Annotated in this window: 54 protein-coding genes and 1 pseudogene (2 of these 55 only partly in view); 37 read left to right on the top strand and 18 right to left on the bottom strand. The window is 41.7% G+C overall.

Annotated elements, in window-relative coordinates; all coding sequences use genetic code 11:
• The 15 genes and pseudogenes from GY23_RS03555 to paaX form a co-directional block, all read left to right on the top strand.
• On the top strand, positions 1-2,344 hold the 3' portion of the coding sequence (locus GY23_RS03555) for a DEAD/DEAH box helicase (RefSeq protein ID WP_075617819.1). It extends 875 nt beyond the left edge of the window; 2,344 of the gene's 3,219 nt are visible here — the last part of the coding sequence; its start codon lies off the left edge, out of view; its stop codon occupies positions 2,342-2,344.
• Positions 2,345-2,510: 166 nt separating this feature from the next.
• Positions 2,511-3,074: a hypothetical protein gene (locus GY23_RS03560; protein WP_075617820.1), complete on the top strand. Its 564-nt coding sequence runs from the start codon at positions 2,511-2,513 to the stop codon at positions 3,072-3,074.
• Positions 3,075-3,523: 449 nt separating this feature from the next.
• Complete coding sequence (locus tag GY23_RS03565; protein ID WP_075617821.1) at positions 3,524-5,461, top strand: endonuclease MutS2; 1,938 nt, start codon at positions 3,524-3,526, stop codon at positions 5,459-5,461.
• A 675-nt stretch (positions 5,462-6,136) separates the two neighbouring features.
• Positions 6,137-6,366: pseudogene (locus GY23_RS17925) on the top strand (ferredoxin--NADP(+) reductase); the annotation flags it as partial.
• A gap of 153 nt (positions 6,367-6,519) precedes the next feature.
• On the top strand, positions 6,520-7,473 hold the full coding sequence (gene paaA / locus GY23_RS03575) for a 1,2-phenylacetyl-CoA epoxidase subunit PaaA (protein WP_075618223.1): 954 nt from the start codon (positions 6,520-6,522) through the stop codon (positions 7,471-7,473).
• 18 nt (positions 7,474-7,491) lie between these two features.
• Positions 7,492-7,839, top strand: coding sequence for a 1,2-phenylacetyl-CoA epoxidase subunit PaaB (gene paaB / locus GY23_RS03580; RefSeq protein ID WP_075617823.1), 348 nt, complete (start codon positions 7,492-7,494; stop codon positions 7,837-7,839).
• Positions 7,836-8,648, top strand: a complete 813-nt coding sequence (gene paaC / locus GY23_RS03585) for a 1,2-phenylacetyl-CoA epoxidase subunit PaaC (protein ID WP_075617824.1) — start codon at positions 7,836-7,838, stop codon at positions 8,646-8,648. Before paaB ends, paaC begins: the two co-directional genes overlap by 4 nt.
• 27 nt (positions 8,649-8,675) lie before the next feature.
• Positions 8,676-9,176 (top strand): 1,2-phenylacetyl-CoA epoxidase subunit PaaD, encoded by a 501-nt coding sequence (gene paaD, locus GY23_RS03590; protein ID WP_075617825.1) that lies wholly within the window; start codon positions 8,676-8,678, stop codon positions 9,174-9,176.
• 14 nt (positions 9,177-9,190) lie between these two features.
• A complete protein-coding gene (locus tag GY23_RS03595; protein WP_075617826.1) occupies positions 9,191-9,496 on the top strand; it encodes an EthD family reductase in 306 nt (101 codons plus the stop codon).
• A complete protein-coding gene (locus GY23_RS03600; protein ID WP_075617827.1) occupies positions 9,493-10,269 on the top strand; it encodes an enoyl-CoA hydratase/isomerase family protein in 777 nt (258 codons plus the stop codon). Before GY23_RS03595 ends, GY23_RS03600 begins: the two co-directional genes overlap by 4 nt.
• 12 nt (positions 10,270-10,281) lie before the next feature.
• Entirely contained in the window at positions 10,282-11,055 is a 774-nt protein-coding gene (locus GY23_RS03605) for an enoyl-CoA hydratase-related protein (RefSeq protein ID WP_075617828.1), read from the top strand.
• A 13-nt stretch (positions 11,056-11,068) separates the two neighbouring features.
• The gene (locus GY23_RS03610; protein WP_075617829.1) at positions 11,069-12,586 is read left to right on the top strand and encodes an aldehyde dehydrogenase family protein; all 1,518 of its coding nucleotides are present in this window, start codon (positions 11,069-11,071) and stop codon (positions 12,584-12,586) included.
• 74 nt (positions 12,587-12,660) lie between these two features.
• A complete protein-coding gene (locus GY23_RS03615; RefSeq protein WP_075617830.1) occupies positions 12,661-13,533 on the top strand; it encodes a 3-hydroxyacyl-CoA dehydrogenase in 873 nt (290 codons plus the stop codon).
• Complete coding sequence (locus GY23_RS03620) at positions 13,533-14,738, top strand: acetyl-CoA C-acyltransferase (RefSeq protein ID WP_075618224.1); 1,206 nt, start codon at positions 13,533-13,535, stop codon at positions 14,736-14,738. The genes GY23_RS03615 and GY23_RS03620 overlap by 1 nt, the downstream gene beginning before the upstream one ends.
• 338 nt (positions 14,739-15,076) lie before the next feature.
• Entirely contained in the window at positions 15,077-15,937 is an 861-nt protein-coding gene (gene paaX, locus GY23_RS03625; protein WP_075618225.1) for a phenylacetic acid degradation operon negative regulatory protein PaaX, read from the top strand.
• 63 nt (positions 15,938-16,000) lie between these two features.
• On the opposite strand, the gene GY23_RS03630 is transcribed toward paaX, so the two are convergent.
• On the bottom strand, positions 16,001-16,528 hold the full coding sequence (locus GY23_RS03630) for a gamma carbonic anhydrase family protein (protein ID WP_075617831.1): 528 nt from the start codon (positions 16,526-16,528) through the stop codon (positions 16,001-16,003).
• 83 nt (positions 16,529-16,611) lie between these two features.
• Here GY23_RS03630 and GY23_RS03635 point away from each other — a divergent pair, with 83 nt between their 5' ends.
• The 20 genes from GY23_RS03635 (at position 16,612) to GY23_RS03730 (ending at position 37,380) form a co-directional block, all read left to right on the top strand.
• Positions 16,612-17,586: an NAD(P)H-dependent flavin oxidoreductase gene (locus GY23_RS03635; RefSeq protein WP_075617832.1), complete on the top strand. Its 975-nt coding sequence runs from the start codon at positions 16,612-16,614 to the stop codon at positions 17,584-17,586.
• A 520-nt stretch (positions 17,587-18,106) separates the two neighbouring features.
• Positions 18,107-18,502, top strand: a complete 396-nt coding sequence (locus GY23_RS03640; RefSeq protein WP_075617833.1) for a thioesterase family protein — start codon at positions 18,107-18,109, stop codon at positions 18,500-18,502.
• A 61-nt stretch (positions 18,503-18,563) separates the two neighbouring features.
• Entirely contained in the window at positions 18,564-19,688 is a 1,125-nt protein-coding gene (locus tag GY23_RS03645) for a Leu/Phe/Val dehydrogenase (RefSeq protein WP_075618226.1), read from the top strand.
• Between the two features lie 14 nt (positions 19,689-19,702).
• Complete coding sequence (gene pdhA / locus GY23_RS03650; RefSeq protein WP_075617834.1) at positions 19,703-20,758, top strand: pyruvate dehydrogenase (acetyl-transferring) E1 component subunit alpha; 1,056 nt, start codon at positions 19,703-19,705, stop codon at positions 20,756-20,758.
• A 4-nt stretch (positions 20,759-20,762) separates the two neighbouring features.
• Positions 20,763-21,779 carry an alpha-ketoacid dehydrogenase subunit beta gene (locus GY23_RS03655; protein WP_211270642.1) on the top strand — a complete coding sequence of 339 codons (1,017 nt, stop codon included), beginning with the start codon at positions 20,763-20,765 and terminating at the stop codon, positions 21,777-21,779.
• 12 nt (positions 21,780-21,791) lie between these two features.
• The gene (locus tag GY23_RS03660) at positions 21,792-23,009 is read left to right on the top strand and encodes a dihydrolipoamide acetyltransferase family protein (RefSeq protein WP_075617835.1); all 1,218 of its coding nucleotides are present in this window, start codon (positions 21,792-21,794) and stop codon (positions 23,007-23,009) included.
• A 1-nt stretch (position 23,010) separates the two neighbouring features.
• On the top strand, positions 23,011-24,450 hold the full coding sequence (locus GY23_RS03665) for a dihydrolipoyl dehydrogenase family protein (RefSeq protein ID WP_075617836.1): 1,440 nt from the start codon (positions 23,011-23,013) through the stop codon (positions 24,448-24,450).
• A gap of 80 nt (positions 24,451-24,530) precedes the next feature.
• Positions 24,531-25,511 carry an ABC transporter substrate-binding protein gene (locus GY23_RS03670; protein WP_075617837.1) on the top strand — a complete coding sequence of 327 codons (981 nt, stop codon included), beginning with the start codon at positions 24,531-24,533 and terminating at the stop codon, positions 25,509-25,511.
• Positions 25,512-25,529: 18 nt separating this feature from the next.
• The gene (locus tag GY23_RS03675) at positions 25,530-26,582 is read left to right on the top strand and encodes an ABC transporter permease (RefSeq protein ID WP_075617838.1); all 1,053 of its coding nucleotides are present in this window, start codon (positions 25,530-25,532) and stop codon (positions 26,580-26,582) included.
• Positions 26,557-27,354 carry an ABC transporter ATP-binding protein gene (locus GY23_RS03680; RefSeq protein WP_075617839.1) on the top strand — a complete coding sequence of 266 codons (798 nt, stop codon included), beginning with the start codon at positions 26,557-26,559 and terminating at the stop codon, positions 27,352-27,354. Before GY23_RS03675 ends, GY23_RS03680 begins: the two co-directional genes overlap by 26 nt.
• Positions 27,355-27,411: 57 nt before the next feature.
• Positions 27,412-28,203: a fumarylacetoacetate hydrolase family protein gene (locus GY23_RS03685; RefSeq protein WP_075617840.1), complete on the top strand. Its 792-nt coding sequence runs from the start codon at positions 27,412-27,414 to the stop codon at positions 28,201-28,203.
• Entirely contained in the window at positions 28,200-28,958 is a 759-nt protein-coding gene (locus tag GY23_RS03690) for a fumarylacetoacetate hydrolase family protein (RefSeq protein WP_075617841.1), read from the top strand. Before GY23_RS03685 ends, GY23_RS03690 begins: the two co-directional genes overlap by 4 nt.
• Positions 28,959-28,979: 21 nt before the next feature.
• Positions 28,980-29,369, top strand: a complete 390-nt coding sequence (locus GY23_RS03695; RefSeq protein ID WP_075617842.1) for a 5-carboxymethyl-2-hydroxymuconate Delta-isomerase — start codon at positions 28,980-28,982, stop codon at positions 29,367-29,369.
• A 110-nt stretch (positions 29,370-29,479) separates the two neighbouring features.
• Positions 29,480-30,964 carry a 4-hydroxyphenylacetate 3-monooxygenase, oxygenase component gene (gene hpaB, locus GY23_RS03700; RefSeq protein ID WP_075617843.1) on the top strand — a complete coding sequence of 495 codons (1,485 nt, stop codon included), beginning with the start codon at positions 29,480-29,482 and terminating at the stop codon, positions 30,962-30,964.
• A gap of 68 nt (positions 30,965-31,032) precedes the next feature.
• Positions 31,033-31,503, top strand: coding sequence for a flavin reductase family protein (locus tag GY23_RS03705; protein ID WP_075618228.1), 471 nt, complete (start codon positions 31,033-31,035; stop codon positions 31,501-31,503).
• A gap of 37 nt (positions 31,504-31,540) precedes the next feature.
• Positions 31,541-32,464: a 2,4-dihydroxyhept-2-ene-1,7-dioic acid aldolase gene (hpaI, locus tag GY23_RS03710; RefSeq protein WP_075617844.1), complete on the top strand. Its 924-nt coding sequence runs from the start codon at positions 31,541-31,543 to the stop codon at positions 32,462-32,464.
• A gap of 59 nt (positions 32,465-32,523) precedes the next feature.
• Positions 32,524-34,032 carry a 5-carboxymethyl-2-hydroxymuconate semialdehyde dehydrogenase gene (gene hpaE, locus GY23_RS03715; protein ID WP_075617845.1) on the top strand — a complete coding sequence of 503 codons (1,509 nt, stop codon included), beginning with the start codon at positions 32,524-32,526 and terminating at the stop codon, positions 34,030-34,032.
• A 21-nt stretch (positions 34,033-34,053) separates the two neighbouring features.
• Complete coding sequence (gene hpaD / locus GY23_RS03720) at positions 34,054-35,037, top strand: 3,4-dihydroxyphenylacetate 2,3-dioxygenase (protein ID WP_075617846.1); 984 nt, start codon at positions 34,054-34,056, stop codon at positions 35,035-35,037.
• 1,228 nt (positions 35,038-36,265) lie between these two features.
• On the top strand, positions 36,266-36,451 hold the full coding sequence (locus GY23_RS18175) for a hypothetical protein (protein ID WP_161487560.1): 186 nt from the start codon (positions 36,266-36,268) through the stop codon (positions 36,449-36,451).
• Between the two features lie 542 nt (positions 36,452-36,993).
• The gene (locus GY23_RS03730) at positions 36,994-37,380 is read left to right on the top strand and encodes a ribosomal maturation YjgA family protein (RefSeq protein ID WP_245827561.1); all 387 of its coding nucleotides are present in this window, start codon (positions 36,994-36,996) and stop codon (positions 37,378-37,380) included.
• A gap of 23 nt (positions 37,381-37,403) precedes the next feature.
• On the opposite strand, the gene GY23_RS03735 is transcribed toward GY23_RS03730, so the two are convergent.
• The 5 genes from GY23_RS03735 to parE form a co-directional block, all read right to left on the bottom strand.
• Positions 37,404-37,973 carry an NUDIX hydrolase gene (locus GY23_RS03735; RefSeq protein WP_075617849.1) on the bottom strand — a complete coding sequence of 190 codons (570 nt, stop codon included), beginning with the start codon at positions 37,971-37,973 and terminating at the stop codon, positions 37,404-37,406.
• Positions 37,974-38,068: 95 nt separating this feature from the next.
• Positions 38,069-38,713, bottom strand: a complete 645-nt coding sequence (locus tag GY23_RS03740) for an HAD hydrolase-like protein (protein WP_075617850.1) — start codon at positions 38,711-38,713, stop codon at positions 38,069-38,071.
• Between the two features lie 133 nt (positions 38,714-38,846).
• Entirely contained in the window at positions 38,847-40,067 is a 1,221-nt protein-coding gene (locus GY23_RS03745) for an MFS transporter (protein WP_075617851.1), read from the bottom strand.
• A 69-nt stretch (positions 40,068-40,136) separates the two neighbouring features.
• Complete coding sequence (parC, locus tag GY23_RS03750; RefSeq protein WP_075617852.1) at positions 40,137-42,572, bottom strand: DNA topoisomerase IV subunit A; 2,436 nt, start codon at positions 42,570-42,572, stop codon at positions 40,137-40,139.
• Positions 42,569-44,542: a DNA topoisomerase IV subunit B gene (parE, locus tag GY23_RS03755; RefSeq protein ID WP_075617853.1), complete on the bottom strand. Its 1,974-nt coding sequence runs from the start codon at positions 44,540-44,542 to the stop codon at positions 42,569-42,571. The genes parC and parE overlap by 4 nt, the downstream gene beginning before the upstream one ends.
• 192 nt (positions 44,543-44,734) lie before the next feature.
• On the opposite strand from parE, the gene plsY reads away from it, so the two are divergent.
• Positions 44,735-45,340 carry a glycerol-3-phosphate 1-O-acyltransferase PlsY gene (gene plsY, locus GY23_RS03760; RefSeq protein ID WP_075617854.1) on the top strand — a complete coding sequence of 202 codons (606 nt, stop codon included), beginning with the start codon at positions 44,735-44,737 and terminating at the stop codon, positions 45,338-45,340.
• 29 nt (positions 45,341-45,369) lie between these two features.
• Positions 45,370-45,660 carry a HesB/YadR/YfhF family protein gene (locus GY23_RS03765; protein ID WP_075617855.1) on the top strand — a complete coding sequence of 97 codons (291 nt, stop codon included), beginning with the start codon at positions 45,370-45,372 and terminating at the stop codon, positions 45,658-45,660.
• Positions 45,661-45,703: 43 nt separating this feature from the next.
• On the opposite strand, the gene GY23_RS03770 is transcribed toward GY23_RS03765, so the two are convergent.
• From GY23_RS03770 to GY23_RS03825, 12 genes are all read right to left on the bottom strand, one after another.
• Positions 45,704-46,000 (bottom strand): hypothetical protein, encoded by a 297-nt coding sequence (locus GY23_RS03770; protein ID WP_075617856.1) that lies wholly within the window; start codon positions 45,998-46,000, stop codon positions 45,704-45,706.
• The gene (locus tag GY23_RS03775; protein WP_075617857.1) at positions 46,000-46,425 is read right to left on the bottom strand and encodes an acyl-CoA thioesterase; all 426 of its coding nucleotides are present in this window, start codon (positions 46,423-46,425) and stop codon (positions 46,000-46,002) included. Before GY23_RS03775 ends, GY23_RS03770 begins: the two co-directional genes overlap by 1 nt.
• A 49-nt stretch (positions 46,426-46,474) precedes the next feature.
• Positions 46,475-47,959, bottom strand: a complete 1,485-nt coding sequence (locus GY23_RS03780; RefSeq protein WP_075617858.1) for a class I adenylate-forming enzyme family protein — start codon at positions 47,957-47,959, stop codon at positions 46,475-46,477.
• 16 nt (positions 47,960-47,975) lie between these two features.
• Positions 47,976-48,716, bottom strand: coding sequence for a 3-oxoacyl-ACP reductase FabG (fabG, locus tag GY23_RS03785; RefSeq protein WP_075617859.1), 741 nt, complete (start codon positions 48,714-48,716; stop codon positions 47,976-47,978).
• A 12-nt stretch (positions 48,717-48,728) separates the two neighbouring features.
• Positions 48,729-49,613 carry an intracellular short-chain-length polyhydroxyalkanoate depolymerase gene (gene phaZ, locus GY23_RS03790; RefSeq protein WP_075617860.1) on the bottom strand — a complete coding sequence of 295 codons (885 nt, stop codon included), beginning with the start codon at positions 49,611-49,613 and terminating at the stop codon, positions 48,729-48,731.
• Positions 49,585-50,631, bottom strand: coding sequence for a 3-oxoacyl-ACP synthase (locus tag GY23_RS03795; protein WP_075617861.1), 1,047 nt, complete (start codon positions 50,629-50,631; stop codon positions 49,585-49,587). The genes phaZ and GY23_RS03795 overlap by 29 nt, the downstream gene beginning before the upstream one ends.
• Positions 50,631-51,632 carry a branched-chain amino acid ABC transporter permease gene (locus GY23_RS03800; protein WP_075617862.1) on the bottom strand — a complete coding sequence of 334 codons (1,002 nt, stop codon included), beginning with the start codon at positions 51,630-51,632 and terminating at the stop codon, positions 50,631-50,633. Before GY23_RS03800 ends, GY23_RS03795 begins: the two co-directional genes overlap by 1 nt.
• A gap of 4 nt (positions 51,633-51,636) precedes the next feature.
• Complete coding sequence (locus GY23_RS03805; RefSeq protein ID WP_075617863.1) at positions 51,637-52,497, bottom strand: branched-chain amino acid ABC transporter permease; 861 nt, start codon at positions 52,495-52,497, stop codon at positions 51,637-51,639.
• 11 nt (positions 52,498-52,508) lie between these two features.
• Positions 52,509-53,216 carry an ABC transporter ATP-binding protein gene (locus GY23_RS03810; protein WP_075617864.1) on the bottom strand — a complete coding sequence of 236 codons (708 nt, stop codon included), beginning with the start codon at positions 53,214-53,216 and terminating at the stop codon, positions 52,509-52,511.
• Positions 53,194-53,967 (bottom strand): ABC transporter ATP-binding protein, encoded by a 774-nt coding sequence (locus GY23_RS03815; protein ID WP_075617865.1) that lies wholly within the window; start codon positions 53,965-53,967, stop codon positions 53,194-53,196. Before GY23_RS03815 ends, GY23_RS03810 begins: the two co-directional genes overlap by 23 nt.
• 94 nt (positions 53,968-54,061) lie before the next feature.
• Entirely contained in the window at positions 54,062-55,285 is a 1,224-nt protein-coding gene (locus GY23_RS03820) for a substrate-binding domain-containing protein (RefSeq protein WP_075617866.1), read from the bottom strand.
• Positions 55,286-55,449: 164 nt separating this feature from the next.
• Positions 55,450-57,671, bottom strand: partial view of an AfsR/SARP family transcriptional regulator gene (locus GY23_RS03825; RefSeq protein WP_075617867.1) — the 3' portion only. The gene runs 988 nt beyond the window's last position; the window shows 2,222 of its 3,210 coding nt (coding positions 989-3,210); the start codon falls outside the window, past its right edge; it ends in the stop codon at positions 55,450-55,452.

Raw genomic sequence — 57,671 nt, forward strand, 5'->3', positions numbered from 1 at the left:
AGACTTTCAGCTTACAATCCACGAATTGAATCGAATGGCTGTTTTGCATTCATATCAGTGTGTCCTATATGAAGGTACACTTTTTCGAATGGACAGTGATGATTGCAATCGTCTCTATGAACTGAAACAGATGCTGAATTCGTCAGGAACGAACCTTATTCTCATTCCAAACGATCAGATTGAGTCATTCCTCGAAAAAGTGGTTCCAGGTTTGAGAAAATTAGGTGAGGTCCAGATCTCTGAAGGAATTACCAGTCAGTTCTTGAAAACTCCATTAATAGCGAAGTTATATTTGGATCGCGTCAAAAACCGTTTGCTTGCTGGACTTGAGTTTCACTATGAAAATTTCGTACTCAATCCACTGGAAAGTCGGGAACTGAAAGCAGGCTCCATGCTCGTCAGGGATATCGAGAAAGAAGAAGCTATCCTTCGGCTGATGGACGATAGCATGGCTGTCAAAACGGACGGTGGGTATTTTTTGCATAACGAAGAGTTGGAATATGAGTTTTTGTACTATATCGTCCCGAAAATTCAGAAACTTGCACAAATATATGTAACTACAGCCGTCAGAAATCGCATTTTCAGGGAGAATCCCCGTCCGAGGATCAGGGTGAAAGTCATGAAGGAAAGGACCAATTGGTTGGAATTCAAATTTGAAATGGATGGCATTCCTGAAAAACATATTCGTGAGATTCTATTGGCCCTCGAGGAGAAACGAAAGTATTTCCGTTTGCGAAACGGATCATTGCTGTCATTGGAAACAAAGGAGTTTGAAGAAATCAATCGTTTCCTGAATGCAGGACCGGTTCAGGAAGATGATTTGGAAAAGGGATTGAACTTACCATTAGCGAGTGGGCTTCAACTGTTGAATTCAGCCGATGCCAAAGCCTTTTCATTGGAAGAATCTTTGCTCGAGTTTCTTGAAAGTATCCGCAATCCTGAAAGCATGGACTGTGAGATACCGAAAAGCTTAGAATTCATACTGAGGGATTATCAAAAAGTGGGCTATAAATGGATGAAAGCCCTTGCCAGTTATGGATTGGGAGGGATTCTTGCTGATGACATGGGTCTGGGTAAAACGCTGCAAAGCATTACTTACATACTTTCGGAGTTACAAGATATGCGAACACGGAAGCTTCCGGCTCTAATTGTTTGCCCATCCTCATTGACCTATAACTGGTTAAGTGAACTGAACAAATTTGCTCCAGATGTCCAGGCCTTGATCATTGATGGAACTCAAAAGGAAAGAGTCCTGCTTCAAAAGGATGTATCGGATATGAATGTCTTGATCGTTTCCTATCCGTTGCTCCGTCGAGACATAACTTGGTATGAGAAACAGGCATTTCACACCGTATTTTTTGATGAGGCACAGGCGTTCAAGAATCCTTTTACACAAACTGCTCGAGCCGTGAAGAAAATAAAGGCAAATCATCGTTTCGCACTTACCGGTACACCTGTGGAAAATGCGCTGGAAGAACTTTGGTCAATTTTCCACGTGGTCTTTCCCGAATTGTTCCTTGGCTTAAAGGAATTCAGCAACCTTTCAAGAGATACAATCGCCCGTCGTACTCGACCATTTTTGCTTCGTAGAATGAAAGAGGATGTTCTTGCAGAACTCCCCGAAAAAATTGAGACGAGCGAATCCATGGAGTTGCTTCCTGACCAAAAGAAACTTTATGCAGCGTATTTATCCAAACTTCGTCATGACACGTTGAAGCATCTGGACAAAGAGGGTATCCGTAAAAATCGCATTAAAATCTTGGCAGGTCTGACACGGCTACGGCAGATATGTTGTCACCCAGCACTGTTTGTTGACGGCTATAATGGGAGTTCAGCGAAATTTGAACAGCTCATGGATATCATTGAAGAATCCAGGCTTTCCGGAAGGAGGGTGCTGATTTTCTCCCAGTTCACGAAAATGCTTGAACTTATCGGAAGAGAATTAGCGAGTCAAGGACTTCCATTCTTCTACCTGGATGGTAAAACGCCATCAAATGAACGTGTGGAAACCTGTAATCGATTCAATCTCGGGGAACGTGATTTATTCCTGATTTCCTTGAAGGCAGGAGGGACAGGTCTTAACTTGACAGGTGCCGATACCGTCATACTGTATGACAATTGGTGGAACCCGGCTGTCGAACAGCAAGCCGCAGACCGTGCACACCGAATGGGACAGAAAAATATAGTACAGGTCATCAAGCTTGTAGCCCGAGGAACGATCGAGGAAAAAATGAATGAACTACAGGAGAAAAAAAGACTTCTGATTGAAGAAATTATCGATTCGGATAAACATTTTTCTTCCGCTCTGACGGAAGAGGACATTAGGGAAATCTTGATGATTTAATATATTTTAGGTAGTACAAAAAGACATTCATCGATCTTATGATGAGTGTCTTTTTACTATTTAAATACAATTATCTCGACTTAGTTAAACTATTAGGTCATATAAAGTCAAAACGAATAATAGAATAACACTATAAAACATCTTCTAAAATCAATGGGGGACTATAATGAAGAATTATGAAGCACGCCATGTTTTCATGTTATTCGGCATTTGTATTTTATTAGTGTCACCGGTCTTTATTTTATTAGTGCCATTAACCGTTGTAGCAACTAAATATGATAAGTTGGGGGCATGGATTACCTATACACCAGGAGCGAACTATCTTTTGTTTGGCTTAGGGGTGATATTAATCTCATTTGCTAGCCTAATCGTATTTTTTCTAAATCTAAAAAAAGGTGCAATTGTTGGGGGATTGATTTGTACGATTCTTTCCGGAATTGCTTTTTATAGTTCGTCATTACCTTATGTGACGTTAACCAATGATGAAATATCTTTTCGAAAGGTTTTTTCTTTAGAAAGACAAACCTATTCATGGGATGACCTCGATCGTTTTGTCTATTATGAAACTCCGCAACAAAAAGAAGAGACACCATATTATGAATTTTATTTTACAGATGGAAACATGCTCTCCATGTATCAAAACGGTCATTTCACTGAAGTGGTTCAAAAAAATGTGCATAGTAAAGTCATGCTGTTGGGTATACCAGTTGAACACATTCACGATTATTAAAAGAAGAATAGAATAAATCCCAATTGAGCGATTTTCAAAACTGTCAACTACGTATGGAAAGACCGTTGACAAAATTTTAACTTTAACATATTGTATAAATATTACGAATATTGTGCCCTATAGAGGAGATTGTTTTATGAGTGTGACTATTCTTAACTAACCCGTTAATTTCATACGGTCTTGAAATAAGTGAAAAACCGAGAATCTCTTGGTTTATTCAGCATGCACTTTTTCAAGTATTGTTAAGAACAAGCATCATAGCAAAGAACAATGGATAACTCCAGCTATGACATGTATTTGTCATAGTCTTTTTTGTGTCTAGAGTTGATTTTGAGGTACTAACTCGAATAATAACTAGTTTACACAAAAAAGGGGTCCCGAAATTTCTAAGCCGTCATGAGTGTTTTCATGACGGCTTTTTTCTGTAAACAAAAAGGAGGAAACAAAAAATGAACCAACAGGCCATTTATGTATTGGGTTATCAAGAAATAATACAAGAAGTTGGCAGTTATGCCATTACCGAACGTGCTAAGAAAACAATTGAAGAATTGCGCCCATCAACTAACAAGAAGAAGATTGAACATGGTTTAAGTGAAGTACACGAAGCCCTTCAAATAATGAAAATAAGTTCAAGTGTGCCATTGCATACTTTGAATGATATAGAGCAATACATTGAACTGGCAAAGAAGGGCTTATACATTCGAGCCGATCAATTTTCCAAGATTCTTTCATTTTTGGATCACTGCAGTAAATTGAAGCGTTTTATGAAGGATAAGAATTATGTAGCGCCAACCATCAGTCTGTATGCCGAGTCAATTGAGGATTTGAACGAACTAGAGAGTGAAATTAGCCGCTGTTTGAGGCATGGGCAGATTGACGATTACGCTTCAAAAGAACTGTTGTCTATTCGAAAACAGTTATCCATACACCTGACAAAGGTGAAAGAGAAAGCTCAATCCATGGTAAAGTCGAAATCGATTACGCCCTATTTACAGGAGGGAATCATTTCGGAAAGAAATGGACGTTTTGTATTCCCGGTAAAAAGAGAATATCGGAACAAGGTTAAAGGTACAGTCATTGATACTTCAGCTTCGGGAGCCACTTTATTCATGGAACCCAAAGAACTTGAAGAAATGCAGGAATCAATCGACTTACTGAAAATTTCAGAAGAGCATGAAGTCGAGAAAATCCTGTACGAACTTACCGAGAAATTCCTTGATCATGAAAATATCCTTAAAATAGCGATGGATACCATGCATCACTATGATGTTATTTTTGCCAAAGCCAAGCACAGCCAAAGCATTGCCGGGGAGCGTCCTTTGTTGAATGAGGATTATTGTATTCACTTAATAGGTGCACGACATCCCATGTTGAAGGAACATGCAGTACCACTATCTCTGCAATTTGGAGAAAATGATCAGGCACTCGTCATCACGGGACCGAATACTGGAGGGAAGACAGTAACATTGAAAACAATCGGCCTATTAACCATGATGGCTCAAAGTGGATTGTATATACCGGCTAAAAGAGGCAGTTCATTGCACATATTCAATCGAATCTTCGTCGATATTGGAGACGGGCAAAGCATCGAACAGAATTTGAGCACTTTTAGTTCACGCCTTTTGAATATAATCGAGATTTTGAAACAGACGGATAATCAGTCCCTTGTTTTGCTAGATGAGCTAGGTTCCGGAACGGACCCAAGTGAAGGGATGGCATTGGCGATAGTCATTCTCGAACAGCTTTTTGACAAGGGAGCAACCCTATTTGCAACGACTCATTATAGTGAGCTGAAGGATTTTGCTGACAAGAAGGATGGATTCGTCAATGGATCGATGGAATTTGATATCGAAACGCTTAGGCCCACGTATCGACTGTTATTGGGGGAAGGTGGTAAAAGTCAGGCATTCGATATTGCATTGAAGCTTGGCTTACATCCAAAATTGATTGAAAAGGCATCACTGATTACTTATAAAAATGAGAAGCAGCTTCCAGCTAATCCTAGTGAAGTTGACTTAAAAGATCATCATTATTTACAACAACTATCCACAAATAAATATGCCAGAAAAGCGAATGCGAACAAAGTTTCAATAGGTGATGAAAAGATTATAATGTTCAATCAAGGAGATAATGTTACGATAACTGCTACAGAAGAGACTGGAATCGTCTATAAAGGACCGGATAGTACAGGGAATTATATCGTTCAAGTGAAAGATGTAAAGAAAACATTCAATCACAAGAGATTGAAGTTGCATATTAAAGGCAGTGAATTGTATCCGGATAATTATGATTTTGATATTATTTTCAAATCCAAAGACTACCGTAAACTGAAGAAACAGTTCGATAAGAAGCATGTCGATGGTTTGAATTTGGTTGATGAGGAATAATACTAATCTTTATAAATATGTTGGTAATGCAAGAAATAAAAGACAACTTTTAACTGAACTAGCGATATGAAACACACAGAACATCTATTTTAGGCTGCCGAAACCCGAATTCTTGAGGTTTTGACAGCCTAATTTTTCATTTATTTATTCATTTTGGAACTATTATCTTGTACTTTGATCCGTGATAAAGTAGCCAATCATACAAAAAAACATTTCGTTCGGAATTTTCAGAAATTATCATTGACATCTTCTCCCACCACTATTAATCTAATATTAATATTACAGTTTTACCATAAAACGCATTTTAAGTGTTATATATTATACTGATCGCTGTTCAAATCCTATGGGTTTGCCGATAGTACAAATGCTTGTCAACTTGGAGATTATGTGGTCAGGATGGCTACAAGATAAGGGATGGATTATTTTACGCATGGCTCCGAAACATATCTTGCAAGTTCATTGAAAGCCTTCCTCAACTTGGTGGGCAATCGGAGGCTTAATATCGCGAAAAGTATATATACGATATTGCAGATTTGAACAGTTGATTTGTTTGAACCAAGAGAAAATAAGAATTGGAAAGACAACTCGATGGGACGTTTAAGTTTATTACAAACAAAGGGACATATTATTCAAAAACAATCTTCATCACCACTGGAAATGACGCAATCCATCCGAAAAAACTGGAGTTTGATTTTGGAGAAAAACAACATCGTCGTACATTCCAATAAGGAAACCAGCATACACGGCATTTATGCTGAAGGTGATATTTATACGTATGAAGGAAAAGTTAAGCTGATTGCTTCAGGATTTCGGGAAGCAACAACAGCCATCAGTAATACAAAACAAAAGTCCATATTGATCCAACATCAAAAGTCCAACCGCTCCACAGTACTTCAGTTATGGATAAAGCAGGAAAACAAGTCGAAGTAGCAATGAAATGGGAATTAATCAAAACATACACAGTAACGCGCTTCATTGTAACAGAGTATTTGGATGGCGTGTACGTAACGTTATGGAAAGCGTCTACTATGCATATGTTAGACAAAGGAGGGACACGGATGACGAATTTCAACAGCACGAATGACGAAAAACAGCTCGAGCAATTTATGCAGCGTATAGAAGCAAATGACAAGATTGAAGCGAGCGATTGGATGCCTGATGAGTACCGGATGACTTTGATCAAATTGATTTCAATGCATGGAATGAGCGAAATCATGGGAGCCCTTCCTGAAAAGGAATGGGTACCAAAAGCTCCCACACTACAACGGAAACTTGGAATTATGGCAAAGGTTCAAGATGAAATGGGTCATGGTCAACTGCTGCTGCGGGTAACGGAAGACTTGCTGGTGCCATATGGGAAAAACCGTGCAGACTTGATGCAAGATTTATTCAATGGAGATTTGAAGTTTCATAATGTCTTCCACATGGAAACGAAAACCTGGGCAGATGCCGGAATTATCGGATGGCTTGTGGATGGAGCCGCAATCATCACACAAACAGACATGCTCAAGGCTTCATACGGTCCATATGCGAGAGCGCTGCAACGGATTTGCGCAGAAGAAGTTTTCCATGCACAACACGGCGAATCCATCATCTTGGCTTTAGTGGAGGGTACTGATCTGCAAAAGGCCATTGTCCAGGAAGCACTTGATAGATGGTGGGAGCCGCTCCTCATGTTCTTTGGGCCGGCAAGTAAAGAAACGACGGGTTCTTCCAAACAAGACCTGACAATTAAATATAAAATTCGTACCAAAACAAATGAAGAATTCAGGCAAATCTTTTTTGATAAATACATTCCCCGCATCATTTCATTAGGCTTGAAGATTCCAGATCCAACCTTGCGATACGATCAAGACAGCAAATTGTGGTTTTACGAGCAGCCGGATTGGAATGCATTCAAGAAAATCATTAAAAACCAAGGGCCTCGCTCGGAAGCTAGATTGAATTTACGCCGGCATTCTTATGAATATAATTCCTGGGTTCGAGATGCACTCAGCACAAGCAGCAGTTGAAGAAAGGGGCTGTAACAAATGGGTGAAGAAAAAACATTCTATCAAGAATATGAAATTTTCAGCAAGCGCACACCGAGCTCTGCATTCCAGCATCAATACAGCTTACTGGCACCAAACGAAGAAATGGCGCTGATTATGGCACAAGAAAATTTCATGCGCCGAGAGCCTGTTGCTGACATTTGGATCGTCAACAGGAAAAACATCAAACGGATGAATGCAGATGAGAAATTGACGCTTGGCCGTCTTGAAAACAAGGATTACCGAACGACAAAAGGCTACGGCTACCTTAAAAAGAAATGGCGCAAATATGAACAAGAAATTCTGGATGAAAAAGAAATCCTGTCCTGGGGAGGAGAACGAAAATGAGCAGCGATGAAACCGTGATGGACACTGGATACACGGAAGCAGTAACAAGCTTGTTATACCAGTTGGCGGATGATGACTTCATGTATTCATTCCGTGGATCTGAATGGCTGGGACTAGCTCCCCACATCGAGGCTGACATCGCATTTTCTTCAATTAGTCAGGATAGCATGGGGCATGCAGCGATGTTCTACAAGTTGCTAGAAGATTTAGGTGCAGGAAATGCAGATAAACTTGCCCATTTTCGGCCAGCTATCGAAAGAAGGAACTCCATCTTGACGGAGCGCGTGAACGGTCAAGGGTACTACATGGAAACGCCACATTATGATTGGGCATATGCGGTTGCAAGAAGTTATTTCTATACTCAAGCAAAAAAAGTGAGAATCGACTCCTTGTGCGAAAGCTCATTCAAGCCCCTAGCCGATGTCGCAGTAAAAGTAAGAATGGAACTTTATTATCACAAAATGCACTGGGATACTTGGTTCAAACAGTTAATGAGTTCGACGGAAGTAGCTAAAAAGAAAATGGCAGACGCCATCAAGCTCGTCATGAATGATTTTGGCGACGTATTTTCCTACGGAGATCAGAAACAGCAAATCGAATCCCATGGCCTGATTGGCAGTGAAGAAGATTTGAAGGGAAGATGGAGAATGAATATCGAGCCCTTCTTTGTATCGCTGCACTTGCAAGTGCCTGAAATTCCCGAAGGTCCTGTGAAAAATGGGCGCAATGGAGAACATAGCGGCGATTTGGATGAAGGATTAGCCACACTTTCCGAAGTGTGTTCAGCCGATACTGCCGCAGTCTGGTAATTCATTTCTCGGAAAGGAGAATACAAAATGGCTGCATCTGTGCAAGTTTCAGCTGCTCGCGTTTATGATGTGCTTTATAAAGTAAAAGATCCTGAAATTGACTCTGTCAGCATCGTTGATCTTGGTATGGTGGGTGAAGTCATAACGGATGGAAACCATGTGAAAATTGTACTGTTGCCGACCTTTCTTGGATGCCCGGCACTTGAAATTATCAAAAAAAACACGTTGAATGCCGTAAAGGAACTTCCCGAAGCAGGTGAGGTTGAGGTTGAATTCGCATATAATCCACCATGGACGTCAGATCGAATAACTGAAGAAGGGCATAAGGGTCTTAGGGCATTCGGCATTGCCCCGCCTCCACTCTATTTCAAGGAAGACGGCTCATGGCATGTGGATTGCGCCTATTGCGGCTCTACCTATGTGACAATGGAAAATATATTTGGGCCGACAGCATGCCGAAGCATTTTATACTGCAAAAGCTGCAAGAACGTTTTTGAAGCAATGAAACCGGTCTCGACACTAATGTGAAAAGAGGAGAAAATATGGCTAAATTAATCGCTTTATACAAACACCCGGAAAATAAAGAGGTTTTCGATGATCACTACTTCAACGTGCATGGACCTCTTACGTCGAAGATTCCCGGACTGCGTGAAATGAAGGTGACAAAAATGACAGGTTCACCAATGGGTGGAGAAGGCAAGTACTACATCATGTGCGAGATGATTTACGATAACATGGAATCCTTGCAGCAAGGCATGCGTTCTGCTGAAGGAAAAGCATCAGGCAAGGATCTGATGGGATTTGCGGGTGACCTTGTCACATTGATGATCGGCGAAGAGGCAAAATGAAATCCTTCGACTTCATCGAGACATCCATTGAGGGAAGTGTTGCGGTAATCGAGCTGAATCGTCCCCGCCAGCTAAATTCCTTGAATCGGAAACTGGTAAGCGAACTCGTCGAAGCGATGGAACATTTCGACCGGAACGACCAAGTGCGCATCATTGTTTTGACCGGCAAAGGGCGGGCGTTTTCTGCAGGAGCAGACATCGATGAAATGACGGACGATGATCCAATCAGCTTGGAACTCCTGAATCAATTTGCAGATTGGGACCGTTTCGCGCTTATTAAGAAGCCGTTAATCGGCGCAGTTAAAGGATTCGTTTTCGGTGGCGGATTTGAGCTTGCCCTATGCTGCGACATTTTGATCGCAGCAAGTGGGACTGAGTTTTCATTCCCGGAAGTCGGCCTTGGTGTCATGCCGGGTGCAGGGGGGACACAGCGATTGACGAAACTTGCCGGCCGCACGAAAGCATTGGAATGGCTTTGGACTGGTGAAAGGGTCAGTGCCGAAGATGCGCTCAGATATGGCGTGATCAATAAAATCGTTGCCTCCGAACTCTTAATGGAAGAAGCCTTGAAGTTTGCGAATCGGCTTGCCAAACAGCCGCCGCTCTCGCTACGCCTTATCAAGGACTCGGTAAACAAGGCTGTTGATTCCAGCTTATCTGAAGGAATGCAGTATGAACGGAAAAATTTCTATCTGCTGTTTGCCACTCAGGATCAAAAAGAGGGCATGAATGCTTTTATTGAAAAAAGAAAACCGGACTATCGAGGCAAGTGAGGAATGTGGAAGATGTTTGAAACAATTCGCTATGAGGTCAAAGACGCCGTTGCATGGCTCTATCTAAACAGGCCCGACAGTTTGAATGCATTTGTAGCCAAGATGAACCGTGAAGTGAAAGTAGCCGTAAAAACAGCATCTAATGATGAACAAGTCCGCTGCATTGTCATCACTGGCGAAGGTCGGGCATTTTGTTCCGGACAGGATTTATCGGAAGTTGACGAACAGATGGATCACGGCCAAGTTTTGCGCGACCATTATGGTCCCATGATAAAGCAAATCAGGCTTTGCGATAAACCGATTGTCGCAGCTGTAAATGGCGTCGCAGCCGGGGCAGGCTTCAGCCTTGCACTTGCCTGTGACTTCAGAGTCGTATCAGAGCGTGCAAGTTTTTTGAATGCTTTCATACATGTCGGCCTCATTCCCGATTCAGGCAATCTTTATTATTTATCTCAGCTCGTTGGTCAAACAAAAGCGGTCGAACTCTCGATACTGGGAGAAAAGGTCAGTGCGACTGATGCGCTGCATATGGGCCTTGCAAGCAAAGTGTACCCTTTTGAAAGCTGGGAAGAAGACGTAGCTGCTTTTGCCGGGCGTCTAGCCACTTTGCCGACAAAAGCAATCGGGTTGATCAAACGCTCCTTGATGGCCATTCCACAACTGTCTTTTGAAGATTACCTGGAGCATGAAGCACAAGGGCAGCGAATCGCAGGTCTTACAAATGATCACCGTGAAGGTGTCACAGCGTTTATGGAAAAAAGAAAGCCTGTTTTTTCAGGACAATAGGAGGAATAATCACATGACGACCATTCGAGAAAATGCAACGGAGCAAGAATCGATGAAACGGGATTTCTATCATTTAATCATCAATGGTGAGAAAGTTAAAAGCAGTACAGGAGAAACCATTAAAACTTTCAATCCGGCAACGGGCGAACTGATTGCTGAAGTGGCGAAAGCTTCAAAAGAGGATGCTGAAAAAGCAGTGGAAGCAGCCCGTAATTCCTTTGACCATGGCAAATGGAAGTTGTATCCGATTGGGCGCCGTTCACAGACACTGAATAAAATTGCCGCTATCATGCGCGCTAGATTCAATGAACTTGTGGAACTGGAGATCCTTGATACAGGAAAGTCCCTTCACGCAGCTCAAGGGCAGGTGTCGCAGGCAATTGAGGATTTCGAGTTTTATGCAGGCGCAATTGTCGGGCACCGCGGTAGCGTCAACAATGTGCCTGGACAGTTCCACAACTACACGGAGATAGAGCCAGTAGGGGTTTGCGCGCAAATCATCCCATGGAATTATCCATTGATGATGGCTGCATGGAAAATCGCGCCAGCCATCGCTGTAGGATGTTCCGTCATTGTCAAACCGGCATCTCTCACACCTTTAACTGCCATTATTCTTGGAGAAATCTGTCTTGAAGCAGGAGTTCCTGCGGGAGTGGTAAATGTTATCCCGGGGAATGGGGCGGACGTGGGGAACTTTTTGGTCGAGCACCCGCGAGTAAATAAAGTCGCGTTTACAGGATCAACGCCAATCGGCAAAGATATCATGGCCAAAGCATCACAAACATTAAAACGCGTAACACTGGAGCTTGGAGGGAAATCTCCAAGTCTTGTATTTGAAGATGCAGATATTGACGCTGCGGTAGATGGTTCCTTGTTCGGAATTTTCTACAATTCGGGCCAATCATGTGAAGCACGTTCCCGTTTATATGTCCATGAAGACATTTACGATGAATTTATGAACAAGTTTATTGAAAAGACGAAAAAATTACAGCTGGGAAATCCATTCAATAAAGGCACTCATGTAGGCGCAATCATCGATCAAGGTCAGCTTGACACCATCGATAGTTATGTTCAATCAGCAAAAAATGAAGGAGCGGACATACTTGTCGGTGGGAAAATTGCGAAACTGGAGGGCTATGAAAATGGCTTCTGGTATGAGCCAACAATTATTGCCAATGTCACTCACTCGATGAAAGCCGTAACGGATGAAATCTTCGGACCTGTAGTCGTTGTGATGAAGTTCAAAGATGAAAAAGAAGCGATCCGATTGGCAAACGATTCAGAGTTCGGATTAGGTTCGGCTGTTTGGTCAAAAGATGGTGCCCGTGCGACACGCGTAGCAAATCAGATCCAGGCGGGAATCGTAATGGTAAACTGCCCGTTTTCTGCATTTCCTGGAACACCGTTCGGAGGTTATAAGCAATCCGGTTTCGGACGAGAATTATGCATCGAGACACTGGATCTATATACAGAAACGAAAAGTATCTTATCTTACTACGGCAGTCGTCCATTGAATCCGTTCGGCTTATAAAAATTATGTAAATGACGGACAGGAGGTTTCAGACCCCCTGTCCGTATTCTTTCACCGAAATGGAGGGGTAGAAAGTGATCAATCGAATAGTAGTTGTCGGTTCCGGCTTGATGGGCAGAGGAATCGCGTATATTGGCATAGTGGGGGGCTTTTCAGTCACCGTTGTCGACATTCAAGAATTTGCTTTGCAGAATGCGAAAAAAGAAATTGAACGCACGATTGAAAAAGGCCTGTCTCTAGGGAAAATTTCGTCCGATCAGGCTGCTCAAGCGCTTCGCAATATTAGCTATGAAAGTGACTTGGCCTTAGCTGCGGGTGTTGCTGATTTGATTATTGAAGCAGTCCCCGAAGTAACGTCCATCAAAAAACAAGTATTCGAAGCCATGGAACAATCAGCTCCTGCTCATTGCTATTTTGCTTCGAATACGTCGACAATGAGTCCGACAGAAATAGCATCATTCGCCAATCGTCCGGGTAAAACAATTGCCATGCACTTTTTTAACCCTGTACATAAAATGCCGCTTGTAGAAATTGTCCGGGGCTTGGAAACAAGCGACGAGACAGTCCAGACCATTCAGGAAGTAGCAGTGAAAATGGGCAAAGAAACCGTGGTCATCAATGAATTTCCAGGGTTTGTTACGAGCCGGATCAGTGCACTTGTCGGCAATGAAGCCTTCTACATGCTTCAGGAAGGACTTGGTACGCCTGAAGCAATCGATAAAGCGATCAAGCTTGGTTTGAATTATCCTATGGGGCCATTTGAACTCGTGGATCTTGTTGGACTTGATACACGTCTGAATAACTTGAACTATCTGCATGCCAAGCTTGGGGAAAAGTACCGTCCGGCACCACTTCTGGAGCAATATGTAAAAGCTGGTCGTCTCGGACGTAAAAGCGGCAAAGGCGTATACGACTATACAATAGAAGAAGAGTGGGCCAAGAAATGATGCGAGAAGTTGTCATAGTGGATGCGGTAAGGACGCCTATCGGTAGATACAACGGTGCATTAAAAGATGTACGGCCGGATGATTTGGGTGCAGTCGTGATCAAGGCACTTATGGAACGGAATCCCTTCTTGGAAGTCCGTGAAATTGAAGAAGTGGTATTGGGAAATGCAAATCAATCTGGCGAAGACAACCGCAACGTGGCACGGATGGCCGCTTTACTGGCAGGTTTGCCTGTTGAAGTTGCAGGCACCACGATCAACCGACTTTGTGGTTCTGGTCTTGATGCCGTTATGTATGCGGCAAGAGCTATAGCAGTGGGTGAAGGAGACATTTTCATTGCGGGCGGAACCGAAAGCATGACTCGTGCACCACTCGTAATGGCCAAACCGGAACAATCTTTTCCAAGAGGCAATATGGAACTGCAGGATACGACAATCGGCTGGCGCTTTACCAATAACAAGCTGCAGGCAATGTATGGGACGGATTCAATGCCCCAAACAGCTGAAAACGTGGCACGCGAATACAAAATCACTCGTGAAGCCCAGGACATGTTTGCCTATCAAAGCCAGCAGAGGGCGAAAAAAGCATTGAAAGAAAACCGATTCGCGGAAGAAATCGTACCAGTTGTATATGTGGACCGTAAAGGTAACACGGTAACAGTGGATCAAGACGAACATCCCCGTCCTGATACGACACTTGAGAAGCTTGGGCAACTGAAACCAATTTTCAAGGATGGCACCGTTACAGCCGGAAACGCTTCAGGCGTCAATGACGGAGCGTCCGCATTGCTCCTCATGAGTGCGGATAAAGCGAGAGAGTTGAACCTTACCCCTCTAGCCAAATACAAGGCAGCTGCAACAGCCGGACTCAAACCCAATGTGATGGGACTTGGTCCGATTTATGCCTCCAGGAAAGTGCTCGAACGGTCAGGCTTGAGTATAAGCGATATTGGGCTGGTTGAACTGAATGAAGCCTTTGCTTCGCAATCAATTGCATGCATGGACCAATTGGGTTTGGAAGACACAAAAGTAAATGTCAATGGTGGGGCCATCGCTTTTGGACATCCACTTGGTGCCAGTGGAGCACGTATTTTAACGACACTATTATATGAAATGAAAAAACAGAAAGTTCAATACGGCCTAGCTACGATGTGTATCGGTGTCGGACAGGGGATTGCGGCAATCTTTGAAAACATTTCGGAATGAACTACTCACCACTTAGCTATCTATTGGATTATTTTAAGTGGCGGATTCCTACGAACTCCGTTCAAGCGAACAGATATGGAGTAATACCATTACAAACGGCTTGAGCACGGAAATTCAGACAAGTCTCCAATCAAATCAAAAGCCGATGAATTGATGTTTCCAACAACCAAATGAACGGAAACTCTGAACGCATTATTTGAAAAAAGGCTACCATCTTTACCGGTAAATAAATTTTCATTTTTTCAATATAACGATATAATGTAAGAAGGGATGAAACGTGAAATATGCTTGTCAGCGAAAATAAGAAAGAGTGAACCGATTTGGCCAATACACAATCCATGATATTTACAATTTACGGCGATTATATCCGGCATTACGGAAACAAAATCTGGATTGGGAGTTTAATCAGACTGTTAAAGGAATTTGGGCACAATGAACAATCCGTGCGAGTGTCCGTTTCCAGAATGATGAAGCAAGGATGGATCGAGTCAGAGAAAAAGGGCAATAAAAGTTATTATTTCCTGACACAGCGCGGGAAAGCACGTATGGAAGAGGCGGCCATCCGGATTTTTAAATTTGCGCCTGATGACTGGGATGGAAAATGGCGTATGCTCATGTATACAATTCCTGAAGACAAAAGGCAGATTCGCGACGAACTTCGTAAGGAATTATTGTGGAGTGGATTTGGCAGCTTTTCAAATGGTTGTTGGATTTCACCCAATAATCTTGAAAAAGAAGTGAAGTTGCTTATAGAGAAATATGAAATTCAGACTTATACTGATTTCTTTGTATCTTCATATAAAGGACCGCAAGAAGACAGAACCCTTGTTGAAAAAAGTTGGCCACTGCAGGAAATTGAAGGGAAATACCAGGAGTTCATCTCGACCTACAGCAGAAATTTCATTGTCCACCAAAGCATGATGAGTAAAGGTCAAATGACCGATGCTGAATGTTTTGTAGAACGGACGAAGCTTGTTCATGAATACCGTAAATTCCTATTTGCAGATCCAGGTCTTCCAAAGGAATTGCTACCGGAGATTTGGACTGGACATCATGCGGCTCTTTTATTCGAACAATACTATAAATTGCTCGCGCAATCGGCCAGTCAGTTTTTTGAGGAAATATTCCAAGAAGACAACGATATGCAATGGAAAAACAAATCCTATGACGCTGATGATCATCCATTGATCAATGATTAGGAATTTACTATCCATCCACATGAAAAAAACTGGGTGCCAATTCCTTGGCAACCCAGTTATTTTTTATTCATTTCCTGTATTCTGGAAAATTCCACGGTAATCATATCCTTTTTGAACGTACGTATCAATAGATAGTTGGATAATTTCAAAGTCTTTGTCGCTCAATTCCCTCACCACTTTTCCAGGTGAACCCACAACCAGGGAACGGGGAGGAATTTTCTTTCCGGGCGGAATCAATGTATTGGCGCCGATGATGCATTCTTCCCCGATTTCCGCATGATCCAGTATCGTGGAACCCATGCCAATAATTGAACGACTGCCCACCCTGCATCCATGTAAAATTACGTTATGTCCGACGGTTACTTCATCCTCTACAATGACAGGAGCACCTTCGTATAAATGTATGGTGGAATTGTCCTGTATGCTACACCTTTTTCCAATTGATATGAGGCCTTCATCTCCACGCAATACGGCATTGAACCATATGGTTGATTCTTCTCCCACAACAACTTCCCCGATGATTTTGGATCCAGGTGCAACGAAAACCGACGAATCTAGTATAGGCGTTTTTCCTTTAAAGGAAATAATCACTGTTCCATCCCCCTATTTCAAATTATCGCAATTGTCTTTCAACTATATTTACTATAACATATTCTAGTAGAGGTGAATGAAAAATGAAACATTTATGTGACTTACTTCAAATTGACCTACCGATTATTCAAGGGGGAATGGGCAATATCAGCAACGCCGAGTTAGCTACGGCTGTATCTGAAGCTGGTGGTTTAGGCACAATCGGTTGTGGCACCATGACACCAAATGAAGTGGAACAAATGATCCTCCAGATGAAGAAGCTGACAAAAAAGAATTTTGCGGTTAACATCGCGATCAATGTCTCGCCTTATACCCAAGAGTTGATTGATTTGATTATCAAACATGACGTACCGGTGGTTTCTTTATCAGCTGGTAACCCCTTCCCTTACATCTCTGTCTTGCAGGATCATGGCATAAAAGTCCTTGTATTGGTGGCTTCCGTTAAACATGCCGAAAAAGCGGAATCCGCTGGGGCAGATATTTTGGTTGCGGAAGGATTTGAAGCCGCCGGAATCAATTCCAGTCTTGAATTGACGACATTCACCCTTATTCCACAAATTGTGAAATGTGTTGAGATTCCCGTAGTGGCAGCAGGAGGGATTGGAGACGGCAAGGGGCTGGCTGCTGCACTCATGCTTGGTGCAAGTGGGGTCCAGATTGGAACGCGCTTGATTGCGACCCAGGAAGCCCCATTTCACGAAAAGTACAAACAAAGCTTGGTGAATGCCAGTGATACGGAAACAATCATTGTCGGCCGGAGTGTAGGTAAGCTAAGGCGACTGCTGAAGACCCCGTTTTCAAGGGAACTTGACGAACGTGAAAAAGAAGGACTGACACCCGATCAATACGGTGAAATGACTTCAGAAATGCATCACGTCAAAGGCGCAATTGAAGGAGATTTGGAAAACGGATTTATAAACAGTGGTCAAATAGCCGGTTTGATCGACCACATCCCAAGTGTCAAGGATTTACTCGAGAGCATGATGCAAGACGCAAAACTGCAGATCGACCACACAGTCAGGGCATTCGAATCGATGATTAAAAAAGAAAATAAGTGAAATCTTTTAAAAAAAAGGGCATTCAAGCATTTGAAAAAAAGAAGTTTCCACAGTCAAAAATTGAAGCCCATTCCGTTGGTTCTTACATGGAATGGGTTCTTTTTCATATCCACTTTAATAATGGCATACACATGGCTCTTTTGAAGTGACGGATGCTTACGAAAAGAACAATTAATTACCTGTCAACACCAAATTTCTGTTAATTCTAAAAACATTGATTTTTCCAATTATTGTGTTGACTATAATATTACATTTTGATAATATTACGTTGAAATAGTGTTATACGATAAAAGAATTCATATACTGAATGAAGAAATAAAAGTGAAACCATTTTTCTAAACTGTTTTAATGTAGAGGGTGTCTTAAAAACTTGTTGTTTAGTTTTTGTGTATGTTCCGTTTGTAAGCGTTTTCAAATTCACATCTTGTGAACGAATTTCACTTTAATAGAAACTTTTCTATTAAAGTGAAATGATTGTCAATTGATTTACATAAACTACGAGACAAGTAGGAGATTGCAAATGAAACATGGATTGGAATTAGGTAGGGAAGAAAGAATCGAAATCATGGTGACTGAGTCAATGTTTGCTTCTTTCGAGGGGAAAGTAGTGCACCCTGTCTATTCGACGGTTGCCATGACTTATCACATGGAATGGGTTTCTCGAAAGATCATCCTTCCATTTTTGGAAGAACATGAAGAAGGAATGGGAGCATCTGTTCAACTCAAACATATCGCAGCATCTCCTGTCGGTTCGGTTGTGGCGTTAACCGCCAGTGTCATTGAGCTTTGGGACAATTTCGTGAAGACAAAAGTCACAGTGAAAAACCATTTGGGCATCATCGGAAAAGGCGAAGTGGTGCAAGTCGTATTATCAAAAGAAACCATTGCAAACAAGTTACGTGAAGCTTCAGTCTAAAAACAAATTTTGATGAGAGATTTAAGGGGGTATTCGTGTGAAAGTTGCGGAAAGAACATCAATGGAAAAAGATTTTGAACTCTTCGATAAAATGAGGGCGCATGAACAGGTCGTCTTTTGCAATGATCCTTCAACTGGATTGCGTGCCATCATCGCCATTCATAATACAACACTCGGACCCGCACTGGGTGGGTGCCGTATGCAGCCGTATAACAGCATGGATGAAGCATTGGAAGATGTTCTGAGGCTGTCGAAAGGAATGACGTACAAATGTGCTGCCGCCGATGTGGATTTCGGCGGCGGGAAAGCGGTCATCATCGGCGATCCAAAAACCGATAAGTCCCCCGAACTATTCCGCGCGTTCGGTCAATTTGTCAACTCACTGGCTGGTCGTTTTTACACTGGGACGGATATGGGCACGGCAATGGAAGATTTCATTCACGCATCGAAGGAGTCGAATTTCATTAACGGATTGCCTGTGGAATACGGTGGTGGTGGTGATTCATCAATTCCCACAGCGGCTGGTGTTCTGCATGGGATAAAGGCGACCAATTACATGCTCTTTGGAAATGAAGAACTCGGCGGCCATTCCTATGCCGTTCAAGGTCTGGGCAAGGTTGGTTTCAAAGTAGCCTGTGGATTGCTTGAAGCTGGTGCCCACATTTTCGTGACGGACATCAGTAAGGAAAGTCTTCATGCAATTGAATTAAAGGCAGAGACAACATCAGGCAAAGTAACCGTCATTGCGAAAGAAGATATATATTCACAGCCAGTGGATATTTTTGTGCCTTGTGCATTCGGTGGAATCATAAACGACAATACGATCACCCAGCTTAAGGTGAAGGCCATTGTCGGTGCAGCCAACAATCAGTTGTTAAATGACAAACACGGGAATATGCTGCATGAAAAGGGGATTTTGTACGCTCCGGATTACATCGTCAATTCCGGTGGTCTCATCCAAGTAGCGGATGAATTGTACGGCATCAATCATGACCGGGTACTCGCGAAAACAAAGCGTATCTATGATGCAATTTTGGAAGTTTACAAGGAAGCCAGTAACACTGGGAAAACGACGGAGGAATCCGCAAATCAGATGTGTGAGAAAAGAATTGCAGATCGAACAAAACGGAACAGTTTCTTTACGTCCCCTGAGAAACCTAAGTGGTCCATACGAAATTTATCCTGATAGGAGGCATTTTAATGGAACAAAACTATCCGATTAAGAGAATAATAGATGACACAGGCATGATAGTAGATGCGAGTTTTGAAGAGCAGATTAATGAAAAATTGGTGAAAGAATTGTATTACAACATGCAGCGCATCCGCACTTATGACAGAAAATCCATTAACCTGCAACGTCAGGGACGCCTCGGCACATATGCTCCTTTCGAAGGACAAGAGGCAGCGCAGGTAGGCAGTGCATTGGCGCTCCAAGCAGATGACTGGGTATTTCCTACTTACCGTGACCACGGAGCCACCCTCACATTTGGAAAAAGCATGGCCAGAACATTTCTATATTGGAACGGTAGAGTGGAGGGCTGCATTCCACCTACTGGCAGGAATATCTTCCCGCCAGCAGTCCCGATTGCGACGCAGCTACCTCATGCTGCAGGTGCCGCTTGGGCTGAAAAGCTAAAGGGAACGAAAAATGCCTCGATTGCCTATTTCGGGGATGGAGCAACATCTGAAGGTGATTTTCATGAGGGATTGAATTTTGCGAGCGTCTTCAAAGTTCCGGTCGTTTTTTTCAACCAAAACAATGGGTATGCAATTTCAGTCCCAATGGAAAAACAAATGAATTCCGCAACAATTGCACAAAAATCAGTAGCCTATGGAATTCCAGGCATCCGGATTGACGGCAATGATTGTCTTGCGGTTTATTTTGAAACGAAAAAAGCTTTTGAACACGCCAGAAATGGTCATGGGCCCACCTTAATCGAGGCGGTTACATGGAGAAAAGGTGCCCACACAACTGCAGATGACCCATCCAAATACCGCCCTGACAAGCAAGGGGAGAACATTGTGGACCCTATGGTGCGCATGGAATTATTCATGAAAAACTATGGCTATTGGGACGAAAAATGGATTCAGGAAATGACAGATAAAATTATCCGTGAAGTCGAATCCGCTGTGGAAGAAATGGAAAATTTCCCTGCTCCGAACGTGGAAGATGTTTTTGACCACGTATTTGCAGAAATGCCCGCTCAACTCGCTGAACAAAAAGAAGCATATCTTGCACATTTGGAAAGGCGGTGACGTGATGACGCAAATGAAAGAATCAAATCGGGAGAACGTAAAGACAAGCGAGATGACCATGATTCAAGCAATCAATGATGGCATGCGATTGTTACTCGAGGAAGACAGTCGAACCATCATTCTCGGTGAAGATATCGGTAAAAATGGTGGCGTATTCAGAGCTACCGAGGGATTGCAGGAACAATTTGGGGCCCATCGTGTTGTAGATACCCCGCTTTCAGAATCGGGCATCATTGGGACATCGATTGGGCTTGCGGTTAACGGGTTCAAACCGATTGCGGAAATGCAGTTTCTCGGATTCATCTACCCTGCCTACGAACAGATCATGACACATGTTTCACGGTTGCGGATGCGATCAATGTCCCGTTTCACAGTGCCGATGGTCATCAGGGCGCCATATGGGGCAGGCATCCGTGCGCCTGAAATTCATTCAGACAGTACCGAATCCCTCTTCACACATATGCCAGGAATTAAAGTCGTCTGTCCTTCCAATCCATATGATGCGAAAGGCTTGCTAATTGCAGCCATGGAAGACCCGGATCCCGTGCTTGTGCTCGAAACGATGAAAAACTATCGCTCAAAGCGTGAAGAAGTACCAGTCGGGAAATATACAGTGGAAATCGGGAAAGGAAAAATTGTGCGCGAAGGTACTGATGTGACCTTGATTGCATGGGGTGCCATGATATCAGTTGCGGAAAAGGCTGCTGAACAGGCACAGCAACATGGCATCAGTTGTGAAATCATCGATCTGCGGACCCTATATCCCATCGATCGTGACATCATTGCGCAATCCGTACAAAAGACAACGAGAGCCGTCATTATCCACGAAGCTCATCAAACCGGCGGACTTGGAAATGACCTTGTTTCCATTATCAACGACACAGCTTTCCTATATCTGCGCGCTCCGATTGAAAGAGTGACCGGTTTTGATGTGCCTGTTCCTTTTTTCACGCTGGAAGAACATTATCTTCCAACACCGGCTCGTGTAATTGAGGGGATTGAAAAAGTGGTCCATTTTTAAGGGGGAAATACAATGCTCGAAGTAAAGTTACACGATATCGGCGAAGGGATGACCGAAGCGGAAATCATCCATTATTTGGTCAAGGTAGGGGACACGGTAAAAATCGATCAGCCTCTTGTTGAGGTACAGACCGACAAAATGATTGCGGAACTAACATCCCCCTGTTCTGGTATTGTAAAACAAATCATTTTTGATCCCGGTTCAACCGTCCAGGTAGGAGCGAGCCTCATCTATATAGATGCGTTCGAAGACGGAAGAACACAACACCAAGCAATAAATGAAAAAAATCGAAATGCAAAAACAGATCCTCCACCGCCCGGACATGCGGAAAATACTTCACCTATACCTTTCATGCGGGTATTAGCCGCTCCATACACCCGTAAAATAGCACGGGAAAATAACATTAATCTTGAAGACGTCCCTGCTGCTGATCCATCTGGAAAAGTGACGGAAGAAGATGTTTACCGATTCTTGAATGCTCAAAAAAACGAGAATTTGCCCGACGCGGTTGTTTCTCAACCAACCATTCATCAAGAATTCCCAGATGAAATTCCATTCAAAGGGGTCCGCAAAAAAATCGCCGAAAAGATGACGAAATCCTTATTTACCATCCCACACGTCACTCATTTTGACGAAGTGAATATGACGAACTTGTTCAAAATGAGAGAAAACCTAAAAGCATCAGGTGAATCAGTTAGTGTTTCCGCCTTTCTCATTAAAGCGTTGGTCATTTCTTTGAAGGAGTTCCCGATTTTCAATGCTGAGCTCGATGAAGAAAACAGCCGGATTCTCCTTAAAAAGAATTATCATATCGGAATCGCAACAAACACGGAAAGTGGCTTGATTGTCCCTGTTCTCCATGATGCCGATAAAAAATCACTCAAAAAGATTCACAACGACGTTAAAGGATTGACGGAGAGAGCACTTGACGGGAAGCTTCAACCGTTTGAAATGCAAAACAGTACATTTACAGTGAGCAATGTGGGGCCGCTTGGCAGTACGGGGGCCACGCCAATCATTAATTATCCGGAAACTGCATTGATCGCTTTCCATAAAACAAAAAAACAGCCAATCGTCAATGAACAAGATGAAATCGTCATCGGTCATATCATGACTCTTTCGATGGCATTCGACCACCGGGTTGCGGATGGAGCAACTGCTGTTTCCTTTACGAACCGCTTTGCGAGCCTCATAGAACAACCACACAAACTGATGATGGAGATGATTTAATATGGTTGTCGGTGAAATCAGTCAACAACGTAATCTCATCATTATCGGAGGTGGACCTGGCGGATATACTGCCGCTGTGCGAGGTGCACAACTAGGTCTTTCGGTCACGCTGATTGAACAGGCCGAAATAGGTGGGACCTGCTTAAACAAAGGGTGTATCCCATCCAAAACCTTCACCCATGCTGCAAAAAAACGAGCTGAAACTGTACATTTGCAGGAACTTGGAATTGGGGACGGCACTGCCGCTTTCGATTTCTCTAAGCTGCTTGCCTATAAGGATAAAGTCATCGTTGGACTTCGTACCGGAGTGGAAAGCCTTTGCAAGAACAACAAAATTGAAGTGATTCGTGGAAAGGCAACATTTCTTGGACCAGACAAAATCGGTGTGGAAAATGGGCATCAGTTCGATATTTATGAATTCGAACAGGCGATTATTGCGACCGGCAGTTCTCCGGTTCTGCCTTTGTCGCTAAATGCTGAAGGCAAACGGATTATCCTGTCTCATAATATATTCGAACTTGAGGAACTCCCTGAACACCTATTGGTAAAAGGGAACGATTACATGGCCCTCGAAGTGGCCTCCAGTTTTGCTGCCCTTGGAGCGAAAGTGAGTATTCTGTTTGAGGATAACACTGGCTTTGCTTTCGACGAATCCATTCATAAGGAAATGCTGCGCTTATTTAAACGGAGAAAAATTGAGGTTCATAGGGATGTTCAAATAATTTCAGTAAATGAAACCGACGATGAAATCGCCGTTATATTCCAGAATGATAAAAAGGTTGAAAAAACCATTTGGGGATCACATCTTTTCGTCACAGGAACGAGGGCAGCCAATGTTGAATCCCTTGGCATCAGCCGTATCGGGGTCAAGCAAACGAACGAAGGCTTCATCCTAGTCGATGGAAGTTTGCGGACATCGATTCCTTCCATTTATGCAATCGGCGATGTAACGGAAGGACCTCTATTGGCTGTCAAGGCAATCAAGCAAGGCAAAGCTGTTGTGGAAGAAATTGCGGGCATGAAACCGGAAGTCGATTTAACTTTCACGCCGGTTGTTGCACACACCTTGCCTCCCGCCGTTTCAGTCGGTCTCACAGAACAAAAAGCGCGTGATTTTGGGATTGAAGTACGTGTCAGCCAATTCCCGCTTGGAGGCAACGGCTATGCAGCTATAACCGGTAAAAAAGATGGCTTCATAAAAGTAATCTCAAACCCGGAAACGGAAATGATCAGTGGCATCCACATGATCGGTGAAGGAGCCATCGAGCTTTCAGGTTCCTTTGTACAATTGCTTGAGATGGCTGCGAAAGAAGAAGACGTAAAGTTCCCTTTGTATGCACATCCGGGATACAGTGAAGGCCTACTTGAAGCGGTCGAAGGACTAATTGATCAAGCCATCCATGCCGCTCCAGCCAAAAAGAAAGATTTACTGAATATTTGACCTTGGAAACAACCTTAGTGATGAATCATTCCTTTGGTTTCAAGTTTACACCATATAACTAAACGCATAGGGGGAATAGTATGAAATCAGGCTTGAAGAAAATCGGTATTTTACTTCTTGGTTCTGCAATGTTTCTTGGAGCATGTGGGGAAGGGGAAAAGGCGAATTCATCAGTGGAAAACAAAACGTTTAAAATCGGAGTCACTCAAATTGTCGAACACCCTTCATTGAATGCTGCTTATGATGGATTTAAAAAGGCGTTGGAAGATGCAGGAATCGTAGCGGAATACGATGTCCAAATAGCACAAGGTGATCCAAGTGCTAGCACGACCATCGCTTCAAATCTGGTCAGTTCGAATGTTGATTTGATTTTTGCGAATTCAACTGGCAGTGCCCAGGCCGCTGTCAGTGCCACTACTGAAATTCCGATTGTGTTCACTTCAGTCACAGACGCAGTCGGAGCGGAGCTTGTCGATTCCATGGAAAAACCTGGAGGCAACGTAACAGGTACGATTGACAGTCATCCCGATGCGATTTCCGATACAATGAAATTCCTTAAAGAGGAATTAGGAGCAAAAAAAGTCGGAATGGTGTTCAACGCGGGTGAACAGAACTCACGTGCCCAAGTGGACGCGGTTAAAGAGATGCTGAAGGAGATGGACATGACGGTTGTAGAGGCTTCTGTCGCCACCTCTGCAGATGTAAAACAAGCAACGGAATCTTTGATTGGCAAAGTCGACTCCCTCTACATCATTACGGACAATACAGTTGTGTCTGCACTGGAATCAGTCATTTCGGTTGCGAACGAAAATAAATTACCGATGATGGTCGGAGAATTTGATTCCGTTAAACGGGGCGGTTTGGCTGCTTACGGATTTGAATATTATGACATCGGATATGAAGCAGGCGTAAAAGCTGTGAAAATTTTGAAAGGTGAAAGCAAACCAGCTGATTTGCCTGTTGACATCCCCCAAAAATTAAAATTCATCATGAATAAAGAAACAGCAGCTGTCATCGGACTGGATATTAAGGACGAGTGGAAAGCAGAATTCAGCGAATAAAACAGGAGGGGATTCTACATGTTTTTAGCTGTATTTGGCTCTGTGGAGCAAGGAATCATCTATGCAATCATGGCACTTGGCGTATATATCTCCTTTCGTATACTTGATTTTCCGGATTTAACGGTCGATGGAAGTTTTGTTACAGGAGCTGCAGTCGCCGCCACGATGATCATTTTGGGTTATCACCCCGTGTTGGCGACGGCATCAGCCGTCATAATCGGCTTTATAGCCGGTTGCTTTACAGGTCTTCTCCATACAAAAGGAAAAATAAATGCATTGCTATCGGGAATCCTAATGATGATCGCTCTGTATTCCATTAATTTGAGAATCATGGGGATGACCTCTGAAAGTTCCATTGGGCGTCCGAATATTCCTCTATTGAATGCCGAAACCATGTTCATTCAATTCCATAATTTTTGGGGTTCACTTGGCATTGATACTGCTATAAATGGTTTCTTAAGCATGAGGGGTGTACAATATTTGCCTTCCACTTGGGGCACCTTGTTCTTAATGAGCATTATCGTTTTACTAATCAAGTTCGGTGTCGATTGGTTTTTGAAAACGGAAGTTGGACTTGCCATAAGAGCCACTGGGGATAATAAAAAAATGATCCGGAGCCTTTCCGCCAATACCGATACACTCATCATTGTCGGACTTGGTTTTTCCAACGCACTGGTTGCTTTCTCCGGTGCTTTGATTGCCCAATATGCGAAGTTTTCCGATATTGGGATGGGGATTGGGATGATCATCATCGGACTTGCTTCAGTCATTATCGGTGAAGCGATATTCGGGACGAAAACAATTGTCCGAACCACATTTGCCGTAATTTCGGGTGCAATCATCTATCGGATTGTCCTTGGATTGGCCCTCAGAGTGGATTTCCTGGATACAGGAGACATGAAATTGATTACGGCCGTCATTGTGATCGGTGCACTGATAGTACCCCAGTATTTTGAAAAGAAAAGGGAGAAAAACAGAAAAGCGAGACGGCATGCCGAGCGTTTAGCAGAGATTCGACATTCGCTTTCAAAAGGGGGAGCCGCAGTTGCTGAAACTCGTCCAGATCAATAAATTGTTCAATGAAGCCACTCCGGATGAGAAAATTGCCCTTGACCGGATCAATCTCCATTTAAATCCTGGAGACTTCATGACGGTGATTGGAAGCAATGGGGCAGGGAAATCGACAATGCTAAACATGATTTCCGGCGCGCTTTCCCCTGATTTTGGTGATATAGAAATCGCGGATAAAAATGTCACGAAATTACCGGAATATAAACGTTCGCAGATGATTGGACGGGTATTCCAGGATCCCATGGCTGGAACTGCCCCATCGATGACCATCGAGGAAAATCTGGCAATGGCCTACTCACGCAACAAGAAACGTATATTGAGGAACGGTGTGGACAGGAAACGCCGGGAATTGTTCCGGGAATCGCTTGAAACCCTTCATTTAAACCTGGAAAACCGTCTGAATGCGAAAGTTGGAATGCTATCCGGTGGTGAAAGACAGGCTCTTTCTCTGCTGATGGCTACCTTTACCCAGCCTTCAATTTTGTTACTAGATGAGCATACAGCGGCTCTTGACCCCTCGCGTGCTGAACTGATCACCGATTTAACGAAACAGCTGGTGGAAAAAGACCGGCTGACAACATTGATGATTACTCATAATATGCAGCAAGCGTTGGATTTAGGGAACAGGCTGATCATGATGGATAAAGGGCAAATCATTCTGGAAATAAACGAAGAAGAGAAGAAGAAATTGACCATTCCCAAATTAATGGATGAATTCCAGCGTATTCGTGGCGAAAAACTGACTAGTGATAAAGCTTTATTGACTGTGTGAACCTGTCAGATAACAAAACGAATTTTTGGATGCTTGGTTACTTAAGGAGTGAAAAGCATGAGTACTGCCAAAATTAAATGGTCAGGTTCAGTTGAACTCGAATCCGTCCAGGTGAATGTCGAAACAAATTCAATTGAGGTTGATGGGACATCACGGGATGCAAAAGAGTACACATTGGATAACCCCATCAGCGGGACGATTTACGGTACGTTACTAAACTTTCAGGGATCACTTGAAAGTTTGGAAGATGCGGTTTACGAATACCCTTACCATTCACCACCGGTCGCCCCAGTACTTTATATCAAACCTGCAAATACATTCAACAGGAACTGCGCGGGCATTCCGATGCCTCAAGATGTGACGAAGCTAGAAATGGGTGCTTCCCTAGGCATTGTGATGTCGAAGACGGCTATCGCTTTAACCGAAGAAAACGCCCTTAGGCACGTCGCAGGGTTCACGATTGTAAATGATGTGAGCGTCCCGCATAGCAACATATTCCGCCCGGCAGTCCAACATAAATCACGTGATGGGTTCTGTCCATCCGGTCCTTGGATCATTGATCTTGACGAAGTTGAAAATCCTGACGATTTAGCGATTCGGGTCTTCATCAACGATGAGCTGAAGCAAGAAAATTCCACGAAAAACTTAATTCGTCCAATCGCCCAACTACTTGCGGCTGTAACTGAGTTCATGACATTGTTTCCGGGAGATGTCTTGCTTGCCGGGGTTCCTGAAGTAGCCCCTCTTGCTGGAGTGGGGGATACCGTCCGTATCGAGATTGACGGGATCGGCTGTTTAGAAAACACAGTCGTGGACGAAAAGACTTTCATACGGAGGGAGTCCAAATGAGAACAGCGAGGGTATCATTTGGCGGTGCTATCCACGAAGCCATTGAATATGGGGGCCAGCTCCAATTAAAGGACGGAAGGATCGTTGAAGAAAAAGACGTTATCTGGCTAACGCCGATCGTGCCTCGGACGGTGTTTGCTTTGGGGCTAAACTATGCTGACCATGCAGCGGAACTTGCATTTGATGCACCATCGGAACCACTGGTTTTCCTAAAAGGACCCAACACCTTCATCGGCCATCAAGCTTATACGAGGCGACCAGCAGACGTTACTTACATGCACTATGAATGTGAACTTGCTGTAGTGATCGGCAAAACAGCCCGACATGTCAAAAAAGAAGACGCCTACAGCTTTATCAAAGGATATAGCGTGGCCAACGATTATGCCATCAGGGATTACCTGGAAAACTATTACCGTCCGAACTTGCGCGTGAAAAATCGTGATACCTGTACACCATTCGGCCCGTGGCTGGTAGACGCAGATGATGTTTCGGACCCCATGAACTTACAGCTGACTACGCATGTCAATGGCAAGCTTGTACAGCAAGGAACGACAGCGGATATGATCTTTGATATCCCAGAGCTGATTGCATACTTAAGCAGTTTCATGACATTGAGTGAAAATGATGTCATTATGACAGGCACTCCGAAAGGGTCAGTCAATACGTCGGTTGGAGACGTGGTCGTGACGGAAATCGAAGGCATCGGACGCTTGGTCAATACCATTATCGGAGATGAAGCTTTTCCCAATCGATAATGTAAACAGGAGGAAATCTGCTTGCCACATTTTATTGTCGAATACACAGACAACATTAAAAATGAAGCGAATCTCGACAAGCTATTTGAAGAAGTCCATCAAGTCCTGATGTCAAAGGACACAATTTTTCCGGTAGGAGGCATCCGTTCAAGGGCGATCGAATTGCATGATTACCGCATCGCAGACGGAGCAGAAGATGATGCATTCGTCCACGCCGTATTGAAAATCGGCACCGGCCGTCCAGCAGAAATCAAGAAAGAAACATGTGATGCTCTCTTTGAAGTTATGAAAGAGCATTTTTCGGACCTAATGTCCAATCGCTACTTGGCATTGTCGATGGAACTAATCGAATTCAGTGAAGTCGGTACGCATAAGCATAACAATATACATGCCAGATTCAAAAAGACCTGAACCTTATTAACATAGCCTGAAAGATTCGCAGTTTAACTAATAGCGTTGCTGAAGCATCCAAAGCGTCATCAGCTGTTAGGAAAGAATGATTCGAAATAGGAGGGAATACAATGGGCGCACGTACAGGACAGGAATATATTGACGGCATTAAAAAACGGAAGTCGGAAGTTTGGATACATGGCGAGAAAGTGGAAGATGTAACGACACACCCAGCTTTTAAAAATGTCGTTGAAAGTGTGGCAGGCCTTTATGATTTGCAGCATGAGAAGCACGATAAAATGCTGTATACCTCACCGACTTCCGGCAATAAAGTTGGGCTTTCATTCATTGCTCCGAAAACAAAAGAGGATTTATTCAGAAGACGGGAGATGCACTCCGAGTGGGCAGGTTTCTCAGGGGGCATGATGGGGCGTTCCCCAGACTATCTGAATACGAGCATCATGGCATTCGGAACCGCAAGTGAGTTTTTCGCACAGGAAGGCGGCGGAAGCAAACAGTTTGCCAAAAATGCAAGGGACTATTATGAATATGTACGTGAAAATGACATCAGCCTTACCCATACACTGATTCACCCTCAAGTAAATAGGTCCATGCTGACGCAATCGGAGCAAAAAGACCCTTCACTATCTGCAAGAATTACTAAAAAGACACCGGACGGCATCATCGTCAATGGCTGTCGACTTTTAGCTACTTTAGGTGGCATCACGGACGAACTGGTCGTGTTTCCTTCCACCATCAACCGTACTCCCGGTACGGTAGACGATCCTTTCGCATTTGCCTTTGCCATTCCGAATAATACTCCCGGATTGAAATTCCTGTCACGTGAATCCTTCGATTATGGGAAAAGCAGGTGGGATCACCCATTAGGTGCCCGTTTCGACGAAAGTGATGCCATCATCTCGTTTGAAGACGTATTCGTACCTTGGGAAAGAGTGTTCGTGAGTGAGAGCACGGATATCTGCAACCGCACCTATGCCGACACAAATGCGGTGAAGCATATGACACATCAAGTCATTGCGAAAAACACTGTGAAAACCGAGTTCATTCTTGGCGTAGTCATCAGCATGATGGAGGCAATCGGCATCAATCAATTCATGCATGTCAAAGAAAAAGCAAGCGAAATAATGGTGATTTTGGAAGTGATGCGCTCTCATCTATACCGATCGGAACATAACGCAAAAATCGATCAGTACGGCAATATGACCCCTGATTTCGAACCATTGAATGCCGCGCGCAACTGGTATCCGAAAATGTATCAGCGCATGAATGAGATCATCAAGATTCTTGGCGCATCCGGATTGATGGCACTGCCTACGGAAGCCGATTTCAGCAATGCGGAAGTCGGAGCATTGGTACATCGCTATACGCAAGGCGCCAACATCAACGGGGAAGAAAAAGTGCAGCTGTTCCGATTGGCCTGGGACATAACCATCAGTGCATTCGGCAACCGGCAGGCCCTATACGAGTACTATTTCTTTGGGGACCCAGTGAGAATGTCAAATGCCTATTATGATCAATTTGACAAGGAACCCTATAAAAATATGGTGAGCGATTTCTTGAGCAGAACGAAAAAAGAGGCAGGCATTTTATTTTAACTCATTGCTTGGAAGGTAGCGTCACGTTGAGGAAAGGGGTTTTAAACATGTACATGGAAGACCTGGAAGTGGATGATCGATTATTCCGCAACGTCATGGGGAGTTTTGCGACAGGTGTAACTGTCATTACAACCGAAATTGATGGCGATATACACGGCATGACAGCAAATGCTTTCATGTCCATTTCCCTGAACCCGAAACTGATTGCCATCAGCATCGGGGAACGGGCTAGAATGCTGCAGTATATTAAATCAGCAAAACAGTTTGCCGTCAACATCTTATCTTCCAATCAAATAAATGAATCCAAGCAATTTTCAGGTCAGCTTAATTTGGAACATGAAGTGGCCTTTGAGTCATATAAAGGATTGCCGATTCTGCAAAATTCCTTGGCAGTCGTTACATGCAAACTTCACAGCGAATATGAAGCCGGTGACCATACGATTTTCATCGGCCAAGTTACAGGCGTCAAGCTCGAACAGCATAATCCATTACTCTATAGCCAAGGTAAGTACCGGGAACTGAAAGAACTGAAGGAATAACGCTGATAAACTTATTTCCGTAAAGGAGTAGATGAGAATGGCCTACGAAGAAGCAAAAAGAAAGTTGAGAGGTTCCATCTGTCCGGTCGTTACACCATTTACTGAAGATGGCGCGATTGACGAAAAAGCATTCATTGACTTGATCAATTGGCAAATCGAGAGTGGGAGCCATGGGATTTCAGTGACTGGCACAAGCGGAGAACCAAGCTCCTTGACCATCGCCGAAAGAAAAAGAGTCATGGCCCTGGCGAAAGAAGCGATTGCTGGCCGTGTGTTCTTTGCTCCGGGTACCGGCTCGACAAATCACGACGAAACGATTGAATTGACCAAATATGCGGAAGAAATCGGGGCCGATGCCGCGATGGTAATCGTCCCATACTACAACAAGCCGAACCAGGAAGCCCTTTACCAGCACTTCAAAACGGTGGCAGACTCAGTCACAACGCCGATCATCATTTACAATATCCCTGGCCGCTCAGCGGTCAATATGGAAGTAGGAACCATGAAACGGCTGGTCGAAGATTGCCCGAACATCATCGGTGTAAAAGAAGCGAATAAAGATTTTGAACATGTAAATCGCGTATTGCTGAACTGTGGAAGGGACTTTTTATTGTACTCGGGAATCGAATTGCTTTGCTACCCGATGCTTGCCATTGGCGGAGCCGGATTCATCAGTGCCACGGCAAATGTTGAGCCAGCCAAAGTTGCTGAATTGTACAATGCATGGGAAGCAGGTGACGTGGCTAGATGTCAGGACCTTCACTTCGAATTGATGCCACTCAATGATGTACTGTTCAAGGATACCAACCCTGGTCCCGTGAAAGTGGCACTTGGGATGATGGGGAAATGCACATCCCATCTTCGCTTGCCTTTGGGATTCCCATCTGAACAGCTGCAAAATGAAGTTCGCGATACACTCATTGAGCTTGGAAAACTCCCGAAGGAAGTAGCTGTGAAATAACACAGGCTTGAACAAGCATGGATATGATCACGAAAAAATGAAGGATATAGGTGATAAACATGGTAGCTTCCAAAGAACGAGTATCGCTCAAACATGAGACGCAAAGCAACATTCTCCTCTATATCAACGGGGAATTCACTTCCGCTGCAGGCGGCACAACGATGAAGAACATGAACCCTTTTACAAACGAACTGATCAATGAAGTTGCTGAGGGCCAAGCAGAAGATATCAATAAAGCAGTCGCCGCTGCTCGCGAAGCCTTTGACAAAGGTCCTTGGAAAACGATGAAGCTGGCAAAGAGAATGGCATACATTTATCGCATTGCCGACCTGATCGATGAAGAAGTGGAAAGAATTGCTTACCTAGAAGCAATGGATACCGGCCTACCCATCAGCCAGACAAAAAAAATGGTTGGTCGGGCCTCGGAGAATTTCAGGTTTTACGCACGCATGGTGGAAAGTCGGCTGGTAGGGGATGCCTATCAAGTGGATGATGAATTCATTAACTATACGATCAACACGCCTGTAGGTGTAGCTGGTTTAATTACACCATGGAATGCACCTTTCATGCTGGAAACGTGGAAAGTGGCTCCTGCTCTTGCAACCGGCAATACAGTTGTGCTGAAACCGGCAGAACTTTCCCCTTTGTCAGCAAACCTTTTAGCAGAAATCATCCATAGAGCTGACCTGCCAAAAGGCGTTTTCAACGTGGTTCATGGGGTTGGGGAGACGGCTGGGGATGCGTTGGTTAAGCATCCTGATGTCCAGTTGATTTCATTTACCGGGGAAACGAAAACGGGTTCAACAATCATCAAAAATAGCGCTGATACACTGAAAAGCTGCTCGATGGAACTTGGTGGGAAATCACCGATCATCGTATTTGACGATGCTGACTTCGAGCGGGCATTGGATGCCTGCGTATGGGGAATCTATTCATTCAATGGGGAAAGATGTACGGCCAACTCCCGTTTGTTCTTGCAGGAAACGATTAAAGACCAGTTTATTGAAGCGTTGAAGGAACGCGTGGAAAAAATCAAGATCGGCGATCCCTTGGAAGCAGTGACAGAAGTGGGTCCACTGATTGACAAGGGACATTTCCAAAAAGTCAAAAGCTACTTGGATATTGCCAAGGAAGAAGGCGCAGAAGTGATCACGGCCAACATCCCGGACGAACTTACCAAAGGGAACTTTGTGGCACCTACGCTTCTACTGAATGCCAAAAACCATATGCGCATCGCTCAGGAAGAAATATTCGGTCCTGTGTTGACCGTGATGACCTTCAAGGATGAAGAAGAAGCCATCGAACTGGCCAACGACATCAACTACGGACTGGCAGGCTATGTATGGACGAATGACATCAAAAAGGGCCATCGGGTGGCCCATAGAGTCGAAGCTGGCATGCTATGGGTGAATGCCCAGAATGTCCGAGATTTAAGAACGCCTTTTGGAGGCTCGAAGTACTCCGGAATAGGCCGGGAAGGTGGACACTACGGTTTCGAATTTTATACTGAGCAAAAAATCATCCATGTTTCGATTTCCGATCACCATATCCAACAGTTCGGAAAATAATAGGAAAGAGTGGTGGATACTATGGATTTTTCAATCATTCGTATTGCACGGACCGTTCTTCATGTAACGAATTTGCAGGCTTCCCGTGAATTTTATGTCAATGGATTAGGCATGATTGAAACGGAAAGTGACGAGCAGCATATTTACTTAAGGGGTCTGGAAGAACATGCGCACCATAGCTTAGTATTGAAAAAAGCGGATAAACCGACGGTGGAAGTACTCAGCTACAAAGTGGGAAAAGAACAGGATCTTGACGAAATTGAAAAGCTATTCTTATCCAAGGAACTGAAAACGAAATGGATGCCTTCCGGAACACAGCATGCCATGGGTAGAACACTACGCGTTCATGACAACTCCGGCATCCCAGTAGAGTTTTTTGCTGAAATGACGACCGTCGATCGAATGCTCCAACGATATGATTTGTATAAAGGTGCGAAAATTCAACGGATCGATCACGTGAACTGTGCAGTTCCAGACGTACAAAAAGCGTATGATTTCTATATCGACCATCTGGGCTTCTCATGTTCCGAGTACACCGAAACTGAAAGCGGCGACTTGTGGGCAGCTTGGCTGTACCGGAAGCCAACAGTCCATGATCAGGCATTCATGAGTGGCCCGGGTCCAAGGCTTCATCATTTTGCGTACTCCCTATCAGACCGGCTAAGCATCCTTGATTGCTGTGATGTACTGGCGAGTATGGGCTATGCAGGAGCCATCGAGAGAGGCCCAGGCAGGCACGGGCTTTCCAATGCCTTCTTCCTGTACTTAAGAGATCCAGATGGCCACCGTATCGAACTTTACACAGGTGACTATTTAACGACTGACCCGGACTTGAAACCGAAACGCTGGGATTTGAATGATCCGCTCAGACAGACATTTTGGGGTCATGCAGCACCAGATTGCTGGTTCAATGAAACCAGTTCGTTCCTTGATATTGAAACGGGCGAAGAAATCACTCACAAAGAACCGGTTCTGCAGCAACGAAAACCAGAACTTATGGTGTAAATCTAGAAAGTTGGCTAGCGAATTCCTTTTTGGATTTCGCTTTTTTTATTTAGTCGAAAGATTAATATTGATGCCAAGGATACATAGGAAAAACAAAATAGCGAGTGCACTATTTAGTAGAGTGAAACATTATAAAAAGGTCCATATTACTTCTCTTAATACGAACGTACGTATGCTATAATAGCAAAGTAATAGTATAGGTAACTTAAGGGTGGTTGGCTCACTCCCGTTCGAAAGGGGGTGGTGCCATATGTCAGTATTCGAAGCATTGATGTTTGCAATATCGTTCGCAACATTAATCGTGCTAGTACTTTCATTTAACCATAAAAAATAACCCATCCTTGAGTTAACGGCTCAGATGGGTCATTCCTGTTTTCAGCCAATCCCCTTAAAGGGAACCTGCTATTATGTTGACCGTTTTGGTGCACCAACACCAAGCGGTCTTTTTTAATTTATACATATGCTACAGTTAGTATACGTTTGATTCGCTCATTTTTCAAGTATTTGGATAGTATAATTCAATTGGGGTTGAGACTTAAGTTCGCTCTTTTTTATCATTGAACTGAACACGTAATCGGACAAGAGGAACATTTGTTCCTATACTGGGAAAATCCGCATTTTCTTCAATTCATCTATGATGAAGGGAGCACTTCTTATGCCAAGAAAGCCGGGAATAAAAGATGAATTCATCATAGAACAATACAAAAAATATTAAATACAAATCATGAGTTATTAGGCATTACGGCCATTAGTCTTTAACATAGCCATTTCCAAATGTCCCTGGAGAATGCGAAGCATCATTTGTAAGAGGAGTTATTGAAGGGGGTGGGCGGGTAGGAAAGTTCGGAAAAGAGAATTTTGTAAAAGGACTTTACTTATTACTTCATTCATTAGTACACAAGAATAACCTTGGTCATTCTATTTATCGCAATTGGATTAGAGGAAAACTCAGTTTAATGGAACTTTCTGAAATCATTTACAAAGATGCGAATGCAGACGATTTTGTTTTTCACAAGAAAGTATACATTTATCAACATACAGATCGTCCATATATAATCGGGACAATCCAATGTGGAAGTTGTCGATGGAAAGCTAATTTTAACATCGACAAGTTCGAGAATTTCATTCAGAACGAATATCAGTAAATCCATATTGGAAGAAATGAAAACATCAGCTAAATTAAATAATACGAATGTGAATCATTTAATTGCATCTGTGTTAATTAAAAATGAAAGCATTCTTTGTGAAATCTCCAAACCAAATGACCCGAGTTCAATACAAGTCCACGTATGATAAACAATTATTGAACGATATAAGAGTGTTAGCACAAAGAGAAATGTTATCGATTAATGATCTAATCGAGTTTAGCGTTCAATTCATTTCATTGTTGGATACACAAGATAGAAGAGTATAAAGTAAAAACTTGTGCTTGTGCTTTTTTTCATTTTTCGTTTTTAGTTGACATAATATATATTATAGGAAGTTGTATCTCATTATCCAAGTATACTTGTAACAGTGAGACGGAATAGAAAAAAAGCTTAAATTGACGTTTTGAATTAACTCGACGTTTTTAAGTATTTCTTCAGGTTTATTCTAGATTAGTGCAAATTAGTCTGTAATCTTACGTAATTTTAGCTGCTAAATTAAAATTGTTCTTTCTCTGTTTTTATTATACAAACTCTTGTTAATCACTTTGTAAATTCATTCAGTTTCATTTGTAATAAAATTTGCGATCCTTATTAATAAATCCTATTTTCGAATTGTCGAAATCATTCGAATACCCCTCTCTCTTACTTGGCACTACAACTCATTTTAGTAGATTCATTTAACATTCAATGCTTGCTTCCAACAGTTATTACTTGTATATTCGAAATTATACATAGAATGAAAATATCAAGCTAAAGAGTGATTCTAATGGATTCTAGACACAAGCAAATCAACCTGAATTATCGAAATATGAGGATAGCTTATATGATAGCCATTATTATCACTATTTTGTTAGGCCTCGCTTCCAGAAAATACAGCCATCAACTACTGTTATTTGTTGCACAGAACGCAGGCGATATACTGTGGGCAATGATGGTTTATTTCGGATTCCGTTTCTTACTGGTGCGTCAAAACCTGCTCACAGCCGTCTTGCTCAGTTTTTTGTTCAGCTATGGTATTGAATTCAGTCAGTTGTATCAAGAAGACTGGATTAATCAAGTTCGTGGAACTTTGTTCGGAGCGTTGATCCTTGGCAAAGGTTTTCTTGCTGTGGATCTGATTCGATATACAACAGGTATTATGATCGTCGCGATCTTAGATAAGGTAGCAGTTTATCTACTCACTTTACGTAGATAAACTGCTACCTTTAGTTTCACCATTTATGTAATTCGTGCATTTGATAACTTTTCATTTAATAAATCCTTCGCCATGTAATAAGCACTTACAGTAAATAACTGTGTTTTGATCTGATTGGACTTGATTAAATCTCCCATAGCATAAAAATCAACCAATTTAATTGTAATTTCTTCAGTTTCATCTAAATCTTGTTCATATGCTTGAAAGGCATCTAGAATAAGATAAGACTTCACTTTATTGTTTTGAGTAGCTGGATTTACCATGAATTCACCTAATAAAATTGGCTTTGATAATGAGGTGAAACCTGTTTCTTCTTTGATTTCTCTAAGGATACCCTCCTCTTGAGTTTCATTTTCTTCTATTTTTCCAGCAGGAATTTCTAAAAAGAAATCATCTCCAGAATAACGGTATTGTTCGACAAGTACAATTTGATTTTCTGTAGTAATCACAATCGCGTTAACCCAATCAGAGTATTCATTCACATAATAATCGTCAATTACGATCCCATTGGGAAGCTCACATCGATCTTTTCGTAGATTTCCAAAGGGTGTCTTAAATAAATACTCTGACTTTATCATTTTCCATTTTTTCATTGTTCCCCTCCGCATTGTAAAAGTTCTTCTATTACTTCCTACTACATAAATAAACACTTCTGATTTTTATTGTATTGAGTGCACGTTAAATACTTTTATAGTTCAAGATTTAAGAGAGCATTTAAATCATTTATTACTATGTCTGCATTTTTCAATTCAGAGGCTTGAGCAAAATCAAAATTAACTCCCACAGCTAAAAGATTATTGTCTTTTGCTGCGTTTATGTCTGAAGAACGATCTCCTACAACTGCACCATTTTGAATGTTATTTTCTTGTATAATCATCTTTGCCAAATCAGACTTATGTCCCGATGTTATCAATTGAATACTGTATGTATTTTCAATAAACCTTCCAAGCCCATATATTTCAACGATTGCTTGCAAATACTCGACTTGTCCATTACTTGCAATATACAAAGTGTACTTTTTGCTTAATGCCTCAAGGACTTTTTCGGCATTTGGATATAGTGCTCCTTTATGACTTCTTATTAATTCGATAAGTTGTTTGTGAAAAAATTCATTACTTCTTTCACGAATCTCTAGAGAATGGCTTGGACAAAGTGTCTCCCAAACTACTGGTAAAGGAACTCCCATAATTTCACGATACTTTTCAATTGGGGTTTCCTCTGACCATAAGTCAAACTTACGAAGTTCATCAAAAGTACTCACCAGTGCGTGTTCTAAAATCAAGTTTGTTTGAAATAATGTTCCATCCATATCAAAAATAATTGCCTTTTTCATAAAATCGCTCCTCTCTATAATCATCTAACGAAATTTAATCAAAAAGGTTTTATAAAAAAATAGTTAGTCTCGTTGAAGAATAAAATGCGAATTATTGATTTCGATACAATTTCACAAAAATAAACCGCTGAAATCATCCAATTTCAGCGGTTTTGTTATTTATATCTAAACTAATGTTACGTCGTTTCATTTGAATTAAGAAAATAGTTGTTAAACCTAAACTTATTAATCCAAATACCACTACCATCCATTGTAATCCGATTAGATCTAGTAACGCTCCAGTTGCTAATAAAACCACTTGAAAAATAACTCGTTCTAGCATGTTTCTGAATGAAAAAAATCTTCCGTGAAACGCTTTTGGCATTTGTTTTTGGAAGATCGTCATTGCAGTAGGAAAAAAACTACCTATTGCGAAACCAAATACGGCAAATGCTGTTACAGTTAAGATTGGACTTGCAGCAAATATTAAGATTAACTCAGCTACTCCAATGACAAAAGCAAAAAAGAATAAAATTGTACTGGTTTGCCATTTTTTCGCTATATATTTTACGACAATGGTACCAATCATAAATGCTATACCTTCTGCTGCGTAAATTGCCCCTTTAATTGATGAAGAATCTTGGATTTCGCTAATATTGATCACTAACAAATTAAAAGATCCAAGAAATAACAAAGGAATTAAGGTCATTACTAATGTCATCATAACAGCTGGATAAGATTTTAATATTGGAAAGACTTCCAAAAATCCACCTTTATCAGGAGTAGTAACTTTCACTTGAGCCTCTGTTCCCTCTTCCTCTTCAATACGTAGCATAAACGTAAATATCAGAAGGCCAATATAGGCAATAATCGACATGATGTAGAGAGATTGCAGTGACCAATAAACTAAAGCAACACCAGCAAGTGCTGTTCCGATGACACGTGCCATGGTCGCCACATTCATATGCCAGCCGTTCATTTGAAGCAACTGTTCATCTTTTACTACTAATGGAATAGTAGCTTGCAGTGCTGGGAAATAGAATGTTGCTGAAAGTTGAATACTGATCATAAATGCAACCATCCACCAGATAGATCCGGTCTCAATGGCAATCAACATAAATCCGACGCTAAACATTCGGCCAAATCCAGATATTAATAAAACGGTTTTCTTCCTTGATTGATCGATTATTTTGCCAGCTAACGGACCTGCTAAAATTCCAGCTAGCAATCCAGTTGCCATAATAAGCGATTTTAAGAAATCGGATGGAATTTGTTCTTGCATGAATTCCAAGTTTCCGATGATACCAGTCCAAAGACCAAGACCTGCAATGGCTTCTCCGATTAAGATAATCCACACATTACGGTTTTTCCACATATTTAGTTTTTCCTACGTACAACAAAGGAAACTATTTCTAGTTTCCCCGTTGTGTCCTTTCAATATTTCTTACTTCTCTGTGTTCATTTTTTGAACTTTCCAGAAACGAACAACTAATCCATCTTTGTCTGTATCAATCGTAAATGAACCATTTGAATAACGATCTGACACGCGAATCGGCTTCGTTTCAACAGTTTCACGTACCCCTTTTGATGTTTCAATTACTACTTGGTCTTGATTTTGAACGTACATGACACCTACAACTCGATGTGCATTCGATTTTAATTCTCGCAACACAACGACTCCTCGTTTTGCACGACCACCTTGTTCGAACTCTTTCAATGACATTTTCTTAACCGCACCACGATGTGTTACAAGGAATAGATCCCCTCGAACATCAACTGGAATTATAGTTGCATTTGCCACAATGTCATCATCTTTTAGGTTAATCCCTTTCACACCACCGGTTTTCACACCCGTGACTTGAACCTCTTGCATATTGAATCGTACTGCATAACCATCTCGTGTCACAATAAATACATCATCCGTTTCAGTAACCAAATCTACTGACACTACTTGGTCACCTTTTTTCAGATTCATCGTATTTAATGCCCGTGAATAGCGTTGAACATTATATTCAGCGAGTGTTGACCGTTTAACTTGACCGTTTTTAGAAACAACAAAAATAAATTGATTTTCATCGAAGTTAACAACCGGAATTGCTTTGATAATCGTTTCATTCGAATCAAGCGAAACAATACTTGATACATGTTGACCTAAGTCTTTCCAACGGATATCAGGTAGCTCATGGACAGGCTGATAAATATAATTGCCTAAGCTCGTAAATAACAATAACTGGTGTTGTGTATTCATCATCGATTCAAATAATAGATAGTCTGATTCTTTCATGGCGAAGTCTTTGCCGTTTGAAGCACTGTATGAACGGCTACTTGTGCGTTTAACATAACCATCTTTCGTTACGGTAACCACAACTTCTTCACTTGGAATAAGGACATCCAATGTTACTTTAATTTCTTCAATTTTATCCTCAATTACAGATCGACGAGGTTCTGCAAATTGTTTTCGGATGCCTTGAAGTTCTTTTTGGATGACTTTGATTAACTTCGCATCGCTAGTTAAGATGCTAGTTAATTCACTAATTATTTTTTGAAGTTCAGCTTCTTCATTTCGCAAATCGGTAATGTCTGTATTCGTTAAACGATAAAGTTGAAGTGAAACGATTGCTTCAGCTTGAGCTTCTGAGAATTCAAAACGTGAAATTAAATTGTTTTTTGCATCTCGTTTATCATTTGACGAACGAATTGTTTTAATTACTTCATCCAGGATTGATAAAGCTTTCATTAATCCATCGACAATATGTATACGATCTTTTGCTTTTTGCAAATCAAATTTACTACGTTTAGTCACAACATCTTTTTGGTGTCCAATGTACGCGTCTAGTAATAACGGCAGTGTCATCATTGTAGGACGTCGGTTGTGAATGGCAATCATATTGAAATTATATGTTACTTGTAGATCCGTATTCTTAAACAAAAATAGTAGAATACCCCTGCCATCAACTTCTTTTTTTAGTTCAATGACAATACGCAAACCTGTACGATCTGACTCGTCTCGAACATCTGCAATTCCGTCCAGACGTTTGTCTAACCGTTGTTCGTCTATTTTTTTGATTAAGTTTGCTTTATTTACTTCAAATGGTATTTCCGTAATGACAATTTGTTCTTTGCCGCCTTTTAAGGTTTCAAAATCAGCTTTAGAGCGAATGGCGATTTTCCCTTTGCCTGTCTCATATGCTTTCTTGATCCCATCGACCCCTTGAATGATGCCGCCAGTTGGAAAGTCAGGACCTTTTAAAACTGTCATCAGCTCATCTACTGATGATTCGGGTTTATCCATTCTCATCAATACAGCATCCAACACTTCATGTAGTGCATGTGGTGGCATGTCTGTTGCATATCCAGCTGAAATCCCGGTTGCTCCGTTGACCAACAAATTTGGGAAACGGGCTGGCAATACAGTTGGTTCTAATTCTGAGTCATCAAAGTTATAGACTAAATCAACTGTTTCTTTGTTAATATCTCGAAGCAATTCACCAGCGATAGCTGATAATCGTGCCTCTGTGTAACGCATGGCAGCTGGTGGATCTCCATCAACTGAACCATTGTTCCCATGCATTTCGATTAACATATGTCGTACTTTCCAGTCTTGGCTCATTCGCACCATTGCTTCGTAAACAGAACTATCACCGTGTGGATGATAGTTACCAATTACATTACCAACTGTTTTTGCCGATTTACGGAATGGTTTTTCGTTCGTGTTGCCTTCATGGAACATCGCATATAAAATACGGCGTTGAACAGGTTTCAAGCCATCTCGTGCATCAGGTAATGCACGATCTTGGATAATGTATTTACTGTAACGGCCAAACCGGTCGCCGATGACTTCTTCTAATGGTAAATCTTGATAACGTTCGGTTTGTGTCATTCTGAATCCTCCTCAGCATGAATGAGATCATTTTCTAAAATATTGCTTTCCTCATCCAAACCAAAATTAACATTGTTTTCTATCCATCTACGTCGTGGTTCAACTTTGTCCCCCATCAACGTTGTAATGCGTCTTTCTGCACGAGCATCATCATCAATTTCAACTCGAATCAACGTTCTAGTTTCAGGATTCATCGTTGTTTCCCAAAGTTGTCCAGCATTCATTTCACCTAGACCTTTGTAACGTTGAATTATATATCCTTTACCAATTTTCTTAATGGCAACATCGAGTTCAGCTTCTGTCCAGGCATATTGAAGGACTTCTTTCTTCCCAACACCACGAGACACTTTGTAAAGTGGGGGTAAAGCAATATACACTTTTCCCGCTTCAATCAATGGTTTCATATAACGGTAGAAGAAGGTTAAAAGCAACACTTGAATATGTGCTCCGTCGGTATCAGCATCTGTCATGATGACAATTTTGTCATAGGCTATATCGGGAACCGAGAAATCAGAACCAACCCCCCCACCAATCGCGTGGATAATCGTTGCGATTTCTTCGTTTTTCATGATGTCTGCAAGTTTAGCTTTTTCCGTATTGATGACTTTCCCACGAAGTGGCAAAATCGCTTGGAATGAACGGTCACGACCTTGTTTCGCTGAACCACCTGCTGAATCACCCTCTACCAGGTACAATTCATTTTTCGCAGCGTTACGCGATTGTGCAGGCGTCAGTTTACCTGACAGTAAAGTGTCTGAACGTTTTTTCTTTTTCCCACTCCGTGCATCTTCACGTGCTTTGCGAGCTGCTTCACGTGCGTGTTGGGCACGGATTGCTTTACGTACCAATGATGCACTAAGTTCTGCATTCTCTTCCAGTACATATAAAAGTTTGTCTGAAACGACAGCATCAACTGCTGCCCGTGCTTCACTGGTCCCAAGTTTTCCTTTCGTTTGTCCTTCAAATTGAAGAATGTCCTCAGGAATACGCACGGATATGATTGCTGCAATTCCTTCACGAATGTCAGAGCCGTCTAAATTCTTATCTTTTTCTTTTAATAAACTGGTTTTTCGTGCGTATTCATTAAAAACACGAGTAAGTGCGGATTTGGCACCCGTTTCATGGGTTCCTCCGTCACGTGTTCGTACATTATTGACAAACGACAAGATCGTTTCTGAATAGCCATCATTAAACTGGAAAGCAAATTCTACTTCGATATCGTCATGAGCTCCCTCGACGTAAGCTACTGGATGCAAGACGTCTTTTTCTTCATTCAGATATCCGACAAATGCTTCAATACCAGTCTCATAGAAGAAGACGTCCTGTGTCCCATTTCGTAGATCATTTAACTCTATTTTAAGGCCTTTCAATAAAAAAGCTGACTCTCTTAAACGTTCACATAATGTTTCATAATTATATTTTGTGACAGAAAAAATAGTAGGATCTGGCAAGAAGTGGATCGATGTTCCCGATTCTTTCGTTGAGCCAATCTGTTCAAGTGTTGTTACGGGGTGTCCACCACTTTCAAATCTTTGTCGAAACTTCTTGCCATCACGATGAATCGTTACTTCTAAAAATACAGATAGCGCATTTACAACAGAAGCACCTACACCATGTAGCCCACCACTTGTTTTGTAGCCACCTTGCCCAAATTTACCACCTGCATGAAGGATAGTAAAAATAACTTCGGGTGTCGGTTTTCCTGTTTTATGCATACCTGTAGGCATTCCACGCCCAAAGTCGCGAATGCTAATGCTTTGATCTTCATGTATATTGACAACGATATGATCACCAAACCCAGCAAGTGCCTCATCGACTGCGTTGTCGACAATTTCATACACTAGGTGATGTAAGCCTCTCGCATCCGTAGAACCGATATACATTCCTGGACGTTTTCGAACTGCTTCTAGTCCTTCAAGTACTTGAATCGCATCGTCGTTATAAGCTGTTAATGATTGATTTTTCGCCAAATCGTTCTCCTCCAAAAAACAAACAGATGTACTCATTGTATAGAATGAAAGCCGTATTTGCAATGACTCTAGCGCTTTAATGCTCGATCTAGGTGGGAATGAAAGTTCCTGTAAGTCATTGTGACGTCTTCTTGGACATGATAAACTAGGTGTACATAATATGAACACGTACTAAATTTAAAGGAGTGCTATATGGATACATACATAGTCATTTTACTAGCCTATTTACTAGGTTCCATTCCTTCTGCATTATGGATTGGAAAACTTTTTTACAAAACGGATATCCGGCAACATGGAAGCGGAAATCTAGGTGGAACGAATACATTTCGAACACTCGGCGTCAAAGCAGGATTAATTGTTACGTCTTTGGACATTTTAAAGGGGACGGCAGCCACAATCTTACCGATTCTTCCTTTCTTTGCAGATACAAACATACATCCATTGATTCTAGGAGTCATTGCAGTTATTGGTCATATGTATCCGATATTCGCTAACTTTAAGGGCGGTAAAGCTGTAGCAACATCTGGTGGAATTCTACTTGGTTATAACTGGCCCATTTTTGTTTTATTATTGCTGTCATTTTTTATTGTTTTGAAAATCTCCAAAATGGTGTCACTGACCTCCATGGTTATTGGTGTAATCGGTCTTGTATATACAGTGGTATATAATCTTTTTTACGAGACTGATATCCCGCTAATCATTGTGATTTTCTTGTTAACATCATTTATCTTTTATCGTCATCGTGCCAACATTGGACGAATCAAAAATGGAACTGAACCAAAAATAAAGTGGATATAATACTGACATTTTGAAAGGCTGGTGAGTACATGAAAATAATTCTTTCCACTGAAGCAATGAACTGGTTCAAGGAAGAAATGGAAACACAACCTGGTGAATATATACGTTTTTACGCTCGCTACGGTGGTTCAAGTTCTCTACATGATGGGTTCTCGCTAGGTGTGACCAAAGAAGTGCCTTTGGAACTATCAGTTGAATTAGTTGCAGAGGATGTCCACTTTTATATCGAAGATCGGGATGAATGGTATTTTGATGGTCATGATTTACACGTAAATGTAGACCCAGACCTTAAAGAACTTACATATTCCTATACAAAATAACGTGAAAATCCACTAAGAGTTTGAAACCTCTCAGTGGATTTTTTTACGAGAATCTGTGTAATTGATCCAGTATGCCTTCTTGACGCATTATCATTTCTTGATGGTGTCCGAATAAATCAAAATGCGGATAGTTTTCTTTATAATCAATCCACTCTGCCTTTAATCCGTATTGAGCTCCCCATTTAATGAGCACCTCTACATCGGAACACCCTACTTTTGTTACCGTTTTACAGCCAGGAAAACGATTATCTAACCAGTAGTGCGTAAGAAATGCAATTTCCCCTCTGCTGACCGCTTCTTTCCATGACACTAATTCATGCCGCTTGATCCCAAAGGCCATTAATCTTTTACCTTTGCGATTTCACTATATTTCGCATCCCACACAGGATCTATTTTTTTCAAGGATACAGGACGAAACGTATCTTTCCTTACCACTACATGTTCAGATTTAGCAGTGGCAGCGATAGATCCGTCTTTATGCAGGATTTCATACCCATACATTGTGCGAAGTTTTCCATGTGATTCTACCCACGTGCGAACTGTCGCGTTCTGACCGTACTTCATCGATGCTTTGTATTGTATGGATAAGTCGGTGACAGGAGAAAGATATCCATCCTTCTCCAGACCAGCATATGTAAATCCGAGGTCTTCGATTAAAGCTGTGCGACCAATCTCCATCCACACTAAATAATTCGCATGATACACTACACCCATCTGGTCTGTTTCGGCGTATCGAATTTCTATTTCTTTTTCACTTACAAACATGTATGTTCACCTCTAGTCCTATTATACAAAAGAGTACTAGAAAATGCTGTTACATGAGTTTTAAGCTCGCTAATTGTTTTTTATCAATCTTTCCAACATGTGTTTTCGGAAGTTCTGGTAGCACCACAAATTTCTTTGGAATTTTATAGCCGCCTAAATGATGTCGACAATGTTCGATTAATTGCACTTCCGAATATGAGTCCGGGTCTTTCAAACAAACAAATGCCGTTACGACTTCACCCCATTTGATATCAGGAATACCTAATACTGCCACTTCTTTAATCGCTTGATACTGAATCAGACAATGCTCGATTTCTTGAGGATATACATTTTCCCCGCCCGTCACGATCATATCTTTCTTCCGTCCCACAATATAGTAATCCCCTTCAGCATCCATCTTGGCTAAATCACCGGTCTTCAACCATTCCTCATGCATCGTTGCTGCTGTTTCTTGATCGTCACACCAATATCCAGTAAACACATGATTTCCCCGAATCCATAGTTCGCCAACTTCATGTTTGTCACACGGTAGATTGTTTTCAGATACGATTAAGGTATCCACAAATTGCATGTTCTTACCGATTGATCCTTTCTTGAACTTTGCAACGTTTACATCAATAACAAAATTATTCGGTCCCGCTTCAGAAAGACCATAGCCCTCTTTAAATGGCAATCCTTTCTTTTCGAAAGCTTCATAAATCGTAACGGGGCAGGGAGCTCCTCCCGACAAAAAGACTCTGACGTTTGGAAAATCACTTTTGATAAACAACTCCGTTTCTATCATTGCCTGGTACATCGTTGGAACGAACAGCGAAACGGTGGATTTATGCTTTGAGATTTGCTCCAGTGCCTGCTCTGCGTGAAAACGGTGGCCAATAACCACTCTTCCTCCTGCCATCAATATAGGGATTGTTAAGGCATTAAGACCACCCGTATGAAATAACGGCATATAATTTACCGTACAATCCGATTCAGTCAATCCCCAACTCACAATCGTGTTAATGGCATTCCAATTTACGTTGTGATAGGAAAGCTTGACACCTTTTGGCTTCCCCGTAGTACCACCCGTATAAATAATCAGCCAAGTATCATTAGCTGTAACTTTTGCTAGTTGAAGCGACTCATTTGTTTGTGTTTTATATGTTGGTTGAAGCTCACGATTTATGATTCTGTTGATTCCAAGCGTATGTGAAACGACTTCATGTTGAAGATCCGTGATGAGAATTGCAGGTTTGCACTCATTTAGAATTCCTTGTAGTTCGTTTTGACTTAATCGGAAATTTAAGGGTACATATATATAACCTTTTAACCCGCATGCAAATAATATGGCTAGCAACTCTGGATGATTTGCACCAAGAATGGCGACTCGATCACCTTGTTGTAACTTTTCATGTGATAAACGATGTGCCCATTCTTCAATGAGAAGTTTAAATTGTGCATACGTCCATTGTTGGCCACTATCGATATCCACACATGCTACATGAGATGGCGTCATTTGGGCACGTCTTAAAAACCAGGTTTGCTCGGTATACATTGGTACCCTTCCTTTCTTACATTTGGATTCCACCATCAACATGAAGAACGTGCCCGTGCACATAATCCGATTCGGATGAAGCTAAAAATAAATAGGCATTTGCGATGTCTTTTGGTACCGCTAATCGTTGCAATGCAACGACTGAGGTCATTTGTTCTATAATTTTTGCAGGCATTTTTTCTACCATTGAAGTACGTGTAAACCCAGGGGCTACGGCGTTCACATTAATTCCTTTACGGCCTAACTCTTTCGCCCATGATTTGGTCATCCCGATGACCGCTGCTTTTGAAGCTGCATAATTGGTCTGGCCAACGTTACCATATACACCACTGACAGAAGATGTATTGATAATTTTCCCTTTCCCTTTTTCAATTAAATGGGGCAGGACGATTTGTGTACAGTTGAAGACGCCAGTTAAGTTGACATCTAGTACTCTCTGAAAATCTGCAGGCTCCATTTTTGCTAACATCGCATCTTTCGTAATGCCAGCATTATTCACCAAAATATCGATGCCTCCATAAGTTTTCAGTGTCTGTTCAACTAATTGTTGAACGCTTTCCCGATTTACAACATCTACTTGCAGGAATGTCACTTCATAACCTTGCTCGATAAGGTGATTAGCAGCCCCCGCTCCAGTTTCTTCATCATAATCTGCAAGTATGACTCGTGCTCCTTCTTCAGCAAAACGCTCAACAGCTGCATAGCCAATTCCATTTGCACCACCTGTAATGATGGCCACTTGATTTTGCAAACGCATAGGTGTTTCCCCCTATTCTAGAAATTCTTCTATTCGTTGTGTTAATTGTGGTAAATCATCAATGAGTGGCGAGTGTCCTGAATTAATTAATGGAATATATGTCGCATTTGCTCCCAAGTCTTCCACGATTTCTTGTGTCATTTGTTCCGAGACTACATAATCTCGATCCCCCCTTAAAATTAACACCGGAATCGAAATATCCTTTGCTTGGTTCGACCCCATTGCTAGCCCATTATGGGACCCACTTATATTAAACTGATTCAAAGAATGGTAGACATCGGCTAAATTTCGTTGAGTCAACATATCATTTACATATAATTCGTATTTTGTTTCTTCGGGTTGTTTATGTGTATAAATTAATGCATTCCACAAGCCTTTTAATCCATCACGGTTTTGCGTATCATACAAGCCTTGAACAGCTAGAGTTTTCCCTGCATCATTTTCAACTTCTTCAATGGTTTTCAGCCGTTTTTCCAAATCAGGAGTTCCATCTGCATTGGTCCCATAGAATGGATAACCGCGTGTGGAGGCTGATGCTAAAAGGACAAGCTTTTCACACATACCAGGATATTCAGCGACAAATTGCAGACAAATCGCACCACCAGTAGACCATCCAACTAAATGAAAACTATCCAGTCCTAATGCATCTACAAAACCTTTAAGGTCATGAGCAAAATCCGCAATTCCTTGAACACGTGTGTGGTAACTGGATTCACCAAATCCTCTTAAATCAAGGGCATATAATTTGTATTGCGGATCTAGCTCATCCATTAAAATATCCCAGTGCTTTGAAGATGTCATATTTCCATGAACGAGTACAATCACTTGTTCGCCACCATACCGTTCACGATATGAAATGGTTTCCCCGTTATCCAGCAGAATTTTTTGCATTGTCATATTCCTCCTTATCAGAACCCCATTTTATTGTTGTAGCTCCCCATGCATAACCGATCCCAGCACTGACCAAAACCACAATGTCGCCATTTTTCAGTTTCCCTTGTTGTTCTGCGAGCTGCAAAGAAATAATTTGGTCCATTTGGCCAATATGTCCATACTCGTGCAAATAGATGGATTGCCCTTCCGATAATCCAAGTTCATTTAACACGAAGTCATGTGCGGATTTCTTCATGTGGAGAATCGCAACAAACGATATGTCTTGTTCTGTATAACCGCTTTTCGACAAAGAGTGTCGGATGACCTTTAAAAAATTCTGCATCGATTTTTGTTCTAATCGCTTTTTCATGCCCTCAGGATCTAACACATCCAGTTTATAAGCCCCTGACAATAATAATTCCTGTGTCAGTGGACTTTTAGTTCCTCCAACAGGAACAACAACATCTTCAGAAAAAGAGCCATCGGTCATGATGTCCGATTCAAGGAGATGGTTCCTAGGATGATTTTTCCTCAAAATCATGGCTCCCCCTCCCGCTCCGAGATTAAACATAAATCGTGTTCGTTCATTGGTATAATCAATAAAATCGCCATTTCGATAACCACCAGCTAACAGTACTGTGTCGATTGAGTCGTCCGTTAACAGTAAACTTTTAGCTAGTTTCAAAGCCAAAATGGTGGTACCGCACCGAAGTGCGATATCAAATGCCCATGCATGAAAAGCACCAATCTCTTCTTGTATTTTTATTGCGGCTGTCCATAGGGGATACTCTTTATGCTCTTCGCCAATATAGATGATGCAATCAATCGATTTCGGGTCAATATTCCCTCTTTTGAGTGCATCTTCAGCTGCCCATATCCCCATTTGAACAGTATGGTCGTTTGGCCCAGGAATTGGTTTTTTGGTAATTCCCATTTTATCTTTGACAACGTGTAAGGGAACCCCTGAAGCAATCGCTATTTCTTCGGCTGACATCGATTTTGAGGGAATATACATCCCGGTGCTAACGAGTCCTATATGCATCATAATTCCTCCGAATTAGATTGTTCTTCTTTTCCTACAGATTGCTTTTTCCTTTTATGAAAAGCTTGTCGAATGGTTCCGACGATACCTGATGGAAAGAAAATGACTACCAAAATATAAAGAATGCCGAAGAAAATGATCCATCGTTCAAAAATAGGATAATCTTTTGCAAGACCTGATAAGAAATGTTGGGATAACTCAATTACCCCAGCTCCAATAATCGGTCCGATCAGTGTTCCCACGCCTCCAATAATGGTCATTAATAAAGCATCTAATGTAATATCCATCGTCAGCACACTGGTATTAACAAAGCGTAGACTAATCGCATAGAGTGATCCCGCTAAACTCGCAACCACTCCGGCCACAACAGAGGCAATCACTTTGTAGTGTAGGGTATTGTAACCTAATGATTTAGTACGTTGTTCATTTTCTCGTACCGCTACTAGCACATGACCTAGTGGAGATTGGACAAAACGCCTAAGTACAAAATAGACCACAACCATACACACGAGTACGACCAGATAAAACATCATACGATCTTTGAAAAATTCTGGGGCACGGAACGTAAAACCGTCATTTCCTGACGTTACACTACGCCATTTTTCAGCAAGTACTAAAAATAATCCCGAAAGAGCGAGCGTTAACATGGCAAAGAAATGACTCTTTAAGCGTAATGTCAATAGACCCACTATAAAGCTAATAATACCTGTAATGAGCATCCCTGTTGCAATCGATAACACAAAGACCCCAATTGTAGGTTCGATTCGATCTAACATTACAGCAGTCGTATAGGCACCCATTCCAAAAAACATTGCGTGTCCAAATGACACAATCCCCGTATATCCAAGTAAAATGTCATAACTCATCGCAAGAATCGAAAAGATGAAAATCTGTGTTAATAGAATTGTCCAAGTCCTCGAGTCTGTAACAAAAGGGAAGATGAACAACGCAATGACCATGATGGAGAGGAATATATTGTTCCATTGATATTTAGATGTCATGTCTTCACCCCTTTGCTCTAAATAATCCTTGCGGACGGAATATTAATACGATGGCCATGATGATCATGTTTACAGCTAATGACAGGGAGGGAACATAGTACGCCATATAACTTCCTACCAAGCCTACTAATATAGCTGCTAGCAAAGAGCCTGGAAAACTACCCATCCCGCCGATCACGACAACAATGAATCCTAAAATAGCATACTCCATTCCCATTTCTGCGTAAATGACACCCGAATAGGGTGCAAACAACGCACCTCCGATTGCAGCTAAAGATGCACCAGCGATGAAAACATACAGAAAAACATTTTTGATATTGATACCTAGCGTTTGAACCATCTCTTTATTCAATACGCCCGCCCGGACAATTAATCCGATTTTTGTTTTCTTTAGAATGTATTGGAAAATGCCGAAAACCAAAAAACCAACAATAATGATGAAGACGCGATATTTAATGATAATGACGTCTCCAATTTCCCAGCTACCGACTAAGTTTTCCGGTGTTCGAACAGCAATTTGATTCGGACCAAATACCACTTTCAACATTTCGGTTAAAACAAGCATGAATCCCAACGTAATTAAAATTTGTTGAACGTGATTGCCATATACGGGCTTGATAATTAGTTTTTCCGTAATAAAACCAAGAATTACACCTGTTAAAATTGCACCTAAAATTGCCAATACGAAGCTATCCGTTAATGCATAAAACCACACTGAAGAATAAGCACCCCATGCAAATAATCCTCCATGCGCAAAGTTAAGTACATCCATCAATCCAAATATCAACGTCAATCCAGCAGCTAAGAGGAAGATTAACATGCCGGTAGCTAGCCCATTGATGGTTAAATTAGTGAGTAGTTCCATGACTCTCCTCCTTATCCGATTCCTAAATATTTACGTTTCACTTGTTCATCATGGATTAACTCTTGCATTAATCCAGATTGGACGGTTTCTCCGTTATCAATGAGTGTGTAGGTATCACCGATTCGGCTAGCCATTATAAAATTCTGCTCGACCAATACGATAGTTGTATGTTTTTTCATATCAAGAATCGCTTCCATGACTTTTTCAATGACAATTGGGGCAAGCCCTTTTGAAGGCTCATCAATCAATAGAAGCTTGCTATTCCCCACAAAGGCACGTGCCATTGCAAGCATTTGTTTTTGCCCTCCTGATAAAAGCCCGCCATCTTTCTTCCAAAAAGTTTTTAAATCCGGAAATAGATCCAGGATATACTCTCGTTTTGCGAGAGTCGCCTCATCTTCTTTTCGCATCGCAACTTTCATGTTTTCCTCAACTGTCAATGAAGCGAATATGCCTTGGTCTTCCGGAACATAGCCAATCCCGGTGTTCGCAATCCCATGGGTCGGTTTTTTGGTGATATCTATATCTCTAAAGGTAATCCTTCCTTGTGAAGCGGGTGTTAATCCTAGAATGGTTTTAAGGGTGGTCGTTTTCCCGGCACCATTACGACCCAGCAATACACTTACTTGCCCTTCAATGGCTTCAAACGATATGCCTTGTAAAATATGATATTGTTTTATATGTGTGTGAACGCCATCAACTTTTAGCAATGTGTTCATCGTATAATCCTCCTAAATATGCATTTTGAACCGTTTCATTCTCCATAATTTCTCCTGGAGTTCCATCTGCTAACAGCTGGCCATTGAATAACACCATGATCGAATCCGATAAATCTAAAATCATATCCATTTTGTGCTCAATCAATAGAATTGATTTATTGCCCTGGTCCTTAATCTGTTTAATGACATCTAAAATGGCGGGAACTTCTTCTAGTGACATACCTGCAGTCGGTTCATCCAGCAATAGTACTTCGGTATCTAAAGCTAGTAACATCGCAATTTCGAGTTTACGCTTTTCTCCGTGGGATAACTGACTGGCAATTGCATGTTTTTTTGACCGTAGTAGAACGAGTTCTAGTAATTCTTCAGCTTTTTGAATGAGAGAGGGATAAGATGTAAAATGACGCATCATTTGATAGCGAATTTTTTCTTTTGACTGGACGGCTAAACGAACATTTTCTAATACCGTTAAGTTAGGGAAGACATTTGTGATTTGAAAGGAACGCCCTAGTCCTTTTCGTGTACGTTCGACAGAAGAAAAACGAGACATATCTTCATTCTTAAAATATACTTTGCCTTCGGTTGGCTTTAATTCACCGCTAATCAAGTTGAAAAAGGTAGTTTTTCCGGCTCCGTTAGGTCCAATGATTGATTTGAAATGCTTTTCGGGCATTTCGAAATTAACGTGATCCACTGCTATATGTCCACCGAATTGGATCGTTAAGTTTTCGGTTTTTAATATCGATGTCATGGTTTTCATCCTTTCTTCTGTCTCTCTCCATGCGCAAGAGTGTTTCTCAACCATGGAGAGAGACAGACCTGAATGAACAGGTCGTCTCACTTGTTTAATTGTTCTGAATTGGTGGTTCAGTTTCATCTGGTGATAATTCACGTATTAACACCGGTACCGGGTAAGGAACACCCTCTTGTTTTTCAAGTTTAATCGAGTACAACGTCTGTAATGCTTGATGATCCTCTTCACGGAATGTCATGGTTCCTTTTGGCGTTTCAAAAGACATCCCTTCCATAATACTAATTAACTCGTTACTATCTGCATTTCCTTCAGATTTTTTCAATGCTTCTACAATCGAGATCGCAGCCGACATTCCACCTGGGGTGAATAAGTCAGGTACTTCACCATCAAACCGTTTTTTATGTTGCTCTACTAACCAATCATTTACGTCATTATCTGGTAATGTGTGATAGTAAACGGAGAACCCTTCCATGCCTATTAATGGCTCCATTGTTGATAATGCTGGAATATCCGGTGCACCCGTTGAAATTTTAATGCCTTTTTCTTGAAGTTTTAAATCCGAAATTTGATTCCATGGTGAATTGGCACCTGCCCAAACGACAAACATATAGTCTGGTTTTGCATCAATTACTTTTTGTAAGTTCGAAGTAAAATCGGTTGCTGCTGGATCTGCGTACTCTTCTAATACAATTTCGGCACCTAACGCTTCAGCAGCTTTCTTGAATGCTGCCACACCGTCTAAACCGAAAGAATAATCAGGTGCAAACGTTGCGATTTTAACGCCTGGTTTAGCAATGGCTGCTGCACCTGCAACTGCATCTTGTGATGAGTTACGTCCAGTACGAAATAGATACTTATTAAACTCAGAACCTGTAATACTGTCTGCAACTGCTGGTTCAACAATCATAATTTTTTCATATTCTTCAGCTAGTGGAAGTACCGCCAATGTATCTCCTGAACTTGAAGACCCAACGATAAAATCCACTTTATCTTCTTCTAATAACTTTGTCGCTTTTTGAACTGCAACTTCGGGTTTCGTTTCAGTATCTTCATAAATGATTTCAATTTTTTTGCCAGCTACTTCCATCGTTCCATCAGTAGCGTATTCAATTCCTAAATCAAACCCACGTTGTGTTTGTTTCCCATAAGATTCAAGTGCTCCAGTTAATGACGCTAATACACCAATCTTAATAGTGCCTTTCGCCTCTTCTCCATCGCCACCTGGGTCCCCTTTAGCTGAATCTGTACTGTTACATGCAGAGCTAACAACGAGCACAAATATTAAAACAAGAAACAACCATGACTTTCTTTTCATGAGAATCCCCTTCCCCTTCTTGCTTTTGTAAGCGTTTACCTGCTTCTGTATCATCTTATAAAATCTGAGTTACAAAAGAGTTACAAACTCTACGCCAACCGTATGAGGCTTTGTAAAAACTGCAGAAAAAAGCCTGCATCGAGATTACCTCAACACAGGTTATGTTATGAAAAGCCCATCGTAATTAATTCGTGCATTTGTTCAGTCGTTTCCATTGGTTTTAGTTCAAATTCATGTTGCAGCATTTGCACACATCGATCGTACCACTTGATTGCTTGAGATCTATTCTTTTTTTGATAGTGTGCGAACATCAACAGTCGATAAGCTTCTTCCCATGTATGGTCAAGTTTGATCAATTTCTCAGCATAATATATGGTTTGGTCGAATTGCTGAAGTCTCGTTGCATTCTGAGCAAGCTTTTCATACACTTGCAAAACCGTTTCGTGGAAATGGTTACGTTCAAATTGAAACCAATCGAAAAGTGTTTGGTCCAAATAAAAGGAACCTTTATAAAGTTCAGCTGCAGATGTTAATATCGCAAGGGCCTGTTCCGGATTTCTTTCCTCTAATCCTTGAGCAGCAAGTTGTTGAAACTGTTGCATATCACTAACGATGGCCGCCTTTGGATGAATTCGATACATCGCTTGTTTTCTTCTAATAAAATAAGACTCAGCACGTGGAGACCTATTTGGTTCTAATACATTGTAAAGAGCATTGAGAGCCACTTTAAAATCGCGATTGGCGGTCTTTTCATCCTGATCCACAAAAAGTTCTCTCACAAGTTCATCTTTTGGTACATATCGATCCTTATGAATAAATAAATACACAAATAGATCTTTTGCTTTTTCTCGTTGCCATTTCCGATTGTCAATTTCTTCCTGCCCTCTAGAAATAGACATAGGACCAAGTAGTTGTATGTGCAAAGTATATCCTGGGTATTTAACATGGGGCTCCACTTGTAAATATCGGACCAAGAATTGGATCCCTGAATCATCGGTCTCTGTAATGGCCGCTTGTTGTACGAGTGGATGGATTTGTTGAATATCAAACGGACCATACAATGTCAATTTTTCGATAAAGAATGTATAGTGTTCATCCATTAGTATGTGAGCAAATCGCTTCATTTCTTCTGTAAAAACATCCTTTTTTCCTAATTCAAATGCACAGACACTTCCCCAATATGATGCGACCATTTCTCCAAACGAGTCTCCACATAATATAAAATCTTGTTTTGCTTGTTTTGCATAGCCAATCGCATGATCATACTGATGTGATGTACAATAAATCATCGCAATACCAATCTTAATATACGCAGACAGCCAGGCATCATGAACAGTTTCTGTTTCTTGTAAGCCTTTTCTAGCAAGTGCCAAAGCTTCATGAGGATATCCTTGTTTGGCTTTAAGTAATGCCAGACCTAAATAGGGCTCTGCTTTACCCCTTGAGACATCCAATCGATCCATTTTTTCAATTGCTTGTAAATACATACGTTCCGGTAATTCAAGGAGATGTTGCCGAGCAACACTTTCTGCATGCCCTTTACGAATTAAACCAACCGCTTCAACAAATGCGGATTTTTCACGAATTCCACTTTCAATTCCTTTTGATGCATAAATAGTAGATTCCGAAAGTTTTCCTACCATCGCATTAATCAGTGCTAATAAGACTGTCGTTTCTCGGTGCGAATTAGGCACTAAATCTTCCTCGCGCAATCGATTTTCTAGCAAGTGAAGCGAGTCGAAAAGTTTACCCATTCTCAATAAGATTCGAGCGTCTAGATTCCCATCAGTTAATAACATTTCTGGTAATTGTTCTTCTTCGATAAATGTTATTGCCTCTTTGATCTTTCCTAAATTCACAAGGTTTTCAGCAAATTGTCGCTTTAAATTGTTCATATCTGTCTGTGAAATGTCGGTGGTTTGACTTGCATAAGAGATGGCACTTGCCAAATGAGGATTAGCTAAGCCCGGTTGAATGGTATCTAAATAGATATGGGCTAGTCCTGCGTGTGCGTAACAGATATATAATGCATCCTGTTTAACGGTTGCAAGTGACAAGCATTTCAAATAGGCTTTTTTCGATTTTTCATAATAAGCTCGATAACGATTGGCTTCTCCTTCGAAAAAATAGAGAGCGGGATACTCTTCAAAGTATGTAAGCGGGATTTCTTTTAAGCTATCCATAATTAAATCGAATTGACCTAATTTCAATAATTTAGGTACTGTTTTTAGTACAATTTGAGTAATAAAGTAGGGTTCCTCGCTCTGAAGTGCATGATAAATAGAACGAATCGAGTCGCTTTTTTGTTCAAAATATTGCGCAGCTGATTTGTGAGCAGCTTGAAAGTCTAGTAGACTGGATTGTTTCCATTTGGTAACTAAATATT

This window comes from Paenisporosarcina indica, from assembly GCF_001939075.1.
Taxonomy (GTDB): domain Bacteria; phylum Bacillota; class Bacilli; order Bacillales_A; family Planococcaceae; genus Paenisporosarcina; species Paenisporosarcina indica.

Bases quoted from the DNA above. Each gene is read 5' to 3' on its own strand.
- GY23_RS03820 (WP_075617866.1), bottom strand. From the start codon at position 55,285: ATGAAAAGAAAGTCATGGTTGTTTCTTGTTTTAATATTTGTGCTCGTT.
- GY23_RS03745 (WP_075617851.1), bottom strand. From the start codon at position 40,067: ATGTGGAAAAACCGTAATGTGTGGATTATCTTAATCGGAGAAGCCATT.
- GY23_RS03740 (WP_075617850.1), bottom strand. From the start codon at position 38,713: ATGAAAAAGGCAATTATTTTTGATATGGATGGAACATTATTTCAAACA.
- GY23_RS03815 (WP_075617865.1), bottom strand. From the start codon at position 53,967: ATGACATCGATATTAAAAACCGAAAACTTAACGATCCAATTCGGTGGA.
- parC (WP_075617852.1), bottom strand. From the start codon at position 42,572: ATGACACAAACCGAACGTTATCAAGATTTACCATTAGAAGAAGTCATC.
- GY23_RS03640 (WP_075617833.1), top strand. From the start codon at position 18,107: ATGAAACATGGATTGGAATTAGGTAGGGAAGAAAGAATCGAAATCATG.
- GY23_RS03770 (WP_075617856.1), bottom strand. From the start codon at position 46,000: ATGGCCTTTGGGATCAAGCGGCATGAATTAGTGTCATGGAAAGAAGCG.
- paaC (WP_075617824.1), top strand. From the start codon at position 7,836: ATGAGCAGCGATGAAACCGTGATGGACACTGGATACACGGAAGCAGTA.
- hpaI (WP_075617844.1), top strand. From the start codon at position 31,541: ATGGCCTACGAAGAAGCAAAAAGAAAGTTGAGAGGTTCCATCTGTCCG.
- paaD (WP_075617825.1), top strand. From the start codon at position 8,676: ATGGCTGCATCTGTGCAAGTTTCAGCTGCTCGCGTTTATGATGTGCTT.
- GY23_RS03780 (WP_075617858.1), bottom strand. From the start codon at position 47,959: ATGTATACCGAGCAAACCTGGTTTTTAAGACGTGCCCAAATGACGCCA.
- GY23_RS03795 (WP_075617861.1), bottom strand. From the start codon at position 50,631: ATGCATATAGGACTCGTTAGCACCGGGATGTATATTCCCTCAAAATCG.
- GY23_RS03685 (WP_075617840.1), top strand. From the start codon at position 27,412: ATGAGTACTGCCAAAATTAAATGGTCAGGTTCAGTTGAACTCGAATCC.
- hpaE (WP_075617845.1), top strand. From the start codon at position 32,524: ATGGTAGCTTCCAAAGAACGAGTATCGCTCAAACATGAGACGCAAAGC.
- pdhA (WP_075617834.1), top strand. From the start codon at position 19,703: ATGGAACAAAACTATCCGATTAAGAGAATAATAGATGACACAGGCATG.
- GY23_RS03565 (WP_075617821.1), top strand. From the start codon at position 3,524: ATGAACCAACAGGCCATTTATGTATTGGGTTATCAAGAAATAATACAA.
- GY23_RS03810 (WP_075617864.1), bottom strand. From the start codon at position 53,216: ATGAACACATTGCTAAAAGTTGATGGCGTTCACACACATATAAAACAA.
- fabG (WP_075617859.1), bottom strand. From the start codon at position 48,716: ATGCGTTTGCAAAATCAAGTGGCCATCATTACAGGTGGTGCAAATGGA.
- GY23_RS03690 (WP_075617841.1), top strand. From the start codon at position 28,200: ATGAGAACAGCGAGGGTATCATTTGGCGGTGCTATCCACGAAGCCATT.
- GY23_RS03635 (WP_075617832.1), top strand. From the start codon at position 16,612: ATGAAACATTTATGTGACTTACTTCAAATTGACCTACCGATTATTCAA.
- paaA (WP_075618223.1), top strand. From the start codon at position 6,520: ATGACGAATTTCAACAGCACGAATGACGAAAAACAGCTCGAGCAATTT.
- GY23_RS03800 (WP_075617862.1), bottom strand. From the start codon at position 51,632: ATGACATCTAAATATCAATGGAACAATATATTCCTCTCCATCATGGTC.
- GY23_RS03670 (WP_075617837.1), top strand. From the start codon at position 24,531: ATGAAATCAGGCTTGAAGAAAATCGGTATTTTACTTCTTGGTTCTGCA.
- GY23_RS03775 (WP_075617857.1), bottom strand. From the start codon at position 46,425: ATGTTTGTAAGTGAAAAAGAAATAGAAATTCGATACGCCGAAACAGAC.
- GY23_RS03675 (WP_075617838.1), top strand. From the start codon at position 25,530: ATGTTTTTAGCTGTATTTGGCTCTGTGGAGCAAGGAATCATCTATGCA.
- GY23_RS03620 (WP_075618224.1), top strand. From the start codon at position 13,533: ATGCGAGAAGTTGTCATAGTGGATGCGGTAAGGACGCCTATCGGTAGA.
- hpaB (WP_075617843.1), top strand. From the start codon at position 29,480: ATGGGCGCACGTACAGGACAGGAATATATTGACGGCATTAAAAAACGG.
- GY23_RS03730 (WP_245827561.1), top strand. From the start codon at position 36,994: ATGAGGATAGCTTATATGATAGCCATTATTATCACTATTTTGTTAGGC.
- paaX (WP_075618225.1), top strand. From the start codon at position 15,077: ATGATATTTACAATTTACGGCGATTATATCCGGCATTACGGAAACAAA.
- hpaD (WP_075617846.1), top strand. From the start codon at position 34,054: ATGGATTTTTCAATCATTCGTATTGCACGGACCGTTCTTCATGTAACG.
- GY23_RS03645 (WP_075618226.1), top strand. From the start codon at position 18,564: ATGGAAAAAGATTTTGAACTCTTCGATAAAATGAGGGCGCATGAACAG.
- GY23_RS03605 (WP_075617828.1), top strand. From the start codon at position 10,282: ATGTTTGAAACAATTCGCTATGAGGTCAAAGACGCCGTTGCATGGCTC.
- GY23_RS03560 (WP_075617820.1), top strand. From the start codon at position 2,511: ATGAAGAATTATGAAGCACGCCATGTTTTCATGTTATTCGGCATTTGT.
- GY23_RS03610 (WP_075617829.1), top strand. From the start codon at position 11,069: ATGACGACCATTCGAGAAAATGCAACGGAGCAAGAATCGATGAAACGG.
- GY23_RS03655 (WP_211270642.1), top strand. From the start codon at position 20,763: ATGACGCAAATGAAAGAATCAAATCGGGAGAACGTAAAGACAAGCGAG.
- plsY (WP_075617854.1), top strand. From the start codon at position 44,735: ATGGATACATACATAGTCATTTTACTAGCCTATTTACTAGGTTCCATT.
- GY23_RS03765 (WP_075617855.1), top strand. From the start codon at position 45,370: ATGAAAATAATTCTTTCCACTGAAGCAATGAACTGGTTCAAGGAAGAA.
- paaB (WP_075617823.1), top strand. From the start codon at position 7,492: ATGGGTGAAGAAAAAACATTCTATCAAGAATATGAAATTTTCAGCAAG.
- GY23_RS03595 (WP_075617826.1), top strand. From the start codon at position 9,191: ATGGCTAAATTAATCGCTTTATACAAACACCCGGAAAATAAAGAGGTT.
- GY23_RS03805 (WP_075617863.1), bottom strand. From the start codon at position 52,497: ATGGAACTACTCACTAATTTAACCATCAATGGGCTAGCTACCGGCATG.
- phaZ (WP_075617860.1), bottom strand. From the start codon at position 49,613: ATGACAATGCAAAAAATTCTGCTGGATAACGGGGAAACCATTTCATAT.
- GY23_RS03735 (WP_075617849.1), bottom strand. From the start codon at position 37,973: ATGAAAAAATGGAAAATGATAAAGTCAGAGTATTTATTTAAGACACCC.
- GY23_RS03665 (WP_075617836.1), top strand. From the start codon at position 23,011: ATGGTTGTCGGTGAAATCAGTCAACAACGTAATCTCATCATTATCGGA.
- GY23_RS18175 (WP_161487560.1), top strand. From the start codon at position 36,266: ATGAAAGCATTCTTTGTGAAATCTCCAAACCAAATGACCCGAGTTCAA.
- GY23_RS03600 (WP_075617827.1), top strand. From the start codon at position 9,493: ATGAAATCCTTCGACTTCATCGAGACATCCATTGAGGGAAGTGTTGCG.
- GY23_RS03660 (WP_075617835.1), top strand. From the start codon at position 21,792: ATGCTCGAAGTAAAGTTACACGATATCGGCGAAGGGATGACCGAAGCG.